This window comes from Streptomyces gelaticus (genome assembly GCF_014649535.1).
GTDB classification, from domain to species: domain Bacteria; phylum Actinomycetota; class Actinomycetes; order Streptomycetales; family Streptomycetaceae; genus Streptomyces; species Streptomyces gelaticus.
Map to the genome: position 1 here is coordinate 400,351 of NZ_BMTF01000003.1, position 57,363 is coordinate 457,713.

Below are 57,363 nucleotides of genomic sequence, written 5' to 3' on the forward strand. Positions count from 1 at the left end.
CGGAAGCCGCGGCGGCCGCGCGGCGCGGGGGCGCTGTTCTCCCCGGCCGCCGCGCTCACCAGATGCTGCACGGTGTCCAGGTCCACGTCGTCGTCGCCGGTCACCGCGAGCGTCTCATGGGCGAGCCCGCGCACCTCCGGGTCGCCGTCGTTCAGCGAGAGCACCGTGGCCCCGGCGCGCCGCGCGTCGTGCACCCGCTCCAGCAGCCCCGCGCCGGGCCGCTCCGGGGCCACCAGGAGCAGCGTCTCGCCCCGCCCGGCCGCCTCGATCCGGGCCGGCCCGACGGCCAGATGCGCGGGGCCGCCCGGCTCCACCCGGTGGCGTACCAGGGTGGGGGCCAGCTCCGGCAGCCCGGACCAGGTGGACTCGTCGACCAGATGCGCGGCCAGATGCCACGGCTCGTACGCCGCCGTCCCCACCAGCAGCAGACCGCCGCCGTGCGGGACGACGGAGGACCTCAGCGCGCCGGCGAACCGCCGCGCAGCGGCGGGCCATTCCGTCCCGGCGAGCACTTCACGGAGCAGGGCCACGCGTACGGCATCCATGGCCCGGCATCATGCCCCAGGACCCCTGCCCGGCACCGGGAAACGGCTGCGGACCAGCCGAACGGGGAACGAGGGATGACACCGGGTACCGCTCCGTGGCGGGCAGTAATGTCGGAGCCATGACTACGAATGGCAATGACAGCGCGGCCAGGCCCCCCGCCAAGGACCCCTGGGACCTTCCCGACGTATCCGGGCTGACCGTCGGCGTGCTCGGCGGCACCGGACCCCAGGGGCGCGGCCTCGCCTACCGGCTCGCCCGCGCCGGCCAGCAGGTGATCATCGGCTCCCGGGCCGCCGACCGCGCGCGCGGCGCCGCCGAGGAGCTCGGCCACGGCGTCGAGGGCGCGGACAACGCGGAGTGCGCCCGCCGCAGCGACATCGTGATCGTCGCCGTGCCGTGGGACGGCCACGCCAAGACCCTGGAGTCGCTGCGGGACGAACTCGTGGGCAAGCTCGTCATCGACTGCGTCAACCCGCTCGGCTTCGACAAGAAGGGCGCCTACGCCCTGAAGCCCGAGGAGGGCAGCGCCGCCGAGCAGGCCGCCGCCCTGCTGCCGGAGTCCCGGGTCACCGCCGCCTTCCACCACCTCTCGGCGGTGCTGCTGCAGGACGAGACCGTCGACGAGATCGACACCGATGTGCTGGTGCTGGGCGAGGTCCGCGCCGACACCGACCTCGTACAGGCGCTGGCGGGCCGGATCCCCGGCATGCGCGGCATCTTCGCCGGACGGCTGCGCAACGCGCACCAGGTCGAGTCCCTGGTCGCCAACCTGATCTCGGTGAACCGCCGCTACAAGGCACACGCCGGGCTCCGTACCACCGACGTCTGAGCCGGACCGGCCACCACCACCTGCACCAGCGGCGTCCGAGCCGGACCGGCCACCGGTGGCCTGAGGGCCGCAGCCGCCCGCGGACCCACCCTGCGGCGAGCGAAAAGGGGCATGGGGGACACTGGACGGGACCGTGCATCACCCCCGACAGGAGCCGCCTCCCATGCCCCGACTCGCTCTCTACGCCATCGCCGTCTGTGTCCTGGCGGTCGTCGCGGCCGTGATCTCGTTCGCCCAGGGCAGCCTGCTCGGGATCGTCTGGGTGCTGCTGGCCGGGCTCTCGTCCAACATGGCGTGGTTCTACCTGCGTCGGCAGCGGGCGCGGGCCGCCGGGCAGTGAGGGGCCGGTCCGCCGGTCACGGGCCGACCGCGCAGACCGGATACTCCTCGTTCCAGTTCGCCCAGAACCGGTAGGCGGCGCGGCCGCACTCCGTGCCCCGGCTGCTCACGCCCAGTGCATCCAGTACACCGTGGACCAGGCCGAAGAACACGTGGTTGACCTCCGGGATCCACAGCACGGCGAACACCGCGATCAGTCCGAACTGCGCGAACGGTTCCGCCTGGCGCCGGATCCGGTACGGCAGCCAGGGCTCGATCACTCCGTACCCGTCCAGCCCGGGGACCGGCAGGAAGTTCAGGATCGCCGCGGTGACCTGGAGCAGGGCCAGGAACGCCAGCGCGTACCGGAACTCCCTCGGGACGCCTTCCAGCGCGTGCAGCCAGAACGGAGCCGTGCACACCAGCGCGAACAGCACGTTCGTCAGCGGACCCGCCGCCGAGATCAGACTGTGCCTCCAGCGCCCCCGGATCCGCCCCCGCTCGATGAAGACGGCGCCGCCGGGCAGCCCGATCCCGCCCATGATCACGAACAGCACCGGCAGCACGATGCTGAGCAGGGCGTGTGTGTAGGCGAGCGGATCGAGGCCGAGATATCCCTTCGCGCCGACCGAGATGTCCCCGCTGTGCAGCGCGGTCCGGGCGTGCGCGTACTCGTGCAGACAGAGCGAGACCACCCACGCCGCCGTGACGAAGACGAAGACCGCGAGCCCGTACGGATATCCGGTGCCCGTCCACACCGCCCAGCCCGACACCGCCGCCACGGCGACGATCCCGAGGAAGACCGGGCTGATCCGCCGGTCGCTGCGGCCTGCTGCGGTGGTCATCGGCGAACTCCTGACGGGTGGCCGGAACGGGGCGGAGCGGTGGACGGCGAGCCGACCGTACCGCCGACACGGCACAAACGTCTCGCGCCGGGGCGGTGGTTCCGGAAAGGGTGGGGGCATGACGAGCGATCCCGGAACACGGCGCACAGGGGTGCGGCCGGACATGTGTGCCCATCCCGGTCCCGGTCACGGAGAATAGGCCGGTGCGCTACTGCATCCTCGGAACGACCCGGGCACTTTGCGACGACGGCACGGCTGTCGCCCTCGGCGGGGCGCGGCTGCGCGCCCTGCTCACGGTCCTCGCGCTGCGCCCCGGACGCACCGTCCCGGCAGCCGTGCTCGTCGACGAGGTGTGGGACGGCGAGCCGCCCGCCGACGCGGTGGGTGCCCTCCAGGCGCTCGTCGGCCGGCTCCGGCGGGCCGTCGGCCACGACGCGGTCGTCTCCGCGGACAGCGGCTACCGGCTGGCCGCCGACCCGGACGCCGTCGACCTCCACCGCTTCGAACGGCTCGCGGGCGAGGGCGCGCGGGCACTGGAGGAGGGCGACGCGGCAAAGGCCGAGGCCGTGCTCGACGACGCGCTCGGCCTGTGGGGCGGGCCGGTCGTGGCCGATCTGCCCGACCGCGGCGCCGTCGCCGCCCGCTGGGAGGCCCGGCGCCTGGACGCCCGCCGCAACAGGCTCCGCGCGGCCCTCGCGCTCGGCCGCGCGGACGAGGTCCTGCCGGAACTGGCCGCCCTGTGTGCCGAGCATCCGATCGACGAACCCCTTCAGGCGCTGCGGCTGCGGGCCCTGCGCGACGCCGGGCGCACGGCACAGGCACTGGCCGCCTACGACGAGGTGCGCACCGAGCTCGCCGACCGCCTCGGCACCGACCCCGGACCCGAACTGCGCTCGCTCTACTCCGAGTTGCTCCGCCAGGACCCGGTGCGCCCGCCCGCGTCGGCCGCCCCGCCCGTCCGCACCGGGGCCCCCGCCGCACCGCGGGGCAACCTCCGGGCCAGGCTCACCAGCTTCGTCGGGCGCGAGGACGACATCGCCGCCCTGCGCGAGGACCTCGCGCACGCCCGGCTGATCACCCTCCTGGGCCCCGGCGGCGCGGGCAAGACCCGGCTCTCCCAGGAGGCCGCCGAATCCGCCGCGTCCGCCTGGCCGGACGGCGTCTGGCTGGCCGAACTCGCCCCCGTCGACGACCCGGAGGCGGTTCCGGAGGCCGTACTGACCGCGCTCGGCGCCCGCGAGACCGTGCTGCGCGGCGCCGGGGCCGAGGAGTTCAGGGCCGTCGAAGGAAACGCGAACGACCCCCTCGTACGCCTCACCGAGCACTGCTCCCGGCGCCGCATGCTGCTGCTCCTGGACAACTGCGAACACCTCGTCGGGGCCGCCGCCGCGCTCGCCGACCACCTGCTCGCCCGCTGCCCGCACCTCACCGTGCTCGCGACCAGCCGCGAACCCCTCGGCGTGCCGGGCGAGTTCGTCCGCCCCGTCGAACCGCTGCCCGGCCCGATGGCGCTGCGCCTGTTCGCCGAACGCGGCGCCGCCGCCCGGCCGGGCTTCCGGACCGACGCGGACGAGGAGACCGCGGCCGCCTCGGCGGAGATCTGCCGCCGCCTCGACGGACTGCCGCTCGCCATCGAACTCGCCGCCGCCCGGCTCAGGATGCTCACCCCGCGCCAGATCGCCGACCGGCTCGACGACCGGTTCCGCCTGCTCACCAGCGGAGCCCGCACCGTACTGCCCCGCCAGCAGACCCTGCGCGCCGTCGTCGACTGGTCCTGGGACCTGCTCGACGGACCCGAACGCGCCGTGCTGCGCCGGCTCTCCGTCTTCGCGGGCGGCTGCACCCTGACCGCGGCCGAGGCGGTCTGCGCGGACGGGCCCCGTCAGGCGCGCGAGGTCGCCGGGCTGCTCGGCTCCCTCGTCGACAAATCGCTCGTCGTCGCCGCGCCCGCCGAGGACGGCGAGATGCGCTACCGGCTGCTGGAGACCGTCGGCGAGTACACCGCCGCCCGGCTCGACGAGGCCGCGGAACGCGGCCCCGTGGTCCGGCGCCACCTGGTGTTCTTCCGGGAGCTGGTCCGTACCACCGAACCCCGGCTCCGCGGCGCCGGACAGCGGTCCGCCATCGAGCTGCTCCAGCGCGAGTACGAGAACATCCGCACCGCCCTGCGAGGCGCCGTCGCCGCCCGCGACGAGCAGGAGGCGCTCTGCATGGTGCTCTCGCTGTGCTGGTACTGGCAGATGCGCGATCTGACCAGCGACGCGCTGCACTGGGCCGACGCGGTCGCCACGCTGGGCCCCGACCCCTTCGCCCCGCCCGCCGAGCCCGCGCCCTCCATCCACGAACGCTGCACCGACGCACCACCACCCATGGGTCCCGAGCTGCTCCAGGAGGCACGCCGGCAGGCGGGCCTGATCCGGCTGGTCAGCATGGAGCACGCCACGGAGAGGTGGACCGACGAGGCGAGCATGGCCCGGCTGCGGGTCATCGCGAACACCTACCGGGCCGGCCAGCCGCAGACCTGCCGGGTCCCGGCATCGTTCTGGTTCTTCGCGGTCATGCTCGTCGGGGAGACCGACAGGCTGCGCGAGCTGCTGGACGAAACGGTCCGCGCCTGCCGGGAGTTCGGCTACGAATGGGAGCTCGCCGGGGCCATCCAGATGCGCGCCAACGTGCTGGCCAACCGGCCCGAATGGGCGGGCGAGGCGTGCGCGGACGCCGACGAGAGCGTGGAGCTCTTCAGCCGGCTCGGCGACGACTGGGGCGTCGCCGAAGCACTCTCGGCGCGGGGCGAGGCCAACGAACGCCGCGGCGAGTACGCGTGCGCGGCCGAGGACTTCCAGGTCGCCATCGGCTACGCGCAGAAGCTCGGCGCACCCTCCCAGGTGGCGGTCCTGCGCACCAGGTACGCGGCCCTGCTCACCGAGATGGACCGCGGCGCCGAGGGCGAGGCGATCCTGCGCGAGGTGATCGACGAGAGGCACGACAGGAGGTCCATCGCCCGGCTCTATCTGGCCATGTGGCTGGGACGCAGTGACCGCACCGGTGAGGCGCGTGAGCAACTGACCGTGCTGTACGAGGAGTTCCACTCCGAGACCATGGCGATCTTCGAAGGGGTCGTGCTGGGCGCGATGGCCTGGCTGGACAACCAGGACGGGCTGTACGCAAAGGCCCTGCCCCGGGGCCTGGTGGCGCTGGAGCGGTCCCACGACCGGCTGTCGCAGCTGGTGGCTCCGCAGATGTCCGTCATCAGTCTCGTCTCCCTCGCCCGCTCGCTGGCCGGCATGGGCGGCGAGCACCGGGCCACGACCGCGGCCCGGCTGCTCGGGGCGGGCCAGGTCCTGCTGCCCCGGGGCCATGTGCCGACGGCGATGGAGCGGGACGACTGGGCACGGGCGGAGGAACTGTCCGTCGCCGTGCTCGGCCGGGACGCCTACGAGAGCGCGTACGCCGAGGGCGGCGGCCTCTCCCTGGAGGAGGCCACCGCCCTCGTGGACGCGTACCGGGAGTGACCCTGCCGGTCAGGACTTCTTGCGGAACCTGGCGACCGCGAGCGGGGCCATCACCGCGGTGATGGCCACGGTCCAGCCGAGCGTCACCAGGACCGAGTGGGCGAGCGGGCCGCCCATCATCAAGGAGCGCGCGGCGTCGGCCAGGTTGGACAGCGGGTTGTAGTCGGTGAACGTCTGGAGCCAGCCGGGCATCGTCTGCGTCGGGGCGAAGATCGAGGAACCGAACTGGAGCGGCATCAGCACGAGCATCCCCATTCCCTGAACCGCCTGGGCCGTCTTCATGGTCAGTCCGAGCAGGATGAAGATCCACATGATGGCGGCGCCGAACGCGGCCGACAGCGCGATGGCCCCGATCAGCCCGAGCACCGACTCCTGGAGCTCCATGCCGAGGGCGAAGCCCATGGCCAGCAGGATGAGCGTGGCGACCATCATCCGGCCCAGTTCGACCACGATCTTCGCTATGAGAACCGAGGAACGGGCGATCGGCATCGTCCGGAACCGGTCCATGACGCCCTTGCGGAAGTCGTCGTTGACGCCGGTCCCGACCGCCATGGCTATGTTCATGCCCATCATGGCCATCAGCCCGGGAATCAGGTAGTTGAGATACTCCTGCCGGCCGCCGCCCATGCTGCTGCCGACCGATCCGCCGAACACGTACACGAACAGCAGCGTGAAGATGACGGGCATCAGGAGCGCGTCGAACATCGACTCCGGATCCTTCTTGATCTGGAGCAGATTGCGCCGCACCAGCGCCCCGATGTGGCGCAGGTTGTTCCGCAGCCCGATCCGGCCCTCGTTGTGGACCGTCCTCGTCCGGGCGGACCCGGTGGGCGCGGGTGCGGGCGTCAGAGTCGCCGTGCTCATGCCGCGACCTCCTCGGGGATCGTGTCGGTGGCGGAAGCGGACTTCTCGCCGGTGATGGCCAGGAACACCTCGTCCAGGCTGGGCAGCGCGGTGGCGACATGCGCCAGCGAGAAGCCCCGGGCACCGAGCAGGCCGATGACGGCCGTCAGCTGCTCGTCGCTGAGGATCGGTACGTACAGCAGTCCCTCGTCCGGGACGGCCTGCGCGCCCGAGACCCCGTCGAGGCCCGCCTCCCGGATCGCCTGCGCCATCGTGGGCAGCTGCGCCGGGTCCGAGGGGCGGATCTGCAGGGTGCGGCCGCCGACCTTCGCCTTCAGCTCGTCGACACCGCCGCGGGCGATGATCTTCCCCTTGTCGATGACGGTCAGCTCACTGGCGAGCTGCTCGGCCTCTTCCATGTACTGGGTGGTGAGCAGCACGGTCGCCCCCTCCGCGACCATCCGCTGCACCTCGTCCCAGACCTCGTTGCGGGTCCGGGGGTCCAGGCCCGTCGTCGGCTCGTCCAGGTAGAGGACGGCGGGGCTGCCGATCATCGAGGCGGCCAGGTCGAGCCGGCGCCGCATGCCGCCGGAGTACTCCATCGCGGCCTTCCTGGCCGCGTCGGTGAGCGAGAACCGCTCCAGCAGCTCGTCGGCCCGGGACCGGGCGGCCTTGCGGGACAGATCGAGCAGCCGCCCGATCATGTAGAGGTTCTCCCAGCCGGAGAGCTTCTCGTCGACCGATGCGTACTGCCCGGTCAGACCGATGGTGCGGCGCAGCTGCCGGGGCTGCTTCACCACGTCGTAGCCCGCCACGGTGGCGTGTCCGGCGTCGGGAACGATCAGGGTGGACAGGCAGCGTACGAGCGTGGTCTTGCCGGCTCCGTTGGGGCCGAGGACACCGAGCACGGTGCCTTCGCGGACATCGAGGTCCACGCCGTCCAGAGCCCTGGTCGAGCCGTAGTGCTTGACCAGCCCCCGGACCTCGACGGCGTTCGAGCCGTTCCTGGGGTTCTTGTCGGTTCGCGTCATGTCCACCATGGGACCAGCCGCCACCGACAACCCGCCGACAGCAGGCCGACAGCCCGCCGATGGGGGATGTCGGCGGGCTGTCGGTGGTGCGGGCAGTGGTCAGGCAGAGCCGGCGGGACTAGTGGAAGGTGTGCTCGGCGGCCGGGAAGGCGCCGCCCACGACCTCTTCCGCGAACTCCTTCGCCGCGTCGCCCAGCACCTGGCGCAGGTTCGCGTACTGCTTGGTGAAGCGGGGTACCTTGCCGCCGGTCAGCCCGACCATGTCGGTGTAGACCAGCACCTGGGCGTCGGTGTCGGGGCCGGCGCCGATGCCGACGGTCGGGATGTGCAGGGTGCGGGTGACCTCGGCGGCCAGCTCGGCCGGTACGAGCTCCAGGACCACGGCGAACGCGCCCGCGTCCTGCACGGCCTTGGCGTCGCGCAGCATCTGCTGGGCGGCCTCCTCGCCGCGTCCCTGCACCCGGTAGCCCATCGCGTTGACGGACTGCGGGGTCAGGCCGATGTGGGCCATGACCGGGATTCCGGCGTCGACCAGCAGCTCGATCTGCTCGTGGCTGCGCTCGCCGCCCTCCAGCTTGACCGCGCCGACGCCGGACTCCTTGATCAGCCGGGTGGCGTTGCGCAGGGCCTGGACGGGGCCCTCCTGGTACGCCCCGAAGGGCAGGTCCGCGACGATCAGGGCGCGCCTGGTGCCCCGTACGACGGCGGCCGAGAGGATCGCGATCTCGTCCATCGTGACGGGCACGGTGGTCTCGTAGCCGAGATGGCAGTTGCCCATGGAGTCGCCGACGAGCATGACCGGGATCCCGGCCTCGTCGAAGACGGACGCGGTCATCGCGTCGTAGGCGGTGAGCATGGGCCACTTCTCGCCGCGCTCGGTGGCGGCGGCGATGTCGTGGACGGAGATACGGCGGGTGCTCTTGCCTCCGTACAGCGCCTTGCTGCTGTCGGCGGGGGCTCCCGCGGGGGATGCGGACTGATTCCGCGCAGCCTGAAGCGACATTGCGAACGGCTCCTTCGTCATCTCGAGGCGCCCTGACGGCGTCCCCGGACCGGTTCCATGGTGGCATCCCGTGGCGGTCCACGGGAAGTGGGCCCCCACACGCACGTGCGGGCATGGCCAAAAGGCGACCCGACCGGTCTCGTATTTCCAATACGAGACGGTCTCGTATCGAAATCGGATAAGCTCCTTGCCATGTCGATGCCGTCCGGTGCTCGCGTTGCCGTGCCCCAGATCCCGAAGGCGGTCCACCGCCGCCGCTGGGCGATCCTCGTCGTCCTGATGTTCAGCCTGCTCATCGTCGTGCTGGACAACTCGATCCTGAACGTCGCGGTCAAGACCATCGCCAGTCCCGCACCCACGGGCCTCGGGGCCACCCAGAGCGAGCTGGAGTGGGCGATCAACGCCTACACGCTCGTCTTCGCCGGATTCCTGTTCACCGCGGGCCTGCTCGGCGACCGCATCGGCCGCAAGAAGGTGCTGCTCTTCGGCATCCTGCTCTTCGGCGCCGGCTCCGCGCTGGCCGCCATGTCCGGCTCGCCCGCCCAGCTGATCACCTGGCGTGCCGTGATGGGCTTCGGTGCCGCGTTCGTCATGCCGGCCACCCTCGCCGTCCTGATGAACGTCTTCGAGCGCGAGGAGCAGCCCAGGGCCATCGGCATATGGGCGGGCAGCGTCGGTGTGGCCATCGCGATCGGCCCGATCACCGGCGGGCTGCTGCTCGAACACTACTGGTGGGGTTCGATCTTCCTGGTCAACGTGCCCGTGGTGACCGTGGCGCTGATCGCGATGATGCTGCTGGTGCCGGACTCCAGGGACCCGAACCCGGGCCGGACCGACCCGCTCGGCGTCGCGCTCTCCATCGTCGGCCTGGTGCTGCTGGTCTACGGCATCATCCGCGGCGGCCAGCTCGCCGACTTCGCCGATCCCCTCGTCCTGTTGTCGAGCCTCGGCGGCCTGCTCGTCCTGGCCGGGTTCGTCTGGCACGAGAAGCGCAGCACCCACCCGGCCATCGACATCGCGTACTTCAAGGAGCCGTCGTTCGCCGCGGCCGTCGCCGCCATAGCGCTGGTCTTCTTCGCGCTGATGGGGGTGACCTTCTTCTCCGCCTTCTACATGCAGAGCGTGCGCGGCTTGAGCGCGCTGCAGGCGGGGATGATGCTCCTGCCGCTGGCCGCCGCGCAGATGTTCTTCGCGCCGCGGGCCCGGCTGCTCGTCGACCGCTTCGGCGCCCGCGCCACCTGCACCGCCGGAATGCTGCTGGTCGCGTTCGGACTCGCGTCGTTCGCGCTGTTCGACGGCACCACGCCGGTCTGGGTGCTGTGTCTGCTCTTCTTCGTCCAGGGCACGGGCATGGCCCATGTGATGACACCGGTCACCGTCTCGGTGATGCAGGCGCTGCCCCGCGAGAAGGCCGGTTCCGGGTCGGCGGTCAACAACACCTTCCGGCAGGTCGGCGGGGCGCTCGGGGTCGCCGTGCTCGGCTCGGTGCTCTCCACCGTCTACCGGGGCGCCATCGAGGGGCACCTCGCCGCGGTCCCGGCCGGTGCCAGACAGGCGGCGGGGGAGTCGATCGAGGCGACGCTCGGCATTGCTGACAAGCTGGGCCCGGCGGGCGCCCCGCTGATCGCCTCGGCGAACGACGCCTTCCTGAAAGCCATGCACGTCACCGCCGTCGGTTCGGCGACCGTCGCCCTGGTGGGCACCCTGGTGGTCGCGCTGTTCCTGCCGGGGAGGGCGCCCGCCGGGCAGGGGGCCGGTGAATCGGGCAGGGGCGACCGGCCGGTGCGTGCGGCGGGGGCGGGCCGGTGAGACCGGCGGTCCGGAAGAACTGAGGAGTGGAGCGACGTGCGGGTACAGGCACAGGTGGAAGGCCGGGACCGGCCGGTCCGGGAGGCCCCGGAACCGCGACGGGGACGGCCGCGCAGCGCGGCGGCCGAACGGGCGATCCTGGATGCCGTCGTCGGGCTGCTGGAGTCCGGGGAGCCCCTGGCGGGTCTGTCCATCGAGCGGATAGCCCGGACCGCGGGAGTCGGCAAGGCGACCATCTACCGGCGGTGGAGCGGCAAGGAGGAGCTCTTCGTCGACGTCCTGAGGGACATGGAGCCGCCGGAGCCCGCCGTCTCCGGCACCGCCGGTCTCGACGACCTGCGGCTGCTGCTGGAGTCGCTGCGCAGGCGCGGCCTGGCCCAGCGCTCCTCGGTCCTGCTGTACAACGTGTTCGCCCAGATGAAGAGCCACCCCAAGCTGTGGGCGGAGTACCACCGCAATGTCATCGCGCCCCGCCGCGTCGCCATGCTGGGTGCCGTGCAGCGCGCGGTCGACGCCGGGGAGCTCCGCGCGGACCTGGACGTGGGGCTCATGGACGACCTGTTCCTGGGGCCCATGCTCGTACGCACCATCCACCGGCCCGACGCGCCGTTGCCCGAGGACCTCGCCGACCGCATCGTCCAGGTCCTGGTCGAGGGCCTGGCGCCCCGCCCGGCCGCCGGCGCCTGACACACCCGGGCACCCGGCACTCCCGCACGCCCGACCGCTGCGGAACCGGACCCGCCCGAGTGTGATCGTTCTGTCACAAGCCCCGGCGGACCCCGAACGGCCGGAACCCGCCGGACCTCGCCATTCGTCCTTGTGGCAGTACGGCCGTCGTCGACGGCAGGAAACCCGCCGCCCATCGCCTAGGGTCGTGGACGCGGCGAAATGCACGGCAAGGCAGTGAGGACAGCGCGATGGTGCAGGCGTACGGAGCGGACACCGGGAACGACCGTGCGGAACCGGAGCGCGCCGGAACGGGATCCCGGCTCCGGGACGTGCGCGACAGATGGACCCGGGACCCGGGCATCTGGCGGCGCGGCATCGTCCTCGCCCTCTGCTCGGTCCTGCTCACCTTCGTGATGGCCTTCCACGCCGAGATCCCGAACACCATCGGCAACCTGGGCAGCCTCTCCGAGACGTTCCTGCCGTGGTTCGGGTTGTTCGTCCCGCTGCTGCTGGTCCTCGGCCTGGTGCGCCGCTCGGCGACCGCGCTGATCGCCCTGCTGCTGCCGGCCGTGGTCTGGTTCAACATCTTCGGCGGCCTGCTCACCGACAAGTCCGGCAGCGGCGGCGATCTCACCGTGGCCACCCACAACGTCAACGCCGACAACCCCGACCCCGCGGGCACCGCCCGGCAGGTCGCGGCCTCCGGCGCCGACGTCATCGCCCTGCAGGAGCTGCCGAGCGGCAAGGTGGCGACGTACGAGGCGGCCCTCGCCGACCGCTACCGGTACCACTCGGTGCAGGGCACCGTCGGCCTGTGGAGCAAGTACCCGCTGAGCGGCACCCGGCCGGTCGACATCAAGATGGGCTGGACCCGGGCGATGCGCTCCACGGTGACGACCCCGAAGGGCGAGGTCGCCGTCTACGTGGCCCATCTGCCGTCCGTACGGGTCAAGCTGCACGCCGGATTCACCGCCAACCAGCGCGACGACAGCGCGGACGCCCTGGGCGAGGCCATCGCCGACGAACGGCTCGGCAAGGTCATCCTGCTCGGCGACCTCAACGGCACGATGAACGACCGTGCGCTGAACGGGGTCACCTCCCAGCTGCGCTCCACCCAGGGCGCGGCCGGCGACGGCTTCGGCTTCAGCTGGCCGGCCTCGTTCCCGATGGCGCGGATCGACCAGATCCTGGTGAAGGACGTCGAGCCGATGTCCTCGTGGACGCTCCCGGCGACGGAGAGTGATCATCTGCCGCTCGTGGCCCGCGTGGAGCTGTGACGCGCTGAGCCGTTCGGGACCAGCTGGACCCGGGAACGCCATCCGGGGCGTCGAGGGTGGTGGCCCGCGCGGCCGTGCGGCCCGCCCCGGACGGCCCCCCGGTGGACGCGCGCCGGGACGCGACGGGGCGGTGGCCGGTTCCGCCCGGTCACCGCCCCGTCGCCCCGCTCAGCCCGATTCGCGCCACCGGTTGGTGATCGGCAGCCGCCGGTCCTTGCCGAAGCCCTTCGGGGAGATCTTCGTGCCCGGCGGGTACTGCCGCCGCTTGTACTCCGCCGTGTCCACCATCCGCAGCGTCCTCGCCACCAGCGCCGCGTCGAACCCGGCCGAGACGATCTCGTCCAGCCCCTGGTCCCGGTCGACGTACAGCTCCAGGATCCGGTCCAGTACGTCGTAGTCGGGCAGCGAGTCCGTGTCGACCTGCCCCGGGCGCAGCTCGGCGCTGGGCGGCTTGGTGATGGACGCCTCCGGGATCGGCGGGATCTGCCCGCGCTCCTCGGCGGCCCGGTTGCGCCACTTCGCCAGGCGGAAGACCGACGTCTTGTAGACGTCCTTGATCGGGCCGTACGCCCCGACCGCGTCGCCGTACAGCGTCGAGTAGCCGACCGCCAGCTCGGACTTGTTGCCCGGCGCGAGGACGATCTGGCCCTCCTGGTTGGAGACGGCCATCAGCGTCGTGCCGCGCAGCCGCGCCTGGAGGTTCTCCTCGGCGAGACCGGTAAGCCCCAGCGAGCCCATGTACGCGTCGAACATCGGCTCGATCGGCACGGTGCGGAAGTTCAGCCCGGTACGGCGGGCCAGTTCGGCCGCGTCGCCCTTGGAGTGGTCCGAGGAGTACTTCGAGGGCATCGAGATGCCGTACACGTTCTGCGCACCCAGCGCGTCGCAGGCGATCGCCGCGACCAGCGCCGAGTCGATCCCGCCGGAGAGCCCGATCAGCACACTGCTGAAGCCGTTCTTGGCGGCGTACGCCCGCAGGCCCACGACCAGTGCCGAGTACAGCTCCTCGTCGTCGTCCAACCGCTCCGCGTACCCGCCGGTCAGCTCCGCCGGGTACGCCGGGAGAGGCTCCTCGGAGAGCACCACGTGGTCGATCCGCAGCCCGTCGTTGACGACCCCGGACGGCGGCTGAGGGGCGGCGGCCGGCAGCTCCAGGTCGAGTACGACGCTGCCCTCGGCGAACTGCGGGGCACGGGCGATCACTTCGCCGTCCCGGTCGACCACGATCGAGTCGCCGTCGAAGACCAGCTCGTCCTGGCCGCCGATCATCGCCAGGTACGCGGTGGTGCAGCCCGCCTCCTGGGCCCGCTTGCGGACCAGTTCCAGCCGGGTGTCGTCCTTGTCCCGCTCGTACGGCGAGGCGTTGACCGACAGCAGCAGTCCGGCGCCGGCGGCCCGCGCGGCCGGCACCCGGCCGCCGTCCTGCCAGAGGTCCTCGCAGATCGCGAGCGCCACGTCCACGCCGTGGACCCGCACGACCGGCATCGAGTCGCCCGGCACGAAGTACCGGAACTCGTCGAAGACGCCGTAGTTGGGCAGGTGGTGCTTGGCGAAGGTCAGCGCGACCTGCCCGCGGTGCAGCACCGCGGCCGCGTTCTGCGGGGAGCCGGCCGGCTGGCCGTAGCGGGGCTGGGCCGTCTCGGAGCGGTCGAGGTAGCCGACCACGACCGGCAGTTCCCCGAAGCCCTCCGCGTCGAGCCGGGCGGCGAGCGCGCGCAGCGCCTGCCGCGAGGCCTCGACGAAGGAGGGGCGCAGGGCCAGGTCCTCGACGGGGTAGCCGGTCAGCACCATCTCCGGGAACGCCACCAGATGGGCGCCCTGTTCGGCGGAGTGGCGGGTCCAGTGGACGATCGCCTCGGAGTTGCCGGAGAGATCACCGACGGTCGAGTCGATCTGATTCAGTGCGAGACGTAGTTGAGGCACGCGCATCAGTGTAATCGTCTGACTGACACAATGTCCCGGCAGGCCGCGGGATCACGGCCGCGGCCCGCCGGAACAAGGCCGGGAAGGGGTCAGCGGCGGTAGCCGAGGACCGTCATCATGCCCACGTCCGAGTGGTAGATGTTGTGGCAGTGGAGCATCCACAGCCCCGGGTTGTTCGCGTCGAACTCGACGGCCAGGGAGCTGTTCGGCCGGATGATCGCGGTGTCCTTGCGCGCCCAGTCGGCCCGGCCCCGCCGGGTGGCCCGGTGGTCCGGCCCGGCCGGCCCCACCAGGCCGAACGAGTGCCCGTGCAGATGGATGGGGTGCCACATCTCCGTGACGTTGAAGAACTCCATCCTGACCCGCTCGCCCGCCCGCACCGGATGGCGCTGGCGGGGGTTGTACGGCTCGTGGTCGAAGGCCCAGTCGTACTTCTTCATGCTGCCGGTCATCCTGAACCGGAGGGTCCGGTCGGGCTTGCGCGAGGACAGCTCCACGGAGCCGTCCGGCATCAGCTCGTACGCCTCCACCAGCTCGCCGTACAGCTCCTCGGGCCGCACGGAGGCGGTGGGCGCGGCCCCCGTGCCGGTACGGAGCAGGGCCAGCGCCGAGGCTTTCTTGCCCTCCGCGAGCGCGGTCAGCGGGAACACCCCGTCGCCCGCGGTGACCAGGACGTCGTACCGCTCGCCCATGCCCAGCAGCAGGGCGTCCGTCGTCCGGTGCCGGACCGGGTAGCCGTCGGTGTGGGTGATCGTCATCCGGTGGCCGCCGAGCGCCACCCGGAAGGCCGTGTCACCGCCCGCGTTGATGATGCGCAGCCGGATCCGGTCGCCCGGCTTGGCGGCGAAGGACGTGGGGGACTTCGGGGTGCGGCCGTTGATCAGGTAGTACGGGTAGGCGACGTCGCCCCCGTGGCTGCCGAGCAGCTCGCTGAAGGAGTCCTTGGCCATCCGCGAGGGTCCGGTGCGGCCCTTGGCGGGCTTGGCGGGGGCGCCGTGCGCGCCGCTGCCGTGGTTCATGCCGCCCCGGCCCCCGCTGAGCTCGTACATCACCGAGTCCGGCGTCGAGCCGTCCACCCCGTCGACCCAGTCGTCCAGGACGACGACCCACTCCTTGTCGTACTTGAGCGGCTCCTTGGGGTCCTCGACGATCAGCGGCGCGTACAGCCCGCGGTCCTGCTGGACGCCCGTGTGCGGGTGGAACCAGTACGTCCCCGCGTGCGGCACGGTGAACCGGTAGGCGTATTCCGCACCGGGCTTGATGGGTGCCTGGGTCAGGTCGGGCACGCCGTCCATGTCGTTGCGCACATTGAGCCCATGCCAGTGCAGAGACGTTTCCGCGGGCAGGTGGTTGGCGAGGGTGAGGGCCAGGGTGTCACCCGTCGTGACCCGGAGCTCCTTGCCGGGCAGCCGGGCGTCGTACGCCCAGGAGCCGACGGTGAGCCCGCCGCCCAGATCGAGCCGGGACGGAGTGGCGACCAGGTCGATCTTCCGTACGGGGCCGGAGCCCCGCTCGGCCTCGGCCGCCGCGACCTCCTTCCCGTCGGGGGAGACGTACTCGCCATCGGACTTCCTGCCGGGGGAGACCCCGTGGTTCGCGCTGCCGTGGTTCGTGTCACCGGCGTTCGCGCCGCCGCGGCCCGGGTCGGATTCGTCGGAGCAGGCGGCCAGTACCGCCGAACCGGCGACGGCGACAGCGGCGCCGAGCACGGCGCGTCGGGTGGGTGGAGTGCGCATGACGGAGTGCACCTCGGGGTGTTGTCGGTATTTCGGTCTGCTGGGGAGGGGGAGGCGCGCCCCCTCTATATGCGCAGCACCGACAACGGGGCGGAACGGGCGGCACCGGGCCGGGGACCCGGCCCCGGCAGTGGCGCGCCCCGGTCCGCGACGCCCCTGAGAAGGTGGAGGATCCCGATGAGAAGCGACATGAACAGCAACAACTGTCCGTATGTCGCATATCCACTCAGGGTCATGTCGAGCACACTACCCCCGCCGGGTATCCGACGCGCGCGGAGGCGTTTCGCCACAGCGGCAGGGGCTCCGGCGGGGGAGGGTGGCGCGATGGCCCGGCACCCCTGGCAGGGGTACCGGGCCATCGACAGCGGACTGCGGAACCGGGTGCGCGCGGCCGGTCAGCCGCGCGCGTAGACCTTCTCCGCCCAGCCGGCGATCTGCTCCTCGGTGAGGTGCTGCGCCAGGTCGGCTTCGCTGATCATGCCGATCAGCTTCTTGTTCTCGACCACCGGAAGCCGACGGATCCGATGCGTCTGCATCTCCTCCAGAACCATCTCCACACCCGCCTCCGAATCGATCCAGCGAGGGGTGCCCTGGGCGAGGTCGCCCGCCGTCATCCTCGACGGATCGTGGCCCATGGCCACGCAGCCGACCACGATGTCCCGGTCCGTGAGAATGCCGATCATCCGGTCCTGCGCGCCCTTGGCCGAGATGGGCAGCGCGCCGACCTTGTGGTCGCGCATCAGCTGCGCGGCCCGGTCGAGCGTCTCGTGCGCGGGGATCCACGTGGCCCCGGTGTGCATGATGTCCTTGGCAGTGGTCATGAGGGATTCCTCCTGCGTGCCGATGGGCATTGCTGTACGCCCCCGAGCGAACCCATCGTCATGGGCCCGTTCGGGGGACGCGACCGCTATCACCCGTTCGGGTGCACCTGCGGCTCGGAGGGAATCTTCAGGACCGGGGACCGGCGCCTCGCGCCGCCAGCATTCCGGTCATCGCGTCCAGCTCCGACTGCTGGGCCTCGACCATTCCCCGGGCGAGCCGCTTCTCCGCCGGCACCGTGCACAGCCCGGCGCAGCCGCGGGCCATGCCGATGCCGCCCTTGTGGTGTTCGGTCATCAGCCGGAGGTACAGCACCTCGGCCGCCCTGCCGCTCGCCGAACGGAGCCGGTCCAGCTCGGTCCTGGTGGCCATGCCGGGCATGAGGGAGCCGTCATGGGCCCGGTAGCCGGTTCCCATGCCCTCCATCCCGTCCATGCCCTTTGCCGAGTGCCCTTCGTGCCCGGCTGTCATCCAGCCCATCGGCTGCCCCGAGGTCGCCTTCGGCAGCTCCCACAGATCCAGCCAGCCGAGCAGCATGCCGCGCTGATTGGCCTGTGTATTGGCGATGTCGTACGCGAGCAGGCGCACCTCCTCGTCCTTCGTGCGGTCGCGGACGATGAAGGACATCTCCACGGCCTGCTGGTGGTGGACCGCCATGTCGCGGGCGAACCCGGCGTCCGCCGAGTCCACCGCGGGCGTGTGCGGCGCGGGCGCGGCGCGGTCCGCCCCGCTCCCGTCCCCGCGCGCGGAGGCGACCGTCGCCACCCCCGCGAACAGCAGCGCGAGCACCACGGCGGAGCCGGCCACCCACTCGACGCGCCGGACAGGCTTCACCTCTCTCACGGCGCCCCCCGCCCGCCCGTGCACGTCGCACCGGGCTCGGGCGTCTGCGGCCCCTGCACGAACTGCGAGAAGAACCGGTCGACCCGCGGGTCGTCGGCGCCGTCCACCGTCACCTGCTTGCCCCAGGCGGTCAGCATGATCGCCCCGGACTGGCCCTCGTACGGGCTCATCAGCGAGTACGGCGTCCGGCCGACCCGCTCGGCGAGCTCGGCCACATCGGCCTTCGGGGCCTTGTCCGTGTACGTCACCCACACCGATCCGTGCTCCAGCGAGTGCACGGCGTTCACATCGGGGAGAGCCTTGGTGTACACCTCGCCGTCGCAATTCATCCATACGGGGTTGTGGTCACCGCCGACCGGTGGCTTCATCGGGTACGCGACGGTCCCGCTGACGTGGTTGCGGGTCAGCTTCGTCGCGTCCCACGTCCGCAGCCCCGGGATCGACCCGTCGGCAGGCTTCTTCTGCTCGGCCGAGGGCGCCTTGGCGTCCGACGCCGGGGCGGCCGGCTTCTGCTCGGACGCCTCGGACTTCTCCAGCACCATGTACGAGCCGAAACCGACCAGGCCCACGACGACGAGCACGCTCAGGCCTATGGCCAGGGCACGGTCGCGGCGCTGCCGCGCGCGGTGGGCGTCGTGCTGGGCCATGGGGGTCCTGGGGTCGAAACTCATTCGTCAGGTCCTTCTGGGAAGGGGCGGGAACGGATGGCGGGAGGCCAGGAGAACCGGCCCGCGCGGGGCGGTCGCGAAGCCGCTCCACCCCCTGCGCGCCATGGGCGCCGATCGTAGTGGGTGGCCGGGTGCTCCATCTCACTTCGTGTGCGTAATCTGGGTGAAATCCCGGGTCGTGATACTGGAGCTTCTCCCCTCCCCGGGCGGTGGTGAACGGACCGTTTGAACTGCAAGGATGTGGCTATGGACAAGCAGCAGGAATTCGTCCTCAGGACGCTTGAGGAGCGCGACATCCGCTTCGTACGGCTGTGGTTCACCGATGTCCTCGGCTACCTCAAATCCGTCGCCGTCGCCCCCGCCGAGCTGGAACAGGCATTTGACGAGGGGATCGGCTTCGACGGCTCGGCCATCGAGGGCTTCGCCCGGGTGTACGAATCCGACATGATCGCCAAGCCGGACCCGGGCACGTTCCAGATCCTGCCGTGGCGGGCGGAGGCCCCCGGCACGGCCCGGATGTTCTGCGACATCCTGATGCCCGACGGCTCGCCGTCCTTCGCCGACCCGCGCTACGTCCTCAAGCGCATCCTTGCCAAGACCTCCGACCTGGGCTTCACCTTCTACACCCACCCGGAGATCGAGTTCTTCCTGTTGAAGGACAAGCCGGTCGACGGCAGCCGCCCCACCCCCGCCGACAGCTCCGGCTACTTCGACCACACCCCGCAGAACGTCGGCATGGACTTCCGCCGCCAGGCGATCACCATGCTCGAGTCCATGGGCATCTCGGTCGAGTTCAGTCACCACGAGGGCGCTCCCGGCCAGCAGGAGATCGACCTGCGGTACGCGGACGCGCTCTCCACCGCCGACAACATCATGACCTTCCGCCTGGTGATGAAGCAGGTCGCGCTGGAGCAGGGCGTGCAGGCGACGTTCATGCCGAAGCCGTTCTCCGAGTACCCCGGCTCGGGCATGCACACCCACCTCTCCCTCTTCGAGGGCGACCGCAACGCCTTCTACGAGTCGGGCGCCGAGTACCAGCTCTCCAAGGTCGGCCGCTCCTTCATCGCGGGCCTGCTCACCCACGCGGCCGAGATCTCCGCCGTCACCAACCAGTGGGTCAACTCCTACAAGCGCATCTGGGGCGGCTCCTCCCGTGCCGCGGGCGCCGGCGGCGAGGCGCCCTCGTACATCTGCTGGGGCCACAACAACCGCTCCGCGCTGATCCGCGTCCCGATGTACAAGCCCGGCAAGACCGGCTCCGCCCGCGTGGAGGTCCGCTCCATCGACTCCGGCGCCAACCCCTACCTGACGTACGCGGTGCTCCTCGCCGCAGGCCTCAAGGGCATAGAGGAGGGCTACGAACTCCCGGCCGGCGCCGACGACGACGTCTGGGCGCTGTCCGACGCGGAGCGCCGCGCGATGGGCATCGAGCCGCTGCCGCAGAACCTGGGCGAGGCGATCGCGCTGATGGAGAAGAGCGAACTGGTCGCCGAGACGCTCGGTGAGCACGTCTTCGACTTCTTCCTGCGCAACAAGAAGCAGGAGTGGGAGGAGTACCGCTCCGAGGTCACCGCCTTCGAGCTGAAGGCGCTGCTGCCGGTGCTGTAGCCACTTCGCGACCACACGACCACGGTCCGGGCCGGAGGCGGAATGCCTCCGGCCCGGAGTGCGTCCGGCCGCCGTGCGGTGTCGAACCGAGTGCCGAACAGGCCGCGGAACGAAGCCAGTTGGGGGACTGGTAGGAAAGTTTACTGTTCGCTAGCATTCCCGGCGGTGGCCTGGCGCGGTGTCCGTCGTGCGGGCATGACGCGCTCAGTGAGAGCTCTGGCCCGGCCACCAAGTCCCCGCCACCTGCCTGTACTCGGGGGTGCGGGGTCACATGTACCGATGCACAGCTCTCGCCACCCCCACAAGGCCAGGAGTCCAGGGATGCATCCGAACGGCTCAGCTTTGCTCCTCACGCCCACGCGGCGCCGTACGGTGGGCGTGGTCGTCGCCGCCGTACTGGTCCTCATCGGCGGCCTGTTGCTCGCCTACCCCGAACGGGCCGCCGCCGCCGACCCCCTCATCTCGCGCGGCAGGGCCGCCACCTCCTCCTCCGACGAAGGCTCCGGCCTCGGACCGCAGAACGCCTTCGACGGCGACCCGGCCACCCGCTGGGCGAGCGCCGAGGGCAAGGACCCGCAGTGGCTGAGCGTCGACCTCGGCGCCCGTGCCGAGGTCACACGGGTCAAGCTGAGCTGGGAGGACGCGTACGCCAAGGCGTACCGGATCGAGATCTCCGCCGACGGCACCAACTGGACCCGGCTCGCCGAGGAGACGGCCGGGAACGGCGGCACCGACGACTGGGCCTCCCTCTCCGGCAAGGGCCGCCACCTGCGCGTGTACGGCACCGCGCGCGGCACCGCCTACGGCTACTCGCTCCACGAGGTGGAGGTGTACGGCACCCCAGGCAGCGAGCCCCCGCAGACCGGCGCGTTCACCGTGGTCGCCGCCGGTGACATCGCCGCCCAGTGCACCGCCTCCGACAGCGACTGCGCCCACCCCAGGACCGCGACGCTGGCCCAGAAGATCAACCCGAAGTTCTATCTGACAATGGGCGACAACCAGTACGACGACGCCCGGATCGCCGACTTCCGCGCCTACTACGACAAGACCTGGGGCGCCTTCAAGGACAAGACGCGTCCGGTGCCCGGCAACCACGAGACGTACGACCCGGCCGGGGCGCTGGCGGGCTACAAGGCGTACTTCGGCGCCATCGCCTACCCCCAGGGCAAGACCTACTACAGCTACGACGAGGGCAACTGGCACTTCATCGCCCTCGACTCCAACTCCTTCGACAAGAGCGCGCAGACCGACTGGCTCAAGGCCGACCTCGCCAAGAACAGCAAGGCGTGCATCGCCGCCTACTGGCACCACCCGCTGTACTCCTCGGGCGGGCACGGCAACGACCCGGTCAGCAGGCCCATCTGGAAGATCCTCTACGGGGCCAAGGCCGACCTCGTGCTCAACGGGCACGACCACCACTACGAGCGGTTCGCCCCGCAGAACCCCGACGGGAAGGCCGTCGCCGACGGGATCACCGAGATCGTCGGCGGGATGGGCGGCGCCGAGCCCTACCCCATCGAGGAGGTCCAGCCCAACAGTCAGAAGCGGATCAGCGGTGAATACGGCGTCCTGAAGATGGACTTCACCGACTCCGGCTACAGCTGGAACTACGTCGGCACCGACGGTGAGACCAAGGACACCAGCCCGAAGTACACCTGCCACTGATGTACCTGGCGACCACAGGCCGCCGGGACACGCCGGCCCCGCCCCGCACCGGCGGGGCGGGCCGGCGGGTCCCCGGCACCGTCCTCGCACTCGGCACGGTCAGCCTCGTCACCGACATCTCCTCCGAGATGGTCACCGCGGTGCTGCCGCTCTACCTGGTCCTCGGACTCGGTCTCTCACCCCTCCAATTCGGTTTCCTGGACGGCCTGTTCAACGGCGCCGCCGCCGTCGTACGGCTGCTCGGCGGGTACGCCGCCGACCGCGGCCGCAGCCACAAACGAGTCGCCGGGCTCGGCTACGCCCTCTCCGCGCTCTCCCGGATCGGCCTGCTGCTCGCGGGCGGCGCCACCGCCGGGATCGCTGCCGCCCTCGCCACCGACCGGGTCGGCAAGGGCATCCGTACGGCACCCCGCGACGCCCTGATCACCCTCAGCAGTCCGCCCGGGGTGCTCGGCCGCTCCTTCGGAGTGCACCGGGCGATGGACACCACGGGCGCCCTGCTCGGCCCGCTCGCCGCCTTCGCCCTGCTCTGGGCGACCGCCGACGCCTACGACACGGTGTTCGTCGTCAGCTTCTGCGTCGGCCTGCTCGGGGTGCTGCTCCTCGTCCTGTACGTTCCCGGGCACGGGCCGGCCCCCGCGCCCCCGGCTCCGGCGCCCCGCAGACGCAAGCCGTTCACGGCCCTGCGCGACCCCGCCTTCCGGCGGATCCTCGCCGCGGCCTCCCTGCTCGGTGCCGCCACTGTCGGCGACGCCTTCGTCTACCTCCTGCTCCAGCGCAGGCTCGACCTCCCCGTCAGCTGGTTCCCGCTGCTGCCGCTCGGCGCCGCCGCCTGCTACCTGCTGCTGGCCGTCCCGGCGGGCCGGATCGCCGACCGGGTCGGCCGGCGGCTGCCGTTCCTGTACGGACACCTCGCCCTGCTCGGCGTGTACGCCACGCTGCTCGCCCCCGCAGGCGGACCGGCCCCGCTGCTCCTGGTGCCCGTCCTCGCGTTGCTCGGCGTCTTCTACGCCACCACCGACGGCGTGCTGATGGCCCTCGCCGGACCCGTACTGCCCGCCGACGGCCGGGCGGGCGGACTCGCCGTGCTCCAGACCGGCCAGGCGCTGGCCCGGATGCTCGCCGCGGCGGGCTTCGGCGCGGCCTGGACCCTGTGGGGGCCCGGCCCCGCGCTGTGGGCGGCGGTCTCGGTCCTGCTTCTCGCCCTCGCGGGCGGCTGGGCGCTGCTGCCGCGCGACCCGTCGGGCGCCCCCGCTCCCGAAGAGCCGGGAGCCCAGATCCCCGAAAGGCGGACCGCATGAGTGCCAGGATTCCCGGAACCGCGAACCCGCTGGGCCCCCGGGCCCGGATCGCCGTCGTGGTGGCCGCGGTGCTGCTCCTCGCGGGCGGTTCCGTCGGGTACGTGATGCACGCGCAGCAGCGGACGAAGGGGGAACGGACCGAGGCCGACGCCTCGTTCGCCCTCACCGGACCCGCGCTGTACTTCCGCGACACGGCCAGCGGACGCGTCGCCCGCCGGCCGCTGGCCGGCGCCGCTCCCCAAGTCCGTACCACGGGCGCGCGTGCCGCCCGGGCCCGTACCACCGGCGGGCCCGCCTGCGACCGGTTCTACGCCTCCGAGGAAGGCGCGCTCTGCCTGCGCGCCAGGCCCGGGGTGCTGCCCAGGACGTACGCGATCGTCCTCGACCGGCAGTTGCGCGAGAAACGCCGGATCACCGTGCCGGGCCTTCCCAACCGCGCCCGGGTCTCCGCCTCCGGACGGATGCTGTCCTGGACGGTGTTCGCGACCGGCGACTCGTACGCCACCACCGCCTTCTCCACCCGCACCGCCATCCTCGATCTGCGCACCGGCTACCTCATCAAGTCCATCGAGAACATCCAGCTCACCATCGACGGCGCCCGCTACCACGCCCCCGACGTCAACTACTGGGGCGTGACCTTCGCCCGCGACGACAACCGCTTCTACGCGACGGTCTCCACCAAGGGCCGCACCTACCTCGTCGAGGGGAACATGCGGGACTGGACGGCGAAGGCGTTGCGACAGAACGTCGAGTGCCCCTCCCTCTCGCCCGACAACACCCGGCTCGCCTTCAAGAAGAAGGTCTCCGACGACGCGGCGGCGCCCTGGCGGCTGTACGTCCTCGACCTGCGCACCATGCGCGAGACCCCGCTCGCGGAGCAGCGCAGCGTCGACGACCAGGCGGCCTGGCTGGACGACGACACGCTCGCCTACGGGCTGCCGGGCGCCTCGGGCCGGGGGAGCGACGTCTGGACCGTCCCGGCGGACGGGACGGGGACGCCCCGCGTGGCCGTGGAGGGAGGGTCGTCACCGGTGGCGGTGGGGACCGCGCGCTGAGCGCGGCGGCCGGGGCCGGGGCCCGTCCGGCGACTGGTGTAGTGTGACGCATCCCCGTACGGGGACCGACCGAGGAGGTGAGACCCATTACCGCTGTATCAGGCTGGGTGCTCGTCCCTCGTGACCGCGTGGTCGACCCGACATAGGGTCTGTGCGGCTGCGGAGCGCCCATCGGCTTCTCCGAAAGGCTCCGCTCATGTCGCTTCCCACCACACCGTTCTCCGTCTCCACCGTGGTCACCACCCTCCGCGCCGCCGGCTGCGTATTCGCCGAGGACGAGGCGGAGTTGATCGTCTCCACGGCCACCGGCCCCGCCGAGGCCGCCGCCATGGTCGAACGGCGGGTCGCCGGCCTCCCCCTGGAACACGTCCTCGGCTGGGCCGAGTTCGGCGGTCTGCGGATCGCCGTCGGCCCCGGCGTCTTCGTACCCCGCCGCCGCACCGAGTTCCTGGTCCGGCAGGCCGCCGCCCTCGCCGGGCCCGGAGCGGTCGTCGTCGACCTCTGCTGCGGATCGGGAGCCCTCGGCGCCGCGCTCGCCGCAGGACTGGGCCGGGTCGAACTGCACGCCGCGGACGTCGAACCCGCCGCCGTGCGGTACGCCCGCCGCAACATCGGCGGGGCGGGCGAGGTGTACGAGGGCGACCTCTTCGGGCCGCTGCCCGGATCGCTGCGCGGCCGGGTGGGGATCCTGCTCGCCAATGTGCCGTACGTACCCACCGACGACGTCGAGCTGCTCCCCCCGGAGGCCCGTATCCATGAGCCGCGGGTGGCGCTCGACGGCGGCCCGGACGGCCTCGACGTCCTGCGGCGGGTCACCGCCGAGGCCCCGCGATGGCTGGCACCGGGCGGGCATCTGCTGGTCGAGACGAGCGAACGGCAGGCGGCACGGGCCGAGGAGACCGTCGCCCGCAGCGGCCTTATCCCGCGCGTGGTCCGCTCCGAGGAGCTGTACGCGACCGTCGTCATCGCGACCAGACCCGGCCCGGACGCCCCCCGTGGGGGCGACACGATCAGCTGAACCGCCACCGCGTCTGGCTGAAGCGGGCGCCCTTGCCGAAGCCGAAGGCCTTGCGGGGGCGCACCTGGAACACCAGTGCCGAGTGCCCGGCGTTCACGAAGGTGCCGGCCCGGACGTCGAAGTGCCACTCCGGGCCGTACTTCGCCTCCCAGGCCGTGGCCAGCAGGCTCAGCCGGCGGTCGTCCGTCACCCGTTCCGCCCGGCCCTCGACCACCACGTCGAGCCCCTCCGACATGGTGTTGCTGCCGGTCGTCAGCACCACCTCGGGGTTGGCGGCCAGGTTCCGGGCCTTGCGCTCCTCGGCGCCGGTGGCGAAGTGCAGCGCGCTGTCCGCCCACACCCCGATCAGCGGAGTGACGTGCGGGCGGCCGTCCGGGCGGACCGTGGACAGCCAGTACAGCTCCGCCCTGGTCAGCAGGTCCCTCGCCGTCGACCACGGGCAGGCCGTCGCGTGCTTGTCGCTGTAGTCGCCGGCCAGCTCGGCGTAGGGTTCGAATCCTGACATGCGGGCCTCCCGGTCTGCTCCTGGAAGAGATCGTGCCCGCGAAGTGCGGACCGCGCACCCGCGCCGGATTTCCCGGAGCGGGGCTAGGCTCGGAACGCTGGATGGTGTGTGAGCGGCGAGCGGGAGAGCACGGAATGACGACGGTGCCGGGGCGCAGGAGCAGCACGTTCACCCGACTGCTGCGGCACGGCTTCACCGACCCCTCCGCCGCCGAGCGGCTCCTGGACCTGCCCGAGCTGTCCTCCGTACGCTCCGACCCGGTCCTGCTCGAAGCCCTCGGCGCCACCGCCGACCCCGATCTGGCCCTGCAGGGGCTCGCCCGGCTGGTGGAGGCCGAGGAGGCGGACGAGCGCCGGGTCCTGCTGGACACGCTCGTCACCGCCAAACCGCTGCGGGACCGGCTGCTCGGGGTGCTCGGTGCCTCCGAGGCGCTCGGCGACCACCTCGCCCGCCACCCCCGCGACTGGCAGGCCCTCGTCACCTACGAGGCCACCGACCTCCACCCCGGCGTGGCCGAGTTCGAGCAGGGTCTCGCCGGGGCCGACGACCCCGACTCGCTGCGCGTCGCCTACCGCCGCTGCCTGCTGGCCATAGCGGCCCGTGACGTGTGCGGTACGACGGACGTCGCCGAGGCCGCCGCCGAACTGGCCGACCTGGCCACCGCGACCCTGCGGGCGGCGCTCGCCATCGCCCGTACGGCCGCACCCGCCGACGCCGCCCGGTGCCGGCTCGCCGTCATCGCGATGGGCAAGTGCGGTGGGCACGAGCTGAACTATGTCTCCGACGTCGATGTGATCTTCGTCGCGGAACCCATCGAAGGCTTCGAGGAGAGTGCGGCCGTGCAGGCCGCCACCCGGCTGGCCGCGCACATGATGCGGATCTGCTCCGACACGACCGTCGAGGGCACCATCTGGCCCGTCGACGCCAACCTCCGTCCCGAGGGCCGCAACGGACCCCTGGTGCGCACGCTGTCCTCGCACCTCGCGTACTACCAGCGCTGGGCCAAGACCTGGGAGTTCCAGGCGCTGCTCAAGGCCCGGCCGGTGGCCGGCGACCCCGAGCTCGGCGCGGAGTACGTGGACGCCGTCTCGCCGCTCGTCTGGCAGGCCGCGGACCGCGAGAACTTCGTCCCCGACGTGCAGAAGATGCGCCGCCGCGTCGTCGACAACATCCCCGCCGACCGCATAGACCGCGAGATCAAGCTCGGCCCCGGCGGGCTGCGGGACGTCGAATTCGCCGTACAGCTCCTCCAGTTGGTGCACGGCCGCAGCGACGCCACCCTGCGCAGCGGCACCACGCTGTCGGCCCTGCGCGCACTCGCCGCGGGCGGCTACGTCGGCCGGGTGGACGCCGCGCAACTGGACGACGCCTACCGCTTCCTGCGCGCCATGGAGCACCGCATCCAGCTCTACCGGCTGCGCCGCACCCATCTCGTCCCGGAGGACGCCCCCGGCCTGCGGCGGCTCGGGCGCTCCCTCGGGATGCGCACGGATCCGATCACCGAGCTCAACCAGGCGTGGAAGCGGCACGCGTCCGTGGTGCGGCGGCTGCACGAGAAGCTGTTCTACCGGCCGCTGCTCGACGCCGTCGCCCAGCTCGCACCCGGTGAGTCCCGGCTCAGCGCGAAGGCGGCGGTGCACCGGCTCGAAGCGCTCGGCTACGCCGATCCGGCCGCCGCGCTGCGGCATCTGGAGGCGCTGTCCTCCGGGGTGTCCCGCAAGGCCGCCATCCAGCGGACCCTGCTGCCGGTGCTGCTCGGCTGGTTCGCCGACTCCGCGGACCCGGACGCCGGGCTGCTCGGCTTCCGCAAGGTGTCCGACGCCCTCGGCAAGACCCCCTGGTACCTGCGGCTGCTGCGGGACGAGGGCGCCGCCGCGGAGAACCTCGCCCGGGTCCTGTCGGCCGGCCGGCTCGCCCCCGACCTGCTGCTGCGCGCCCCCGAGGCGGTGGCGCTGCTCGGCGACCCGCAGGGGCTGAAGCCGCGTACCCGGGAGCACCTGGAGCAGGAGGTGCTGGCCGCGGTGGGGCGCGCGGACGGTGCGGAATCCGCCGTCGCCGCGGTCCGCGGGGTGCGCCGGCGCGAGCTGTTCCGGACCACGGCCGCGGACCTCATCGGCTCGTACGGTACGGAGGAGAACCCCGCCGAGGAGGATCCCGGGGCCCTGGTCGACCGGGTGGGCAGCGCGGTCACCGATCTGAACGCCGTCACGATCGCGGGCGCCCTGCGCGCCGCGGTGCGCGAGCAGTGGGGGGACACCCTCCCCACCCGGTTCGCGGTCATCGGCATGGGCCGCTTCGGCGGCCACGAGCTCGGCTACGGCTCCGACGCCGATGTGCTGTTCGTCCACTCGCCGCGCGAGGGCGTCGACGAGCAGGAGGCGGGCCGGGCCGCGAACGCGGTGGTCGCCGAGATGCGCCGGCTGCTCCAACTTCCCACTGTCGACCCGCCGTTGATCATCGATGCGGATCTGCGGCCGGAGGGCAAGAGCGGACCGCTGGTGCGTACGCTGGCGTCGTACGAGGCCTACTACCGGCGCTGGTCGCTGGTCTGGGAGAGCCAGGCGCTGCTGCGCGCCGAGCCGGTCGCGGGCGACGCCGAACTCGGCCGTGAATTCATCGAGTCGATCGATACGCTGCGCTATCCGATGGAGGGCCTGGGCGAGGACGCGGTCCGCGAGATCCGGCGTCTCAAGGCCCGGATGGAGTCCGAGCGGCTGCCGCGCGGTGCCGATCCGACGCTCCACACCAAGCTGGGGCGCGGCGGGCTGAGCGATGTCGAGTGGACGGTCCAGCTGATGCAGATGCAGCACGGCTGGGTGGAACCGGGGCTGCGGACGACCCGCACCCGCGAGGCACTGGCCGCGGCGCGTGCCGCGGAGCTGATCTCCGGCGAGGACGCGCAGACGCTGGACGAGGCGTGGGTGCTGGCGACCCGGGTGCGCAACGCGGTGATGCTGGTACGCGGCCGGCCGGGCGACACCTTCCCGTCGGGTCCGCGTGAACTGACCGCGGTCGGGCGGTACTTGGGATACGAGCCGGGTCATGTCGGGGACATGCTGGACGACTACCGGCGGATCACCCGGCGGGCGCGGGCGGTGGTGGAGGAGCGGTTCTACGGGGCGTGAGACGGGAGGCGTACCGGCGCCACCGCGCCACGCGGACACGTACCGGCGTCACGCAGGCGCAACCGCGCGTCACCGCGCCGCGCAGCCACGTACCGGCCGACCGCCCCAAGCGCCCGCGCCACCGCGCCGCGTGCCGGACCGTCACGCCTCCTTCGCGGCCTGCAGGCCGCGGCAGTGCCCGATGAACGCGCCCAGCGCCAGTTCGAACGCCGCGTCCGCCCGGCCCCTGCCCACCGTGGCCAGCGCCTGTGCGAGGTGCGGGGTCGCGGTGTCGTCGGGGAGCTCCCACATCGTCTCCGGGGCCGCCAGGTCCAGCGCCGAGCCCAGGACCAGGTTCTCCAGTGCGGTGATCACCGCCATCACCTCGGGCAACGCGAAGCCGACACCCAGCAGCAGCCGGACCGCCCGCTCGTAGTGCTCCAGGACCTTCGGGGCGCGCACCGGTGACGTCGTCAGCAGCGGGATCGCGCGGGGGTGGGCGGCGAAGGCGGAACGGTAGGAGCGGGCCCAGGCCGTCAGGGCCGCGTCCCAGGGCTCCACGTCGAGGGTCGCGGAGTCGATCGCGGCGCACACCCGCTCCCGGACGAGCTCGACGACGCCGCCCCTTCCGTCCACATGGTGGTAGAGCGACCCGGTCTGCACCCCGAGCCTCCGGGCTATCTGCGGGACGCTGAACTCGCCCTGCTCGTCGATGAGTTCGAGCGCCGTGGTGGTGATGCGCTCCCGGTCCAGCAGCGGTGTGCGCGGCCGTCCCATGCGTGGTTCTCCTGACGTGTGTCCACCGGGAGGTCTTCCCGGATACCCGTGGGTGAGGCTACATTGCGCGAAACCGAAAGCCTTTAGATTTCCGGTTGCCGGTCCCTGCCCCCCGCCAGTCGCAGAAGGGCTCCCCCTTTCACATGGATGTGCCAACCCTCAGAAAAGGCACCCTCGGCACCGCCGACATCGCCTTCTTCGTCGTCTCGGCGGCCGCCCCGCTCACGGTGATGGCCGGAGTCGCCCCGATCGCCATCCTGCTCGGCGGCATCGGTGCCCCCGTCGGCTACCTGCTGGCCGGGGTGACCCTCGCGGTCTTCGCCATCGGGTTCACCACGATGAGCCGCCATGTCCGCAGCAGCGGCGCGTTCTACGCGTACATCACCCGGGGCATGGGCCGCCCCGTCGGCATCGCCGCCGCCCTGGTCGCGATGCTCGGCTACAACGGCATGGAGATCGGCATCTACGGACTGCTCGGCTCCGCCACCGCCGACACCGCCCAGGCCCTGTGGGGCATCGACATCCCCTGGCTGCCGGTCTCCCTCGCCGGACTGCTGCTCATCTGGTACGGCGGCTTCCGCTCCATCGACTTCGGCGCCAAGGTCCTCGGGGTGCTGCTCGTCGCGGAGACGGGCATCCTCGTACTGCTCGCCGGCGGGGTGCTGCTGGGCGGCGGTGCCGACGGGATCTCGCTCGCCTCGTTCGCCCCCGGCAATGTCCTCGTACCCGGTACGGCAGCCGTGCTGGCCTGCGCGTTCGCCGCGTTCACCGGCTTCGAGTCCACGGTGATCTACCGGCGCGAGGCACGGAACCCGGACCGCACCGTCCCCCGTGCCACCTACATCGCCGTCGCGTTCCTCGGACTCTTCTACGCGTTCATCGTCTGGACCGTCATCCAGGCGTTCGGCGACGCGGACGTGGTCGAGGCCGCCGCCACCGACCCGGGCGGTCTGTTCTTCTCCGCCATCACCCACTACGTCGGCTCCTGGGCCGCGGACCTGATGCACATCCTCATCGTCACCAGCGTCCTCGCCTCGCTGCTCGCCTTCCACAACGCCATCAACCGGTACGGACTCGCGCTCTCCGAGGAAGGGGTGCTGCCCGCCGCCCTGGGCCGCGTCCACCCCCGCCACCGTTCCCCCTACGTGGCCGGGCTCGCCCAGATCGCACTCGGAGCCGTGGTCGTCATCGGCTTCGCCGCGGCCGGCGCCGATCCGTACGCGCAACTGCTGCTCTGGGTCAACACCCCGGGAATGCTCGGCCTGATGCTGCTCCAGCTGCTCGCCGCGATCGCCGTCCCGCTGTACTTCCGCCGGTTCGCGCACGGCGAGGGCAGATTCCGTACCGTCGTCGCGCCGGTCGTCGCCGCGGTGCTGCTGGCGGCCGCGATCTTCCTGGTCACCGACCATATCGAGCTGTTCTCCGGCGCCTCGACCGGCGTGAACATCGTGCTCGTCTCGCTGGTGCCCGCGGTCTTCCTGGCCGGACTCGCAATCGCCCACCGGCTGAAGCGCAACAAGCCCGAGGTGTACGCCCGGTTCGCAGCCGAGCCGCCGGCATCCTCGTCGCCGAAGACGGCGGCCACCACCGCCCCCGCCACCACCACCGTCTAAGGAGCCCCACCGTGTCCGCAGCCGACCTCCTCCTCACCGGAGCCCGCGTCCGCACCCTCGACCCGGCCCGGCCGGAAGCCACCGCCGTGGCCGTCAAGGACGGGGTGATCACCGCGGTCGGCGACGAGGCCGGGCTGCGCGAGTGGCGCGGCAGTGGAACCGAGCACATCGACCTGTCCGGGGCCACCCTCACGCCCGGCCTGGTCGATGCGCACAGCCACCCCGTCTGGGGCCTGGAGATGGCCACCGGCACGGACCTCACCGCCGTCCGCGACCTCGACCAGCTGCGCGCCGCCCTGGCGGCGGCCGAACGGACCGAGGGCTGGATCGTCGCCTGGGGCCTGGACCACAACGCCTTCGGCGGCCGCCCCCTCGACCGGGCCCTGATCGAGGACGCCATCGGCGGCGCCCCCGCCTTCATCCGGCTCTACGACGGGCACTCCGCCCTGGCCAGTGGGGCGGCCCTGGAGCGCGCCGGGATCACCGGCCCGCGCACCTTCGTCCAGCGCTCCACCGTCGTCTGTGACCCCGACGGCCGCCCCACCGGGCATCTGATCGAGCACGCCGCGATGGACCTGGTCGGTGAACGGCTGCCCCGGCCCTCGTACGCGGAGCGCCGCAAGCGCCTCGTGGAACTGCTCTCCGGCATGGCCGCCACGGGTCTCACCGGGGCCCATGTGATGGACCTCGCCGACGGCTCCGTACCCGGGCTGCTGGCCGCCGTGGAGGAGGAGACGGACCTGCCCGTACGGCTGCGGCTGGCCCCGTGGTGCATGCCGGGCGCCGACGAGGAGGCCCTGGACGAGCTGGTACGGCTGCAGCGCGAGGCGGGCCGGCTCTGGCGCGTCGGCGGCGTCAAGTTCTTCATGGACGGCACCGTCGAGGGCGGCACCGCGTGGCTGGAGCACGCCGACTGCCGAGGGGAGAGCACTGAGGCGTTCTGGCCGGACCCCGAGGCGTACACCGCCGCCGTCCACCGGCTGCACCACGCCGGGGTGCGCACCGCCACGCACGCCATCGGGGACGCGGCCGTGCGGCACGTGCTGGACACGGTGGAGGCGCTGGGGGAGGGCGGCCGGCTCCGCCACCGCATCGAGCACATCGAGACCGTGCCCGGCGGCCTGGCCGCCCGGTTCGCCGCACTCGGGGTGATCGCCTCGATGCAGCCCACACACACCGCGTACACCCGCGCCGACCACAGCGACGAGTGGTCGAAGCGGCTCGGCGACGAGCGGGCCGGGCGGGCCTGGCGCTGCCGGGACCTGCGCGACGCCGGGGCGTACCTGGCGCTGGGCTCGGACTGGCCGATCGCCCACTACGACGTACGTCAGGTGCTGGCCACGGCCCGGCTGCGGCGGCTGCCCGGGGCGTACGACACCGAGCCGGTCACCGCCGAGCAGGCACTGACCGGGCTGATGGCGCTGGAGGGCTGCACCTCGCACGCGGCGGTCGCCGCCGGGGAGCAGCAGGTCTCGGGCCGGATCGCCGTGGGCCACCGGGCCGATCTGACGGCGTTCGGGGTCGATCCGGTGACGGCGCCCGCGGATGAGCTGGGGGAGGCGCCGGTGCGGCTGACGGTGTGCGGGGGGCGCGTGGTGCACTGGGGGTGAGGCAGCGGCGGGCGGACGGGCCGGAGGGGCCTCAGCGGCGGCCCGCCGCCGCGTCCGCCGCCTCACGCCGCGTCCCCACCGGCGCATCCGCGGTGGACAGGCAGGCCAGCCGCGTTCTCGCGCCCGGCAGTGGAACCCGCTTCGGGAGGTGGTGCGGCAGCGAGCCGTACCAGGCGTACGACACCGCGTAACCGAAGGTCAGGCAGGCCATGCCGCCCAGCGCGTCCAGCCAGAAGTGGTTGGCGGTCGACACGATGACGACCAGGGTGAGCGTCGGGTACAACAGGGCCAGGACGCGCGCCCAGGGCGCGGAGGCCAGCGCGAAGACGGTCAGACCGCACCAGAGCGACCAGCCGATGTGCATCGACGGCATCGCCGCGTACTGGTTCGACATGTTCTTGAAGTTGCCCGAGGCCATCGAACCCCAGGTGTGATGGACCAGGACGGTGTCGATGAAGTGGCCGCTGGTCATCAGACGGGGCGGCGCCAGTGGATACAGGTAGTAACCGAGCAGCGCCACGCCGGTCGTCGCGAACAGGGCCAGCCGGGCCGCCGCGTAACGGCCGGGGTGGCAGCGGAACAGCCACACCAGCACGCAGACGGTGACGACGAAGTGCAGCGTCGCGTAGTAGTAGTTCATCGAGACGATCAGCCATGTCATGGAATTCACCGCGTGGTTGACGGTCTGCTCCACGGCGATGCCCAGGTATCGCTCGGCCGACCAGATCCAGTCGGCGTTGCGCAGGGCCGCGGTCCGCTGTTCCGGGACGGCGTTGCGCACCAGCGAGTACACCCAGTAACTGGCCGCCACCAGCAGGACTTCGAACCAGATGCGCGGTCGGCGGGGGGAGCGCAGGGAACGCAGTCTCGCCGGGCCGCCGTTGCGCCGTCCGGTGTTCCGCTTCGCGTTCGCCGCGGGGGCCGCCTCGTCCACGATGGGTGACGCGGTGGCCTCCAACCGGCCTTCCTGTGACGTCACGCTCAATTCGCCCATAGGCACAGAGTCTGCCAGAAAACGCTCCTCCGCCCGATGACCCTCCGGCCGGGTCCGGGCCGCACATCGCAAGTGCCGGGAACGAAGGCTCGAACTGCGCCGGGGGAACGGGCGTGGGATCCTGGGCGGGTCAGGCGGTGACGGCCGGAGCGGGTCCGGGGCCGGCGGCCGTTGAACCGCGAACGACCAGTTCGGGCATGAAGACGAACTCGCTGTGGGGAGCGGGCGTACCGCCGACCTCCTCGAGCAGCGTACGCACGGCGGCCTGGCCCATCGCCGTCACCGGCTGACGGATCGTGGTCAGCGGCGGATCGGTGAACGCTATGAGCGGCGAATCGTCGTAGCCGACCACCGACAGATCGCGCGGCACCTCCATCGACAGTCGGCGGGCGGCCCGGATCGCGCCGAGCGCCATCATGTCGCTCGCGCACACCACCGCCGTGCAGCCCCGCTCCATCAGCGCCGAGGCAGCGGCCTGTCCACCCTCCAGAGTGAACAGCGAATGCTGGATCAGCTCCTCCACCTCGTCCGGCGCGAGGTTCAACTGCTCCTGCACGGTGGCGCGAAAGCCCTCGATCTTGCGCAGGACCGGCACGAACCGCTTCGGGCCGACCGCCAGGCCGATCCGCTGATGACCCAGCGACACCAGGTGCGTCACCGCGAGCCGCATCGCCGCCCGGTCGTCCGGAGAGATGAACGGCGCCTGGACCTTGGGCGAGAAGCCGTTGACCAGGACGAACGGGACACCCTTGGCGCGCAGTTGCTCATAGCGCTGCATGTCCGCCGAGGTGTCGGCGTGCAGCCCGGAGACGAAGATGATGCCCGCGACACCGCGGTCGACCAGCATCTCCGTCAGCTCGTCCTCGGTGGAGCCGCCGGGGGTCTGGGTCGCCAGCACGGGGGTGTAGCCCTGCCGCGTCAACGCCTGGCCGATCACCTGGGCCAGGGCGGGAAAGATGGGGTTCTCCAGCTCGGGTGTGATCAGCCCGACCAGCCCCGCGCTGCGCCTGCGCAGCCGTACGGGCCGTTCGTAGCCGAGAACGTCGAGCGCGGCGAGAACGGATTCGCGGGTGGCCGCTGCAACACCGGGCTTGCCGTTCAGTACGCGGCTGACCGTCGCTTCGCTGCCCCCCGCCTGAGTTGCGATATCGGCAAGCCGTGCGGTCATGGAAGTGGACTGTACCGGGCGTATGTCGGATTGCCCACCATGCACATGAATCGGACGACCGCCCCCGTGCGGCGGCCCGGTGCGCATTCCTGGCAACCTCTTGCAAGCTCTTGCGGACCTGGCCCGTGGGCGGCGGTCCGATCGCCGCATCGGGCGGGCCACGGGCTGTGGCCTGTCGCTGTCAGGGAGTGACTCCTCTCGTCAAGAGTCTTGACGGCAACCGTGAGGACACGCGAATGTAACGATCGTCGGTGCTTGCAGAAATCTTCCGCAAACTCTTTCGGCGTTCTTTCATCCTTGTTACGTTCTCGTCGACCCGGCGCCGCGACGGAGCGGTACGGCAGTTGAAGGAGTTCAGATGCGACGTGGCATAACGGCCACCGCCCTGGTCGCGGCCCTGGCGCTCGCGGCGACCGCCTGCGGCAGCGACAGCGAGTCCGAGGGCACGAGCAAGGGCTCGGGCGAGCTCTCCGGCACGGTGACGTGGTGGGACACCTCCACCGCGGGCAGCGAGGACAAGGTCTTCAAGAAGATCGCCGAGGACTTCACCAAGCAGCACCCGAAGGTCAAGGTCAAGTACGTCAACGTGCCCTTCGGCGACGCGCAGAACAAGTTCAAGAACGCGGCGCAGTCCGGCTCCGACGCCCCCGACGTCATCCGCTCCGAGGTCGCCTGGACCCCCGAGTTCGCCGACCTCGGCTACCTGGCTCCGCTCGACGGCACGGCCGCGCTGAAGGACTCGGACGACTTCCTGAAACAGGCCGCCGCGTCCACCAAGTACAAGGACAAGACGTACGCGGTGCCGCAGGTCATCGACTCCATGGGCATCTTCTACAACAAGAAGATCTTCAAGGAGGCCGGTGTCGAGGTCCCCAAGACCGTCGACGAGCTGAAGACCGTCTCCAAGAAGATCAAGGACAAGACCGGCAAGACCGGTATGTACCTGCGCGGTGACGACGCCTACTGGTTCCTCTCCTTCCTGTACGGCGAGGGCGGCGACATGGTCGACGCCTCCTCCAAGACCGTCACCATCGACAACGCCGCGGGCGTCAAGGCGATGAAGGTCGTCAAGGACCTGGTCGACTCGGGCGCCGCCCAGACCGATGCCACGGACGGCTGGGAGAACATGCAGGCGTCCTTCAAGGACGGCAAGGTCGCCATGATGATCAACGGCCCGTGGGCCGTCTCCGACACCTACTCGGGCAAGGAGTTCAAGGACAAGGCCAACCTGGGCGTCGCCCCGGTCCCGGCCGGCTCCGCCGCGCAGGGCGCCCCGCAGGGCGGCCACAACCTGGCCGTCTACGCCGGCTCCAAGAACCTCGACGCCTCCTACGCCTTCGTCGAATACATGACGTCCGCGGACACCCAGGCCAAGGTCACCAAGGAGCTGAGCCTCCTGCCGACCCGTACCTCCGCCTACGCCAAGCAGGACGTCGTCGACAACGAGATCGTCGGCTTCTTCAAGCCCGTCGTCGAGACCGCCGTCGAGCGCCCCTGGATCCCGGAGACCGGCAGCCTCTTCGCCCCGCTCGTCACCGAGTACACCAAGGTCCTCACCGGCCAGGCCGCACCGGACAAGGCCGTCAAGACCACCGGCGACTCCTACCGCAAGCTCCTCAAGGGCTGGAAGTAACAGGAAGGCAGGCCGGCTGATGGCTGTCCACACCAGCCAGTCGGTGGCGAAGGCCGCGGGCGACGACGTCGCCCGCGGCCGGAGCCGCGGTACTGGCAACCCCCCGCCGCCGGGCAGGATCCGACGGGCCCTGTCGACCCACTGGTACGCCTGGGCCATGGTCGCCCCGGTCGTCGTCGTGATCGGCGTGATCATCGGCTATCCGCTGGTCCGCGGCATCTACCTGTCGATGACCGACGCCAACGAGCGCAACGTAGCCCGGTCCATCGGTGTCAACCACCTGCCCGCCACGTACAAGTTCGTGGGCCTGGACAATTACACCGAAGCGCTCACCGGCGACCAGTTCCTCGGCACCCTCGGCTGGACCCTGGTGTGGACGGTCTCCTGCGTGGCCATCACCTTCTGCCTCGGCATGGCCCTCGCCAACATCCTCAACCGCCGCATCGCCGGCCGCTCCGTCTACCGGATGGCGCTCATCCTGCCCTGGGCCATCCCCGGCTTCGTCTCCGTCTTCGCCTGGCGCTTCCTCTACAACGAGAAGCGCGGGCTGCTCAACGAGATCCTCTCCGGCGCCGGGATCGACGGCATACCGTGGCTGAACGACCCCACCTGGGCGAAGTTCTCGGTGATCGCCGTCAACGTCTGGCTCGGCGTGCCGTTCATGATGGTCGCCCTGCTCGGCGGGCTCCAGTCGATCCCCAACGAGCACTACGAGGCCGCCGAGATGGACGGCGCCACCGCCTGGCAGCGGTTCCGCCACATCACCCTGCCGGGACTGCGGCCGGTCTCCACCACGGTGATCCTGCTCTCCACCATCTGGACCTTCAACATGTTCCCGGTGATCTTCCTGCTGACCCGCGGCGGACCCGGCGAGGCCACCCAGATCCTGGTCACCCAGGCGTACAAGTTCTCCTTCGAGATCAGCCCGCGCGACTTCGCGCAGTCCTCCACCTGGGGCGTGCTGATCCTGGTACTCCTGCTGATCTTCGCCGCTGTCTACCGGCGGGTCCTGCGCACCCAGGGAGACGACTGGTGACCACCGCCCCCGCACCCGCCACCACGCGCAAGGTCCGGCTGCGCGGCGAGCGTTCGCCGCTCTCCTCCGCCGCGCTGCACCTCACGCTCATCGTCGCGTCCGTGATCGCCGTCTTCCCCGTGCTGTGGGTCCTGCTCACCTCGCTGAAGCCCGCCGCGTACGCCACCACCACGGACTTCTTCAAAGAGACGACGTTCGAGAACTACACGAACCTGATCCAGAACACGAAGTTCCTCACCTGGTTCGGCAACTCCCTGCTCATCGCGGGGCTCACCACGCTCCTCGGTGTCATCGTCTCCGCGTCCACCGGCTACGCCGTCAGCCGCTTCCGCTTCCCCGGCAAGCGCGGGCTGATGTGGACGCTCCTGGTCACCCAGATGTTCCCGGTGGCCGTCCTCATCGTGCCGATCTACAACATCATGGCGGGCATGGGGCTGCTGAACCAGCCGGCCGGCCTCGTCATCACCTACCTCACCATCTCGGTGCCGTTCTGCGCCTGGATGATGAAGGGCTTCTTCGACACCATCCCGCGCGAGATCGACGAATCGGGCCAGGTCGACGGCCTCACCCCGTTCGGCACGTTCTGGCGGCTGATCCTGCCGCTCGCCAAGCCCGGCCTCGCCGTCACCGCGTTCTACTCCTTCATCACCGCATGGGGCGAAGTGGCGTACGCCTCCGCCTTCATGGTCGGCGAGGACAACCTCACCCTCGCGGGCGGACTGCAGCTCTTCGTCAATCAGTACGGAGCCCAGTGGGGGCCGATGACCGCGGCCTCTGTGCTGATCGCGATACCTGCGGCCCTGGTCTTCCTCTTCGCCCAGCGCCACCTGGTCACCGGCATGTCCGCCGGAGCAGTCAAGGGCTGAGCCGGCACACCCCGTACGACCCGCACGCACCAAGTCACGGCGGCCGCCGGTGTCCCGACCCGGTCCCGGCGCCGCCTCCCACCCCGACACCTCAGGGACGACATGACCCAGCACCTCGCTGCCCCCTCCACCGGCACGTCCGGCGACGCTCCGGCCCACCAGACCGGCTGGTGGCAGGACGCGGTGATCTACCAGGTCTATCCACGGAGCTTCGCCGACGGCAACGGCGACGGCATGGGCGATCTCGCAGGCGTACGCGACAGACTCCCGTACCTCAAGGAACTCGGTGTGGACGCGGTCTGGCTCAGCCCGTTCTACGCCTCCCCGCAGGCCGACGCGGGCTACGACGTCGCCGACTACCGTGCCGTCGACCCGGTGTTCGGCACCCTGCTGGACGCCGACGCGCTGATCCGGGACGCCCACGACCTGGGCCTGCGGATCATCGTGGACCTGGTGCCCAACCACTCCTCGGACCAGCACGAGTGGTTCAGGCGCGCCCTCGCCGAGGGCCCCGGCTCCGCGCTGCGCGAGCGCTACCACTTCCGTCCCGGCAAGGGTGCGGACGGCGAACTGCCGCCCAACGACTGGGAGTCCGTCTTCGGCGGTCCGGCCTGGACCCGGACCACCGACCCGGACGGCACCCCGGGCGACTGGTACCTCCACCTCTTCGCACCCGAGCAGCCCGACTTCAACTGGGAACACCCGGCCGTCGCCGACGAGTTCCGCTCGATCCTGCGCTTCTGGCTCGACATGGGCGTCGACGGCTTCCGGGTCGACGTCGCCCACGGCCTCGTCAAGGCCGCCGGCCTGCCCGACCTCGGCAGCCACGACCAGCTCAAGCTGCTCGGCAACGACGTCATGCCGTTCTTCGACCAGGACGGGGTGCACGAGATCTACCGCTCCTGGCGCACCATCCTCGACGAGTACCCCGGCGACCGCATCGCCGTCGCCGAGGCCTGGACGCCCACCGTCGAGCGCACCGCCAACTACGTACGCCCGGACGAGATGCACCAGGCGTTCAACTTCCAGTACCTCTCCACCGCCTGGGACGCGGCCGAGCTCCGCAAGGTCATCGACACCTCGCTCGACGCGATGCGCCCGGTCGGCGCCCCCACCACCTGGGTGCTCTCCAACCACGACGTGACCCGGCACACCACCCGGTTCGCCAACCCGCCCGGCCTCGGCACCCAGATCCGCGAGGCCGGCGACCGCGAACTGGGCCTGCGCCGGGCCCGCGCCGCCACCCTGCTGATGCTGGCGCTGCCCGGTTCCGCCTATGTCTACCAGGGCGAGGAGCTCGGCCTGCCCGACGTCACCGACCTGCCCGACGAGGTCCGCCAGGACCCGTCGTTCTTCCGCGCGGAGGGCCAGGACGGCTTCCGCGACGGCTGCCGGGTTCCGATCCCGTGGACCCGCGACGGCAGCTCGTACGGCTTCGGCGACGGCGGCAGCTGGCTGCCGCAGCCCGACGGCTGGGGCGAGCTGAGCGTCCAGGCACAGACCGGCGAAGCCGGCTCGACGCTGGAGCTCTACCGGTCCGCGATCGCCGCCCGCCGGGCGCACCCGGGCCTCGGCGCCGGAACGGCGGTGGAGTGGCTGGGGGCCCCCGAGGGGCTGCTGATCTTCGCCCGCCCCGGCTTCGTCTGCACCGTCAACACGACGGGCCGCCCGGTGCGCATCCCGGTACGCGGCACCGTCCTGGTGTCCAGCAGCCCGGTCGTCACCGACGGCGCCGAGATCGAGCTGCCCGCGGACACCACGGTGTGGTGGACGGTGTGACGGTCCCCCTGATCAGGGCCTCTCTTCCGGATCAGGCCGAGCCCGGCAAGATCCGGAAGACAGGCCCTGGAACCGGCGGTGCGCCGAGGCTCTCGGACATCGCCGGCCAGGCAGCGGTCAGCGAGGCGACCGTCAGCCGGGTGCTCAACGGGAAACCGGGCGTCGCGGACCCCACGCGGCAGCGGGTGCTCGCGGCGCTGGACATCCTCGGCTACGAACGCCCCGTGCGGCTGCGCAGACGCAGTGCCGGGCTGATCGGACTGGTGACGCCCGAGCTCACCAACCCGATCTTCCCGGCGTTCGCGCAGTCCGTCGAGCAGGTGCTGGCCGGGCACGGCTACACGCCGGTGCTCTGCACCCAGCTGCCCGGCGGCGCCACCGAGGACGAACTCGTCGAGCAGCTCGTCGAGCGCGGCGTCGGCGGGATCGTCTTCATCTCCGGGCTGCACGCCGACATGTCGGCGGACCCCGCCCGGTACGCCGCGCTCAGCGAACGCGGTGTGCCGTTCGTCCTGATCAACGGCTACAACGAACGAATCAGCGCGCCGTTCGTCTCGCCCGACGACTCCGCCGCCGTACGGATGGCCGTCGGGCACCTCGCCGAGCTCGGCCACAGCAGGATCGGTCTGGCGATCGGGCCGCAGCGCTATGTCCCCTCCCGCCGCAAACGCGAGGGCTTCCTGGACGCCTCGGTGAACCTGCTGGGCCTGGGCCGCGCCGAGGCCGAACTCCTCGTCTGCCCCACGCTGTTCAGCGTCGAGGGCGGCCAGGTCGCGGCGGGTGCGCTGCTCGACCAGGGGTGCACGGGCATCGTCTGCGGCAGCGACCTGATGGCGCTGGGCGTGGTGCGTGCGGCCCGGGAGCGCGGGCTCGGCGTGCCGCGCGACGTGTCGGTGGTGGGCTTCGACGACTCGCAGCTCATCGCGTTCACCGATCCGCCGCTGACGACGGTGCGTCAGCCCGTGCAGGCGATGGCGGCGGCAGCGGTGAGCGCCTTGCTGGAGGAGATCGGCGGGAGCCCGGTGCAGCGTACGGAGTACGTGTTCCAGCCGGAGCTGGTGGTACGGGGATCCACCGCGGCGGTCCGGGGCGTCTGAGGCCGGTCCGGACGTACAAAAGAGGCACCGGGAGTCGGCCCTGAATGGGCCTGCGGGGAGTGAGCGACTCCGGGTGCCTCTCCTGTCCGTGACCGGCCCGGCCGGCCGGGCGCGTGGGGTCCGGGGGCACCGGAACCCCCGGCCGACCGGACCGGAGTCGGGAGAAACCTAACAGTGCTGCAATGTTTTGCGTAAGTGCTTGCAGGAAGAAAACTGCCGTATTTCCTGGATGTGAGCGGACGATGTCCAAAGGGTTGACCGAGGGCTGACAGGCTCGTACGGTCGGCGTCGCGGCAAGGTTTGCATTCTTGCAGCAAGAACCTTCAGGAGCCTTGAAGGCAGGGCGCGTTGCCATGTGAGGCTGCACCGTCACCCGCATTTCCCCCCACAGCAGGAGGAAGCATGGCACGCAGACCACTGTCCGCGGCGCTCGCCCTGGCAGCAGGCGCCGCCCTCGTGGCCCCCACCTCGGCCGCGCACGCCGCCACCCCCGGGGACAAGGACGTCACCGCCGTCCTCTTCGAGTGGAAGTTCGACTCCGTCGCCAAGGCGTGCACGGACTCCCTCGGGCCGGCCGGCTACGGCTACGTACAGGTCTCGCCGCCCCAGGAGCACATACAGGGCAGCCAGTGGTGGACCTCGTACCAGCCGGTCAGCTACAAGATCGCCGGACGGCTCGGTGACCGGGCCTCCTTCGCCGCCATGGTCAACACCTGCCATGCCGCCGGCGTCAAGGTGGTCGCCGACTCCGTCATCAACCACATGTCGGCCGGATCGGGCACCGGCACCGGCGGGTCCTCGTACACCAAGTACGACTACCCCGGTGTCTACTCGGCGGCCGACATGGACGACTGCACCGCGCAGATCAGCAACTACCAGGACCGCGCCAACGTCCAGAACTGCGAACTCGTCGGCCTCGCCGACCTGGACACCGGTGAGGACTACGTACGCGGCAGGATCGCCGCCTACCTCGACGACCTGCGCTCCCTGGGCGTCGACGGCTTCCGCATCGACGCGGCCAAGCACATGCCCGCCGCCGACCTGGCGAACATCAAGTCGCGGCTTCGCGACCCGGACGTCTACTGGAAGCAGGAGGCGATCCACGGAGCGGGCGAGGCCGTCCAGCCCGACGAGTACACCGGCACCGGGGGCGTCCAGGAGTTCCGCTACGCCCGCAGCCTCAAGCAGGTCTTCAACAACGAGAACCTCGCCTATCTGAAGAACTACGGCGAGGGCTGGGGCTTCATGCCCTCGTCGAAGGCCGCGGTATTCGTCGACAACCACGACACCGAGCGCGGCGGCGACACGCTGAACTACAAGGACGGCGCGAACTACACCCTCGCCCATGTCTTCATGCTGGCCTGGCCGTACGGCTCGCCCGACGTCCACTCCGGCTACGAGTGGTCCGACAAGGACGCGGGCCCGCCGGGCGGCGGGACGGTGAACGCCTGTTACAGCGACGGGTGGAAGTGCCAGCACGCCTGGCGCGAGATCTCCTCCATGGTCGGCTTCCGCAACACGGCGCACGGCGAGGCGGTCACCGACTGGTGGGACGACGGCGGCGACCGGATCGCGTTCGGCCGCGGGTCGAAGGCGTACGTCGCGATCAACCACGAGGGCTCCTCGCTGACCCGTACGTTCCAGACCTCGCTGCCCGCCGGTGACTACTGCGACATCCAGTCCGGCAACGGCGTCACGGTGAACGGCTCGGGCCAGTTCACCGCGACCCTGGGCGCGAACACGGCGGTGGCGCTCCAGGTGAACGCCCGTCACTGCGCGCCCACCGGCTGACCCCACGACCGGTCCCGCAGGAAACCCCGGGTCCGGGGCGCATCGCCCGGTCGGGGTGCCCCGGACCGTTGATGTGCGGCGACCGGGGTCGGGGGCGTACCAGGGCGATCCCCGCAGGACGACGCAGTAACAGGACGGCTCACCCGCGGTGCCGGGCGAGTCCGCGTCGTCCGAGGAGACGCACTGGTACGCCCCCGCCCCACCCCGCCACCCGACAAGCCCGCCCCCTCAAAACCCCCACCCGCACACAAGGAGATCCAGCCCGTGTCCCGTTCCACCCTCGGACGTGGAGCCGTCGCCGCACTCTGCGCGGCGCTCCTCCCCGTCGTCCCGGCGGCCTCCGCCTCCGCCGCGCCGAGACCTCCGGGTCCGCCCTCGGACGCCCGGCTGGCCGCCGAACCCGCACGTCACGACCTGACGCGTGAACAGTTCTACTTCGTCATGCCGGACCGGTTCGCCAACGGCGACACCGCCAACGACCGCGGCGGGCTCACCGGTTCGCGCACGGACACCGGCTACGACCCCACGGACAAGGGCTTCTACCAGGGTGGCGACCTCAAGGGCCTGACCGGCCGGCTCGACTACATCAAGGGCCTCGGCACCACCGCCATCTGGCTCGCCCCGATCTTCAAGAACCGCCCCGTCCAGGGCACCGGCAAGGACGCCTCGGCCGGCTACCACGGCTACTGGATCACCGACTTCACCCAGGTCGACCCGCACTTCGGTACCAACGCCGACCTGTCGAAGCTGATCGACAGGGCCCACGCCAAGGGCATGAAGGTCTTCTTCGACGTCATCACCAACCACACCGCGGACACCGTCGACTACGCCGAGAAGACCTACGGCTACCGGCCGAAGGGCGCCTACCCGTACCTGGACAGGGACGGCCGTCCGTTCGACGACGCCAAGGGCCTGGCGAAGGCGGACGCGGATTCGTTCCCGTACACGCCCGAGAACACCGGGAACAAGGTCCCGTCCTGGCTCAACGACCCGACGATGTACCACAACCGGGGCGACTCGACCTTCGCCGGCGAGTCCGCCACCTACGGCGACTTCTCCGGGCTCGACGACCTGTGGACCGAGCGGCCCGAGGTCGTCTCCGGCATGGAGAAGATCTACGAGAAGTGGGTCCGGGACTTCGACGTCGACGGCTTCCGTATCGACACCGTCAAACACGTCGACCTGGACTTCTGGACCCAGTGGGCGACGGCCCTGGACACCTACGCGGCAAAGCGCGGCCGCAAGGACTTCTTCATGTTCGGCGAGGTCTACTCCGCCGACCCCGCCGTCACCTCGCCCTACGTCACCCGGGGCCGGCTCGACGCGACGCTCGACTTCCCCTTCCAGGAAGCGGCACGTCAGTACGTTTCGCAGGGCGCCCCGGCCTCGAAACTCGCCGCCGTCTTCGGTGACGACTACCGGTACACCACCGACAAGGCCAACGCCTACGAGCAGGTCACCTTCCTCGGCAACCACGACATGGGCCGCATCGGCTCGTTCCTCAAGCAGGACAACCCGAAGGCCGACGACGCGGAACTCGTCCGGCGCGCGGAGCTCGCCAACGAGTTGATGTTCCTCGGCCGGGGGAACCCCGTCGTCTACTACGGCGACGAGCAGGGCTTCACCGGCGCGGGCGGCGACCGGGACGCCCGGCAGACCATGTTCGCCTCGAAGACCGCCGACTACCTCGACGACGACCGACTGGGCACCGACCGCACCCACGCCACCGACGCGTACGACCCGAAGCACCCGCTGTACCGGAACATTGCCGCGCTCTCCGAGCTCACCAGGAAGAACCCGGCACTGCGCGACGGCGTCCAGACCGAGCGGTACGCGGAGGGCTCCGTCCACGCCTTCTCCCGCACGGACCCGGAGCAGCCGAACGAGTACCTCGTGGCCACCAACAACGCCACCGCCCCGCGGACGGTCGAGCTCCCCACCGCCTCACCCGGCATGAACTTCCGTACCCTGTACGGTGGTTCGGCCACGGTCCGCAGCGGCGCCGACAAGAAGATCACGGTCACCGTGCCCGCCCTCTCCAGTCTCGTGCTGCGCGCCGAGAAGCCGATGGCCGACCCCGCCGCCAAGCCCACGATCACTCTGAAGGCGCCCGCCGCCGGAGCCACCGGCACCGTGGAGCTCTCCGCCGACGTCGACGGCGGACAGCTGAACCGTGTCGTCTTCGCCGCACAGACCGGCAACGGCAAGTGGGTCACGCTGGGCTCCGCCGACCACGCCCCGTACAAGGTCACCCAGCACCTGGACGGCAAGGTGGCGGCCGGAACACCGCTGCGCTACAAGGCGGTCGTCGTCGACCGCGCCGGCCGCACCGCGAGCGCCCTCGCCGCGACGGCCGCCGGACAGGCCCCCGCCGAGACGAAGCCCGTGGCCGTCCAGCGCGACCACGCCGTCGTCCACTACAAGCGTGCGGACGGCGACTACGAGGGCTGGACGCTCAAGTCCGTTGACCGTACGGCGCAGTTCGCCGGGCGCGATGCCTACGGAGCCTTCGCCTGGCTCAAGCTCGACCAGGACGCGTCCACCGTCGCGTACACCGTCGAGAAGGACGGCACCGCCGACGGGCCGCAGCGCACCGTCGACCTCGCGAAGACCGGACAGGCCTGGATCGAGCAGGGCAAGGACGGCCAGGCCGACACGGCACCCGACGGTGCCTACCCGCCGCAGGACACCACCAAGGCCGTACTGCACTACTACCGGCCCGACGGCGACTACGACGGCTGGGGGCTGCACACCTGGACCGGCGCCAAGAACCCCACCGACTGGGCCAAGCCGCTCCAGCCGGTGAAGAAGGACGCCTCCGGCGCCACCTTCGAGGTGCCGCTCACCGACGGTGCCACCTCGCTCAGCTACATCCTGCACAAGGGCGACGAGAAGGACCTCCCCAGCGACCAGTCGCTCGACATCGCCACCTACGGCCACGAGGTCTGGATGCTCGGTGCCACGCCCGGCTACCTGCTGCCCCAGGCCGGCGGTGTACCCGCGCCCGACCTCACCAAGGCCGAGGCGCAGTGGATCGACGCCGACACCGTCGTATGGAAGGTGAAGGCCACCGGGGCCACCAGCCAGCAACTCGTTTACGCGAAGAACGGCGGTGTCTCCGTCGTCGACGGGGCGCTCTCCGACGAGGGCCAGTGGCTGCGGCTCACCCCCTCCGCGCTGACCGACGCGCAGAAGGCCGAGCACCCGAACCTCAAGGACTACCCGGCGTTCACCGTCGACGTCCGGGACCGGGACCGGGTCCGCGACGCGCTGCGCGGCCAGCTGATCGCCACCCAGCGCGCCGCCAACGGCGCCCTGCTCGCGGCCACCGGCGTACAGAGCGCGGGCGTGCTCGACGACCTGTACGGCAAGCACGCGGCCGGCGCCTCGCTCGGCCCGGTCTTCGACCGCAACGGCCGCCCCACCCTGTCCGTCTGGGCACCCACCGCGCGGACCGTCGCCCTCGAACTCGACGGGAAGAACGTCCCGATGCGGCGCGACGACCGCACGGGCGTCTGGTCCGTCACGGGCACGAAGCAGTGGACCGGCAAGCCCTACCGCTACGTGGTGGACGTCTGGGCGCCCACCGTCCGGAAGCTGGTCACCAACAAGGTCACCGACCCGTACTCCACCGCCCTGACCACGGACTCCGCACGCAGCCTCGTCGTCGACCTCGACGACCCGCGCCTCGCCCCGAAGGGCTGGTCCGGGCTGCGCAAGCCCGCCGCCGTCCCACTGCGCGACGCCCAGATCCAGGAGCTGCACATCCGGGACTTCTCGATCGCGGACCGCACCTCGAAGCACCGCGGTGAGTACCTCGCCTTCACCGACACCGGCTCCGACGGGATGAAGCACCTCAAGCGGCTCGCGGACTCCGGCACCTCCTACGTCCATCTGCTGCCCGCCTTCGACATCGGCACCGTCCCCGAGAAGAAGTCCGCACAGCAGCAGCCGGCCTGCGACCTGTCCGTGTACGCCCCCGACTCCGAGGAGCAGCAGGACTGCGTGGCGAAGGCCGCGGCGAAGGACGGATTCAACTGGGGCTACGACCCGCTGCACTACACCGTCCCGGAGGGCTCCTACGCCTCCGACCCGGACGGCACCCGGCGCACCGTCGAGTTCCGGCGGATGGTGCAGGGGCTGAACGGCGCGGGGCTGCGCACCGTCATGGACGTCGTCTACAACCACACCGTCGCCTCCGGCCAGGACGACAAGTCCGTACTCGACCGGATCGTGCCCGGCTACTACCAGCGGCTGCTGGACGACGGCACCGTCGCCACCTCCACCTGCTGCGCCAACACCGCCCCCGAGAACACCATGATGGGCAAACTGGTCGTCGACTCGGTCGTCACCTGGGCCAAGGAGTACAAGGTCGACGGCTTCCGCTTCGATCTGATGGGCCACCACCCCAAGGCCAACATCCTCGCCGTCCGCAAGGCGCTGGACGCGCTGACCGTGGCGAAGGACGGCGTCGACGGGAAGAAGATCATCCTGTACGGGGAGGGCTGGAACTTCGGCGAGATCGCCGACGACGCCCGCTTCGTCCAGGCCACCCAGAAGAACATGGCCGGCACCGGCATCGCCACCTTCTCCGACCGGGCCCGCGACGCCGTCCGCGGCGGCAGCCCCTTCGACGAGGACCCGGGCGTGCAGGGCTTCGCCACCGGCCTCTACACCGACCCCAACACCTCGGCGGCCAACGGGACGCGGGCCGAGCAGAAGGCCCGGCTGCTGCACTACCAGGACCTGATCAAGGTCGGTCTCACCGGCAACCTCGCCGACTACACCTTCACCGACTCCGCCGGAAACACGGTCAAGGGCTCCGGCGTCGACTACAACGGCGCCCCCGCCGGATACGCCGCCGCCCCCGGTGACGCCGTCGCCTACGCGGACGCCCACGACAACGAGTCGCTCTACGACGCGCTCGCCTTCAAGCTCCCGGCGGGCACGTCGGCGGCCGACCGGGCCCGCATGCAGGTCCTGGCCATGGCGACGGCCACGCTCTCGCAGGGGCCCTCGCTCTCCCAGGCGGGCACCGACCTGCTGCGCTCCAAGTCCCTGGACCGCAACTCGTACGACAGCGGCGACTGGTTCAACGCCCTGCACTGGGACTGCCGCGACGGCAACGGCTTCGGCCGCGGACTGCCGCCGGCCGCCGACAACGCGTCCAAGTGGTCCTACGCGAAGCCGCTGCTGGCCGACGCCGCGCTCCGGCCCGGCTGCCCGCAGATCGGCGCCGCGTCCGCCGCGTACCGGGACCTGCTCACCATCCGCTCCACCGAGCAGGACTTCGCTCTCTCCACCACTGCGCAGGTGCAGTCCGCCCTGTCCTTCCCGCTCTCCGGGAAGGACGAGACGCCGGGTGTGATCACCATGCGGCTCGGGAAGCTGGTGGTGGTCCTCAACGCGGCCCCCGGCACCGAGACGCAGACGGTCCCCGCTCTGGCGGGGAAGGAGTACGCACTGCACCCGGTCCAGGCTGCGGGCGCGGATCCTACTGTCAAGACGTCCTCGTACGAAAGGAGTTCGGGAAGTTTCACCGTCCCGGGTCGTACGGTGGCGGTGTTTTCCCTGAACTGAGCCATGACGGGGATACGGTGGAGAGGCAGCAGCCGTCGGGGAATGCCGCAGCACCGCACCCCCGGCGTGACCTCCCACCCCCCCGGCCGGTCCCGGCCCCTTTCCGGTACGCCAGGCGTCCTCGCATGCCTGCTCCGTACGGGAATCAGGGGCCGGGACCGGCCGGTCCACCTGTTTCGGCGACGGTGACCATGGCGAGCAACATCCCCGAGGAGACCAGCAGCTTTGTCGGACGGAAAGCGGAACTTGCCAGGCTGGAGCACACACTCGCCACGCACCGGCTGACCACGCTCACCGGCAGCGGCGGCGTCGGCAAGACCAGGCTCGCCGTCCGCGCGGCCCGGCAGGCGGCGGACGCACACCGCGACGGTGCGTGGTGGGCGGACCTGTCCCCGCTCCACGACGACGGACTGCTCATCGCGACCGTCTCCGACGCGGTCGGACTCTCCGACCACACCCTGCGCATGCCCATCGACGCACTGTGCGAATGGCTGGTCGACAAGGAACTCCTGCTGATCCTCGACTCGTGCGAGCATCTGCGCTCCGCCTGCGCGCACCTGCTCGGCGAGATCATCACCACGTCCCCCGGCCTCACCGTGCTCGCCACCAGCCGCCAACCCCTGGACATCAGGGGCGAGCAGGTCGTCGAGGTGGACCCGCTGCCCGTCGAGGGCGCGGCCGACGCACTGACGCTGTTCCGGGACCGGGCCGCCGCGGCGGCCCCGGGCCTCGCCCTCGACGAGCCGGGCAACGCGGAGGCCGCCGCCGAGATCTGCCGCAACCTCGAAGGCATTCCGCTCGCCATCGAACTCGCGGCGGGAGCCCTCGGCCGGGACACCGTCGAGCAGGTCGCCGCGCGGATCAGGTCCCGCTTCGACGTACCGGCCGACGCCTCGCTCTGGCCGCCGCGCCACCGCACCCTGCGCACCGCCATCGGCTGGAGCCATGAGCTGTGCACCCCGCTGGAGCGGCTGCTCTGGGCCCGGCTGACCGTCCTGCGCGGCGACTTCGACGAGGCCGCGGCCCGCGAGGTCTGCACCGGGGGACCGCTCACCGCGGACGGGGTGACCCGCGCGCTGAACGGCCTGGTCGCCAAGTCCGTCGTCCGCCGGGACGGCGCACGGCACCGCATGCTCGACACCATCCGAGAGTACGGACGGATGTGGCTCGCCGAGCTCGGCGAGGAACGGGCCGCCGCCGACCGGCACGCCGCCTGCTTCCTCGGCCTGGCCCGCAAGGCCCACGCCGGCTGGACCGGCGACGACCAGATCAGCTGGTACCACCGCATCGCCGAGGCGCACGCCGACCTCTGCGCCGCCCTCGACCACCTGCTGGCCCACGACACCGAGGCCGCCCAGGAGATGGCGGGACGGATCGGCTTCTTCTGGTGCTGCTGCGGCCATCTTCCGCAGACCCGCGAGTACGCCCGGCGCGCGCTGGCCGCCGGACCGGCCGAAGGACCCCACCGCACCCGTGTCCTGTGGGTGCTGGGCATCACCGTCATGCTCCAGGGCGACTACCCGGCCGCCCGCCGGCTGGGCCGGGAGTGCACCAGGGCGGCGGCGCGCGACGGCACCGATGAGGGCACCCTCGCCGCCGCCTATCTGTGCGGCCTCACCGATCTGATGACCGGTCGCCCCGAGGCGGGCCTGCGCGAGGTCGACCGGGTCCTGCGCTCGACCAGCACCGCCACCCCGCTGGAGAAGGCCTACCGGCTGCGGTGCCGGCTCATCACGGTCTTCGCCCTGACCGGGCTCGGCCGGCTGGACGAGGCGGCGGAGGCGGCCGCGGTCCTGCGCGCGGTCTGCGAGGCCCAGGACGAGTGCTGGACCCGCAGCTACGTCGACTACCAGCTCGCCCTGATCGCCCTGCTCAAGGGGGATCCCGAATCCTCCGCCGCGCACGCCCGCTCGATGCTCGCGGGCAAGCACCGGATGCGCGACCGCTTCGGCATCGCGCTGGGCCTGGACATCCTGGCCGCGGCGATCGCCGCCCAGGGCGCGGGCGCCCGCGCCGCCCGGGTGTACGGCACGGGGCAGGTGTACTGGCGCATGGTCGGCCATCCGCAACGCGGCACCCCGGAACTGGAACCGCTGCGCGAGGCCTGCGAGCGCCAGGCCCGCGAGGCCGTCGGCGACGCCGCCTACCAGCGGGCCTTCGAACGGGGCCGGTCGGACAACGCGGAAGTCGGCCTGGCCGCCGCACTCCAGGGCGAGTTGCTCATGTAGCGCGAGCCGGCCCTACGGCAGCCGCTGTGGGGGAACGGCCGGTACGGCGGGGGCCAGGGCGGAGAGCCGGTCCAGCAGCTCGCCGAACGGCCCGTCCGTCGGCTCCTGCCCGAGCACCCGCAGCACGATGCCCGCCATCTCCGCGTCGTACGCGGCACTCACCGCGGCCAGCGCGGCGAAGTCGTGCACCAGCTGCAACTCCAGCTCCTCGCGCGCGATCCGCCGCCCGTCCAGCCAGATCAGCGCCGTCGACTCGGCCAGCGACACCCACGACCGCACGACCAGCTCCAGCCGTGCCGGGGGATCCTCGACCCCCAGATGGGCCAGGATCTGCTCGAAGGCGGCCTGCCGCACCCCGTCGATCATGGCGTTCGCGGTCGAGGACCCGACCGCGGGGCCGCCCCGCATCAGCGCCGAGAAGCCGGGCCCGTGCTCGTCGACGAAGTCGAAGAACCGGCCCATCACCTTCAGCAGCCGGGCCCCGAGCGGGCCTTCGCGGGGCTCCACGAACCGGGCCGCCAACTCGTCGGCCGCCCGTCGCAGCGCGGCCTCGTACAGGCTCTGCTTGCCCGGGAAGTAGTGGTAGACCAAGGGCCGCGAGATCCCCGCGGCGGCCGCGATCTCGTCGATCGACACCTCGTCCGGGGCGCGGTGACTGAACAACTCCAGCGCGACACCGATCAATTGCTGTCTGCGCTCCTCGACGCCCATCCTGCGCCGCACCCCGGTCGTCATGGTGGACAGCGTACCGAGTGGAGCGGCGGGGGAGAGGCGTCGGGCGGCTCCGGCCCGGCCGCCCCGGACCCGGGAGGGAGGCACCGGGACAGGACCTAAAGGTCCAGCACCAGCCGCTCGCCCCGGCACCGGGACACGCAGATCAGCATCGAGTCGTCCCGCTCGGAGTCCGTCAGGAGCTCGTCGCGGTGGTCGATCTCGCCCTCCAGGACGCGCTGTCGGCACGTTCCGCAGAAGCCCTGTTCGCAGGAGTACGAGACGTACGGCAGCTCGTCGCGCACCGCCGCCAGCACCGACCGGTCCGCCGGCACCTGGACGGTACGGCCCAAGCGGCGCAGCTCGACCTCGAAGGGGGCGGAGCCGGCCGATGAGGCGGCTGCCGCGGTGAAGCGTTCCAGATGGAGGGTGCGGCCCGGCGGGAGGGCGGCGCGGACCGCGTCCATCAGGGGCTCGGGGCCGCAGCAGTGGACGGCCGTGCCGGGTGCCGTGGCCGCCAGCGCCGCGGCGGCGTCCGGGTGGCCCGCCTCGTCCTCGGCGACGACCGTCACCCGGCCGCCCTCGGCGTCCAGCTTCTCGATCTCGTCCAGGAACGGCATCGAGGCGCGGCTCCGTCCGCCGTACAGCAGCCGCCAGTCGGCGCCCGAGGCGGCGACCGACCGCAGCATCGGCAGGATCGGGGTGATGCCGATACCGCCCGCGACGAACAGATAGGCGGGGGCTTCGGCGAGCGGGAAGCGGTTGCGCGGGTCGCGGATCTCCACCTCCTCGCCCTCGCGGAGCCGCTCGTGGACCTCACGGGAGCCGCCGCGGCCGTCCTCGACCAGCCGCGTCGCGATGGTGTACGTGTCGGGGTCGGCCGGGTCCCCGCACAGGGAGTACTGGCGGACCAGGCCGGAGGGCAGCAGGAGGTCGAGGTGCGCGCCGGGCTGCCAGGCGGGCAGGCCGGAGCCCTTGAGCCGGAGCTGGACGACGCCCTCGGCCGGAGTGGTCCGCTCGGTGATCAGCAGCCGCCGGGTGGCGGTGGTGCGGCGCTCGGCGTGGCCCGAGACCGGTTCCTCCAGTGCCGGCAGCGGCCACAGCGGGGAGCTCCGGATGCGGCGGCGCAGGGCGCGCTTGGTCAGCAGTGCGGCGCCCGCGACCAGGACGACGGTACGCAGGCGGGGCAGGGGGAGCGGCATGGTCAGCTGGTTCCCGTCATGCGGGCCTCGGCGGCCGTGGCCGCGGGCGAGTGGGCGAGATAGTCGATGGCCTGGGCCGTACTGCCCTCCTGCGAGGGGTGGTAGCCGCGGCTCAGGTAGCGGGGGACCGAACGCAGCAGATCACCGGTGGCGGGCAGGGTGCCGCGCTTGCCGCCGAGGTAGAACTCCTTGACCGAGCCCTTGCCGTTCAGCAGGCTCGGGTCGTTCTCCATGAAGAAGCGGATGCCGCGCTGCCAGAGGAAGACCAGTGTGCTGAACGCCGTCGCCCAGGTGCGGGCCCGCCGCCGGTAGCCGCCGTCGACATGCATGAACACCTCGAACGCGACCGAGCGGTGCTCGACCTCCTCCGCGCCGTGCCAGCGCAGCAGATCCAGCATCATCGGGTCGGCGCCGCGCCGGTCCAGCGCGTCGGCGTTCAGCACCCAGTCGCCGAGGAAGGCGGTGTAGTGCTCGATCGCCGAGATCAGCGCCACCCGCTCCATCAGCCACCATGTGCGCGCCCTGCCCGGCGGCAGCGTCCGGTCGCCGAGCAGCTTCTCGAAGAACCAGTCGACCTGCGCGGTGTACGGCGTCGGGTCGAGACCGAGTTCCCTCAGACGGGGCAGGACGTCGTCGTGCGCCTGGGAGTGCACGGCCTCCTGGCCGATGAAACCGATGACGTCCTGGCGCAGTTGCTCGTCGTGGATGTACGGCAGCACCTGCCGGTACACGTGGATGAACCACCGTTCCCCGGCGGGCAGCAGGAGGTGGAGCACATTGATGGTGTGCGTGGTGAACGGGTCACCCGGCACCCAGTGCAGCGGAGTCTTCTCCCAGGCGAAGGAGACCTTGCGGGCCCTGAGAGGCGTCCGCTCCGACGTGACCGGCGCCGGCTGCGTATTAGACATGCTGTCAATGTACTGAGAGGCAGGTCGGGGGAACAGAGGCGTGCCACGACTTTCCGGCGCCCGCGGTGGCGGGCCGTCAGCGCAGTCCGCCCACCCGACTGCCGTCCGCCAGCGTCCCGTTCAGCCGCGCCCGGTCGCCCGCCCTGGCCGGCACGGCGAGAAGACGGCTGTCGGAGCGCCCCTCCACTCCGCCCGACGCGGAGAGCGAGGCGAACTGCTCACTGCCCGCCGCCAGTACGTACCAGCGGCCACCCTGGGACTTCCAGAGCACCCCGGCCAGCACCCGGGGGTCGCGCACCCCGCAGGCCGGAGTGTCCTCGGCCCTGGCCGCAACCGCCCCGGGCGGGCCGCCCGTCGTGGCGGCCGGCGCCGACGGGGCCTGGAACTGGGCGAGGACCCGGCTTCCGGTCCCCCGCCAGGTCTCCGCCCTGGTGCAGAGCCAGCGCGCGGAACCGTTGCCCTCGGGCAGCGGCTGCTCGGCGTACTGCCAGGAGTTCACCGACCGCACCCCACGCGAACGCACCGCGGGCAGCAGACATGCGGTCCGCGCCCAGCTGTCCCGCTCCGCCCGCCCGGCGACGTCGTGCGGCGCGGACGGCGGGCCCGAGGTCAGCCGGGCGGGGGTCAGCTCGCCGAGGTCCGCCAGCAGCCGGGCCGCCGAGCCGGCGCGGATCTCGACCGCCTGCCAGGCACGGCAGTCGCGGGCCGTCGCCGGGCTGGTCAGCGCGGCGGTCACCCCGCCGGGCCCGCGACGCAACGGCCGCGGGGATCCGTCCGGCGCGAGCAGGTCCCGTACCGAGACCGAGGTCACCCAGGGCGCGGTGAGATAGCGGACCCGGTCGCCGCTGCGGGCCACGACCAGGGCGGCGGCGGACGCCGCGTCCGCGCCGTCGACCCGGGCGAAGTCCAGCGCGACGCCCCCGTCCTGACGGGCGGCACCGGGCTCCGCGTACCGCACGACGCGCAGCCCGTCGTGGAACAGCACCACCGTCACCCGGTCCACCTCGCCCGCGTACAGCAGCTGCGGCGCGCCCATCGGAGGCCCGATGGGGGTCTCCGGGGTCGCCGAGATACGCACTTCGGCGCCCGGGTGCGCCCAGGCGGCGAGCGCGCGGCGCAGCAGCCCGGTGTCCCGGGCGCGCTGCCCGCGGGTGGGCCAGGCGGTGAAGTCGGTACGCGGGGACCGCCGCCAGAAGTCCGCGGGCACCCGGCTCAACATGCCCGGATCCAGGGCCTGTTCCACGGCTGCGTCATGGGTGTACGACGAGGTGGTCCGGGCGCCGCGCCCCCAGCCGTTGCCCGGCAGTCCGAGCAGCGCCCCGCACACCAGCAGCGCCGCGACGGCCGCCAGCGCCGCCTTCGCGTGCTGCCTGCGGCGCAGCAGATCCGGCGGCCGGGCCTGGAGCGAGCAGGGGTCGAACTCCCGGGAACCGAGGAGCGCGTACGGAGCCGGAACGCCCCCGGCCGCCGCGAGCGCCGCATGCGGGTCCGCGACCCCGGCGTCCGCGAGTACCCACCGCACCTCCGCATCGGTCAACTCCTCCAGGCCGCGCAGGACATGGGCGGCGCGCCCCGGACCGGAGAGTGCCGCCAGGGCGTTCTCCAGGGCGAGCCCGTCCGATCCGCCCGAGTGCGGGAACAGCCGCAGCCCCCACACGAGCGGGAGGAGCGACGGCAGCCGGGCGCGGCCGAAGCCGCGTCGTGGCCGCCCCTCCGCCAGCGCCGCACGCAGCACCCGCCGGCGGGCGAGCGCATAGGACGGATCCACCGCCGCCGCACCGCCGGGCCCGCACGGCTCCGGGACGCCGCCCCCGGACCCCGCCCGGCGCCCGGACAGCAGGCACCGCTGGGCCAGCGCGTGCGCCTTCAGCACCCGGCGGTGGCTGCCGAGGGACGGCGGCAGCACGAGATAACCGAGCCGGACCAGGCGCGGGTAGTGCTCGACGAGAGCCGCCCCGGCCTGCTCCCCGTCGGCCGGGGCGGCTGCGGAAGGTACTTCTGACAGTGGACGCACGTTCAGCAGAACGAGCGAATCATGCGATGGTCACCCCGGTCCGCCCGTACGCGGCGCAACGGGCCGTTGCCTCAGCGCAGTTGCCGACCGCTGAACTCGACCGTGCCGCGCGGCCCGCTCCCGCCGTTCGTCGCGCGCATGAAGATCCCCACGTCCTGGGGGCCGTCGTCCCCGGCGCGGCTCCCGTGCCCACCGTTCGCCGGTTCAACCGCGCGCCATACCCGCAAAAGCCCGGTCGAAGGGCACCGGTTGTTCGGCACCGATCAGGACAATTCGACATCCCTTGGCAGGTGGAGCAGCATGGCTATGCGGGAGGTGTACAGATCGCTGGCCCCAGCAATGACGGCGTGGCCAAGGGCTGTCCCGTAATCCCTGGTGGTACACCCGTCAGGGATTACGGGACAGCCCTTGGCCGACGGGCGCCGGGTAGACCGACCCCTACGCGATCACATGCCATGAGCTCATACGATCTCGCTTTTTCTGCGCCGCCCACGATATCCGGGCGGTCCGTGAGCATCTCTCTTCTCGGCGGTTTCGACATCGTCGTCGGCGACGAACCGGTGACCGTCCCTGTCGGCTCGAAGCGACTGCTGGCGTTTATCGCGCTACAATCCCGGTCCGCTGTCCCTCGCACGCTGGTTGCCGGGAGTCTTTGGCCCGAAGCATCCGAGCAAGGTGCGAACACGAACCTGCGGTCGGCGTTGTCACGCCTCCAGGACCTCGGGAAGAAAGCACTGAACATCTGCCCCGCCGAGGTGCGCCTCGCGCGGGAGGTCACCGTCGACCTGTTCCGAGCTCGGTCGTTGGCCCAACGGATAATCGATCCCCATGTCCCGGCCGAGGAACTCGACCTCAACGCGGCGGCCGTCGACCAACTGTCCGCCGATCTGCTGCCCGGCTGGTACGACGAGTGGATGCTGCCGGAGGCGGAGCAGTGGCGACAGCTTCGACTCCACGCCCTTGAGGCACTGACGGGAGCCTTCATCGACACGAAGGAGTTCGCCTGGGCTGTGACGGCCGCCCATGCGGCCGTCCAGGCGGATCCGCTGCGGGAGAGCAGTCAGGCTTCGCTGATCCGCGCCCACCTGGCGGAGGACAACCGCTCCGAGGCGCTGTACGACTTCGAACGCTACGAGCAGCACCTCCGCGACGAGCTGGGGCTCCGCCCCACACCGCGGCTGCGTCGGCTGGTGTCCGAACTGCAGCAGTCGCGCCCCGGCAGCGGATCCCCGTAATCCCCGTAGTTGCAGGTTCCCGTCGCAGGTTCTCGGGGTTGGCGAACCCGCCACTGTCCAGTGGCGGGTTCTCCGTACCGAGTTCGGTCGGTGGGATCAGCACGCGACACAGGTCACGTCTGTGCGCCTTGCTGGAGGACGTTGCCGGCGCCAGGTCCGGTCTGTGCGCCCTGTTGGAGGACGTTGCCGGCGCC

Annotated in this window: 40 protein-coding genes and 1 pseudogene (1 of these 41 only partly in view); 23 read left to right on the forward strand and 18 right to left on the reverse strand. The window is 71.6% G+C overall.

Translation table 11 applies throughout. The features are described from left to right. Window positions 1–545, reverse strand: partial view of a hypothetical protein gene (locus IE107_RS06665; protein ID WP_189541998.1) — the 5' portion only. The gene continues 58 nt to the left of window position 1, outside the view; only the first 545 of its 603 coding nucleotides appear in the window; the start codon lies at window positions 543–545; its stop codon lies beyond the left edge, outside the window. 119 nt (window positions 546–664) lie between these two features. Here IE107_RS06665 and npdG point away from each other — a divergent pair, with 119 nt between their 5' ends. Together npdG and IE107_RS06675 are read left to right on the forward strand one after the other, a co-directional pair. Next, window positions 665–1,375, forward strand: a complete 711-nt coding sequence (npdG, locus tag IE107_RS06670; protein WP_189542000.1) for an NADPH-dependent F420 reductase — start codon at window positions 665–667, stop codon at window positions 1,373–1,375. Between the two features lie 163 nt (window positions 1,376–1,538). Next, a complete protein-coding gene (locus tag IE107_RS06675) occupies window positions 1,539–1,715 on the forward strand; it encodes a hypothetical protein (RefSeq protein ID WP_189542002.1) in 177 nt (58 codons plus the stop codon). Between the two features lie 16 nt (window positions 1,716–1,731). On the opposite strand, the gene IE107_RS06680 is transcribed toward IE107_RS06675, so the two are convergent. After that, window positions 1,732–2,538: a site-2 protease family protein gene (locus IE107_RS06680; RefSeq protein WP_189542004.1), complete on the reverse strand. Its 807-nt coding sequence runs from the start codon at window positions 2,536–2,538 to the stop codon at window positions 1,732–1,734. Window positions 2,539–2,741: 203 nt separating this feature from the next. Here IE107_RS06680 and IE107_RS06685 point away from each other — a divergent pair, with 203 nt between their 5' ends. Continuing rightward, a complete protein-coding gene (locus IE107_RS06685; RefSeq protein WP_189542006.1) occupies window positions 2,742–6,050 on the forward strand; it encodes an ATP-binding protein in 3,309 nt (1,102 codons plus the stop codon). A gap of 9 nt (window positions 6,051–6,059) precedes the next feature. Here IE107_RS06685 and IE107_RS06690 read toward each other — a convergent pair whose 3' ends face one another. The 3 genes from IE107_RS06690 to panB all read right to left on the reverse strand — a co-directional run bounded on the left by IE107_RS06690 (window position 6,060) and on the right by panB (window position 8,927). Next, the gene (locus tag IE107_RS06690; RefSeq protein ID WP_189542008.1) at window positions 6,060–6,914 is read right to left on the reverse strand and encodes an ABC transporter permease; all 855 of its coding nucleotides are present in this window, start codon (window positions 6,912–6,914) and stop codon (window positions 6,060–6,062) included. Beyond that, window positions 6,911–7,933, reverse strand: a complete 1,023-nt coding sequence (locus IE107_RS06695; protein ID WP_189542010.1) for an ATP-binding cassette domain-containing protein — start codon at window positions 7,931–7,933, stop codon at window positions 6,911–6,913. Before IE107_RS06695 ends, IE107_RS06690 begins: the two co-directional genes overlap by 4 nt. Before the next feature lie 109 nt (window positions 7,934–8,042). Beyond that, window positions 8,043–8,927 (reverse strand): 3-methyl-2-oxobutanoate hydroxymethyltransferase, encoded by an 885-nt coding sequence (gene panB / locus IE107_RS06700; RefSeq protein WP_189542011.1) that lies wholly within the window; start codon window positions 8,925–8,927, stop codon window positions 8,043–8,045. A gap of 192 nt (window positions 8,928–9,119) precedes the next feature. Between panB and IE107_RS06705 the strand changes: the two genes are divergently transcribed. From IE107_RS06705 to IE107_RS06715, 3 genes are all read left to right on the forward strand, one after another. Then, entirely contained in the window at window positions 9,120–10,736 is a 1,617-nt protein-coding gene (locus IE107_RS06705) for an MFS transporter (RefSeq protein ID WP_189542013.1), read from the forward strand. A 36-nt stretch (window positions 10,737–10,772) separates the two neighbouring features. Further along, complete coding sequence (locus tag IE107_RS06710; protein ID WP_189542016.1) at window positions 10,773–11,423, forward strand: TetR/AcrR family transcriptional regulator; 651 nt, start codon at window positions 10,773–10,775, stop codon at window positions 11,421–11,423. A 230-nt stretch (window positions 11,424–11,653) separates the two neighbouring features. Continuing rightward, the gene (locus IE107_RS06715; protein ID WP_189542019.1) at window positions 11,654–12,682 is read left to right on the forward strand and encodes an endonuclease/exonuclease/phosphatase family protein; all 1,029 of its coding nucleotides are present in this window, start codon (window positions 11,654–11,656) and stop codon (window positions 12,680–12,682) included. Window positions 12,683–12,850: 168 nt separating this feature from the next. Here the strand turns inward: IE107_RS06715 and IE107_RS06720 are convergent, their stop codons facing one another. The 5 genes from IE107_RS06720 to IE107_RS06740 form a co-directional block, all read right to left on the reverse strand. Then, the gene (locus tag IE107_RS06720) at window positions 12,851–14,605 is read right to left on the reverse strand and encodes an NAD+ synthase (protein ID WP_189542022.1); all 1,755 of its coding nucleotides are present in this window, start codon (window positions 14,603–14,605) and stop codon (window positions 12,851–12,853) included. Window positions 14,606–14,694: 89 nt separating this feature from the next. Continuing rightward, window positions 14,695–16,341, reverse strand: coding sequence for a multicopper oxidase family protein (locus IE107_RS06725; protein WP_189542024.1), 1,647 nt, complete (start codon window positions 16,339–16,341; stop codon window positions 14,695–14,697). Between the two features lie 395 nt (window positions 16,342–16,736). Further along, window positions 16,737–17,162 (reverse strand): CBS domain-containing protein, encoded by a 426-nt coding sequence (locus IE107_RS06730; RefSeq protein WP_189542026.1) that lies wholly within the window; start codon window positions 17,160–17,162, stop codon window positions 16,737–16,739. A gap of 127 nt (window positions 17,163–17,289) precedes the next feature. Continuing rightward, a complete protein-coding gene (locus IE107_RS06735; RefSeq protein WP_373302403.1) occupies window positions 17,290–18,003 on the reverse strand; it encodes a DUF305 domain-containing protein in 714 nt (237 codons plus the stop codon). Next, window positions 18,000–18,674 carry a thioredoxin-like domain-containing protein gene (locus tag IE107_RS06740; RefSeq protein WP_189542028.1) on the reverse strand — a complete coding sequence of 225 codons (675 nt, stop codon included), beginning with the start codon at window positions 18,672–18,674 and terminating at the stop codon, window positions 18,000–18,002. Before IE107_RS06740 ends, IE107_RS06735 begins: the two co-directional genes overlap by 4 nt. Before the next feature lie 243 nt (window positions 18,675–18,917). Between IE107_RS06740 and glnA2 the strand changes: the two genes are divergently transcribed. From glnA2 to IE107_RS06765, 5 genes are all read left to right on the forward strand, one after another. Beyond that, window positions 18,918–20,279 carry a gamma-glutamylpolyamine synthetase GlnA2 gene (gene glnA2 / locus IE107_RS06745; RefSeq protein ID WP_072483343.1) on the forward strand — a complete coding sequence of 454 codons (1,362 nt, stop codon included), beginning with the start codon at window positions 18,918–18,920 and terminating at the stop codon, window positions 20,277–20,279. 321 nt (window positions 20,280–20,600) lie between these two features. Continuing rightward, window positions 20,601–21,944: a discoidin domain-containing protein gene (locus tag IE107_RS06750; protein WP_189542030.1), complete on the forward strand. Its 1,344-nt coding sequence runs from the start codon at window positions 20,601–20,603 to the stop codon at window positions 21,942–21,944. After that, window positions 21,944–23,245, forward strand: a complete 1,302-nt coding sequence (locus IE107_RS06755) for an MFS transporter (RefSeq protein WP_189542032.1) — start codon at window positions 21,944–21,946, stop codon at window positions 23,243–23,245. The genes IE107_RS06750 and IE107_RS06755 overlap by 1 nt, the downstream gene beginning before the upstream one ends. Further along, the gene (locus IE107_RS06760) at window positions 23,242–24,300 is read left to right on the forward strand and encodes a TolB-like translocation protein (RefSeq protein ID WP_189542034.1); all 1,059 of its coding nucleotides are present in this window, start codon (window positions 23,242–23,244) and stop codon (window positions 24,298–24,300) included. Before IE107_RS06755 ends, IE107_RS06760 begins: the two co-directional genes overlap by 4 nt. A 196-nt stretch (window positions 24,301–24,496) precedes the next feature. Then, window positions 24,497–25,318: a putative protein N(5)-glutamine methyltransferase gene (locus IE107_RS06765; protein ID WP_189542036.1), complete on the forward strand. Its 822-nt coding sequence runs from the start codon at window positions 24,497–24,499 to the stop codon at window positions 25,316–25,318. On the opposite strand, the gene IE107_RS06770 is transcribed toward IE107_RS06765, so the two are convergent. Beyond that, window positions 25,311–25,823: a pyridoxamine 5'-phosphate oxidase family protein gene (locus IE107_RS06770; RefSeq protein ID WP_189542038.1), complete on the reverse strand. Its 513-nt coding sequence runs from the start codon at window positions 25,821–25,823 to the stop codon at window positions 25,311–25,313. The two genes, IE107_RS06765 and IE107_RS06770, sit on opposite strands and share 8 nt — an antisense overlap. A 134-nt stretch (window positions 25,824–25,957) precedes the next feature. Here IE107_RS06770 and IE107_RS06775 point away from each other — a divergent pair, with 134 nt between their 5' ends. After that, a complete protein-coding gene (locus IE107_RS06775; RefSeq protein WP_189542040.1) occupies window positions 25,958–28,948 on the forward strand; it encodes a bifunctional [glutamine synthetase] adenylyltransferase/[glutamine synthetase]-adenylyl-L-tyrosine phosphorylase in 2,991 nt (996 codons plus the stop codon). A 141-nt stretch (window positions 28,949–29,089) separates the two neighbouring features. Here IE107_RS06775 and IE107_RS06780 read toward each other — a convergent pair whose 3' ends face one another. After that, window positions 29,090–29,704, reverse strand: a complete 615-nt coding sequence (locus IE107_RS06780) for a TetR/AcrR family transcriptional regulator C-terminal domain-containing protein (protein WP_189542042.1) — start codon at window positions 29,702–29,704, stop codon at window positions 29,090–29,092. Window positions 29,705–29,847: 143 nt separating this feature from the next. On the opposite strand from IE107_RS06780, the gene IE107_RS06785 reads away from it, so the two are divergent. Together IE107_RS06785 and IE107_RS06790 are read left to right on the forward strand one after the other, a co-directional pair. Further along, window positions 29,848–31,317, forward strand: a complete 1,470-nt coding sequence (locus IE107_RS06785; RefSeq protein ID WP_189542044.1) for an APC family permease — start codon at window positions 29,848–29,850, stop codon at window positions 31,315–31,317. Window positions 31,318–31,328: 11 nt separating this feature from the next. Further along, window positions 31,329–32,927, forward strand: a complete 1,599-nt coding sequence (locus IE107_RS06790; RefSeq protein WP_189542046.1) for an amidohydrolase — start codon at window positions 31,329–31,331, stop codon at window positions 32,925–32,927. A gap of 31 nt (window positions 32,928–32,958) precedes the next feature. On the opposite strand, the gene IE107_RS06795 is transcribed toward IE107_RS06790, so the two are convergent. Beyond that, window positions 32,959–33,921, reverse strand: coding sequence for a phosphatase PAP2 family protein (locus tag IE107_RS06795; protein WP_189542048.1), 963 nt, complete (start codon window positions 33,919–33,921; stop codon window positions 32,959–32,961). Window positions 33,922–34,051: 130 nt separating this feature from the next. Then, complete coding sequence (locus IE107_RS06800; protein WP_189542050.1) at window positions 34,052–35,089, reverse strand: LacI family DNA-binding transcriptional regulator; 1,038 nt, start codon at window positions 35,087–35,089, stop codon at window positions 34,052–34,054. 358 nt (window positions 35,090–35,447) lie between these two features. Between IE107_RS06800 and IE107_RS06805 the strand changes: the two genes are divergently transcribed. From IE107_RS06805 to IE107_RS06840, 8 genes and pseudogenes are all read left to right on the forward strand, one after another. Then, window positions 35,448–36,722: an extracellular solute-binding protein gene (locus tag IE107_RS06805; protein ID WP_189542052.1), complete on the forward strand. Its 1,275-nt coding sequence runs from the start codon at window positions 35,448–35,450 to the stop codon at window positions 36,720–36,722. Between the two features lie 19 nt (window positions 36,723–36,741). Continuing rightward, window positions 36,742–37,758: a carbohydrate ABC transporter permease gene (locus IE107_RS06810; RefSeq protein ID WP_189542054.1), complete on the forward strand. Its 1,017-nt coding sequence runs from the start codon at window positions 36,742–36,744 to the stop codon at window positions 37,756–37,758. Beyond that, complete coding sequence (locus IE107_RS06815; protein WP_373302407.1) at window positions 37,752–38,624, forward strand: sugar ABC transporter permease; 873 nt, start codon at window positions 37,752–37,754, stop codon at window positions 38,622–38,624. The genes IE107_RS06810 and IE107_RS06815 overlap by 7 nt, the downstream gene beginning before the upstream one ends. Before the next feature lie 102 nt (window positions 38,625–38,726). Next, window positions 38,727–40,403 (forward strand): glycoside hydrolase family 13 protein, encoded by a 1,677-nt coding sequence (locus IE107_RS06820; protein WP_189542058.1) that lies wholly within the window; start codon window positions 38,727–38,729, stop codon window positions 40,401–40,403. Beyond that, the gene (locus IE107_RS06825) at window positions 40,388–41,500 is read left to right on the forward strand and encodes a LacI family DNA-binding transcriptional regulator (protein WP_373302404.1); all 1,113 of its coding nucleotides are present in this window, start codon (window positions 40,388–40,390) and stop codon (window positions 41,498–41,500) included. Before IE107_RS06820 ends, IE107_RS06825 begins: the two co-directional genes overlap by 16 nt. 402 nt (window positions 41,501–41,902) lie before the next feature. Further along, a pseudogene (locus IE107_RS06830) lies at window positions 41,903–43,288 on the forward strand (alpha-amylase); the annotation flags it as partial. A 267-nt stretch (window positions 43,289–43,555) separates the two neighbouring features. Further along, window positions 43,556–48,871, forward strand: a complete 5,316-nt coding sequence (gene pulA, locus IE107_RS06835) for a pullulanase-type alpha-1,6-glucosidase (protein WP_189542060.1) — start codon at window positions 43,556–43,558, stop codon at window positions 48,869–48,871. 191 nt (window positions 48,872–49,062) lie between these two features. Further along, the gene (locus IE107_RS06840) at window positions 49,063–51,099 is read left to right on the forward strand and encodes an ATP-binding protein (RefSeq protein WP_189542062.1); all 2,037 of its coding nucleotides are present in this window, start codon (window positions 49,063–49,065) and stop codon (window positions 51,097–51,099) included. A 12-nt stretch (window positions 51,100–51,111) separates the two neighbouring features. Here IE107_RS06840 and IE107_RS06845 read toward each other — a convergent pair whose 3' ends face one another. The 4 genes from IE107_RS06845 to IE107_RS06860 form a co-directional block, all read right to left on the reverse strand. Beyond that, the gene (locus IE107_RS06845) at window positions 51,112–51,834 is read right to left on the reverse strand and encodes a TetR/AcrR family transcriptional regulator (protein ID WP_189542064.1); all 723 of its coding nucleotides are present in this window, start codon (window positions 51,832–51,834) and stop codon (window positions 51,112–51,114) included. A gap of 95 nt (window positions 51,835–51,929) precedes the next feature. Next, window positions 51,930–53,012, reverse strand: coding sequence for a PDR/VanB family oxidoreductase (locus tag IE107_RS06850; protein WP_189542066.1), 1,083 nt, complete (start codon window positions 53,010–53,012; stop codon window positions 51,930–51,932). 2 nt (window positions 53,013–53,014) lie between these two features. Beyond that, on the reverse strand, window positions 53,015–53,920 hold the full coding sequence (locus IE107_RS06855; protein ID WP_189542068.1) for a metal-dependent hydrolase: 906 nt from the start codon (window positions 53,918–53,920) through the stop codon (window positions 53,015–53,017). Between the two features lie 76 nt (window positions 53,921–53,996). Continuing rightward, window positions 53,997–55,934: a hypothetical protein gene (locus IE107_RS06860; RefSeq protein WP_189542070.1), complete on the reverse strand. Its 1,938-nt coding sequence runs from the start codon at window positions 55,932–55,934 to the stop codon at window positions 53,997–53,999. Between the two features lie 509 nt (window positions 55,935–56,443). Between IE107_RS06860 and IE107_RS06865 the strand changes: the two genes are divergently transcribed. After that, complete coding sequence (locus IE107_RS06865; RefSeq protein ID WP_229866728.1) at window positions 56,444–57,169, forward strand: AfsR/SARP family transcriptional regulator; 726 nt, start codon at window positions 56,444–56,446, stop codon at window positions 57,167–57,169. The last annotated feature ends 194 nt before the right edge of the window (window positions 57,170–57,363 follow it).

Excerpts from the sequence above, each read along its gene's own strand:
- npdG (WP_189542000.1), top strand. The coding sequence starts at position 665 with ATGACTACGAATGGCAATGACAGCGCGGCCAGGCCCCCCGCCAAGGAC.
- IE107_RS06675 (WP_189542002.1), top strand. The coding sequence starts at position 1,539 with ATGCCCCGACTCGCTCTCTACGCCATCGCCGTCTGTGTCCTGGCGGTC.
- IE107_RS06680 (WP_189542004.1), bottom strand. The coding sequence starts at position 2,538 with ATGACCACCGCAGCAGGCCGCAGCGACCGGCGGATCAGCCCGGTCTTC.
- IE107_RS06690 (WP_189542008.1), bottom strand. The coding sequence starts at position 6,914 with ATGAGCACGGCGACTCTGACGCCCGCACCCGCGCCCACCGGGTCCGCC.
- IE107_RS06695 (WP_189542010.1), bottom strand. The coding sequence starts at position 7,933 with ATGGTGGACATGACGCGAACCGACAAGAACCCCAGGAACGGCTCGAAC.
- panB (WP_189542011.1), bottom strand. The coding sequence starts at position 8,927 with ATGTCGCTTCAGGCTGCGCGGAATCAGTCCGCATCCCCCGCGGGAGCC.
- IE107_RS06705 (WP_189542013.1), top strand. The coding sequence starts at position 9,120 with ATGTCGATGCCGTCCGGTGCTCGCGTTGCCGTGCCCCAGATCCCGAAG.
- IE107_RS06715 (WP_189542019.1), top strand. The coding sequence starts at position 11,654 with ATGGTGCAGGCGTACGGAGCGGACACCGGGAACGACCGTGCGGAACCG.
- IE107_RS06725 (WP_189542024.1), bottom strand. The coding sequence starts at position 16,341 with ATGCGCACTCCACCCACCCGACGCGCCGTGCTCGGCGCCGCTGTCGCC.
- IE107_RS06730 (WP_189542026.1), bottom strand. The coding sequence starts at position 17,162 with ATGACCACTGCCAAGGACATCATGCACACCGGGGCCACGTGGATCCCC.
- IE107_RS06740 (WP_189542028.1), bottom strand. The coding sequence starts at position 18,674 with ATGAGTTTCGACCCCAGGACCCCCATGGCCCAGCACGACGCCCACCGC.
- glnA2 (WP_072483343.1), top strand. The coding sequence starts at position 18,918 with ATGGACAAGCAGCAGGAATTCGTCCTCAGGACGCTTGAGGAGCGCGAC.
- IE107_RS06750 (WP_189542030.1), top strand. The coding sequence starts at position 20,601 with ATGCATCCGAACGGCTCAGCTTTGCTCCTCACGCCCACGCGGCGCCGT.
- IE107_RS06755 (WP_189542032.1), top strand. The coding sequence starts at position 21,944 with ATGTACCTGGCGACCACAGGCCGCCGGGACACGCCGGCCCCGCCCCGC.
- IE107_RS06760 (WP_189542034.1), top strand. The coding sequence starts at position 23,242 with ATGAGTGCCAGGATTCCCGGAACCGCGAACCCGCTGGGCCCCCGGGCC.
- IE107_RS06765 (WP_189542036.1), top strand. The coding sequence starts at position 24,497 with ATGTCGCTTCCCACCACACCGTTCTCCGTCTCCACCGTGGTCACCACC.
- IE107_RS06770 (WP_189542038.1), bottom strand. The coding sequence starts at position 25,823 with ATGTCAGGATTCGAACCCTACGCCGAGCTGGCCGGCGACTACAGCGAC.
- IE107_RS06775 (WP_189542040.1), top strand. The coding sequence starts at position 25,958 with ATGACGACGGTGCCGGGGCGCAGGAGCAGCACGTTCACCCGACTGCTG.
- IE107_RS06780 (WP_189542042.1), bottom strand. The coding sequence starts at position 29,704 with ATGGGACGGCCGCGCACACCGCTGCTGGACCGGGAGCGCATCACCACC.
- IE107_RS06785 (WP_189542044.1), top strand. The coding sequence starts at position 29,848 with ATGGATGTGCCAACCCTCAGAAAAGGCACCCTCGGCACCGCCGACATC.
- IE107_RS06795 (WP_189542048.1), bottom strand. The coding sequence starts at position 33,921 with ATGGGCGAATTGAGCGTGACGTCACAGGAAGGCCGGTTGGAGGCCACC.
- IE107_RS06800 (WP_189542050.1), bottom strand. The coding sequence starts at position 35,089 with ATGACCGCACGGCTTGCCGATATCGCAACTCAGGCGGGGGGCAGCGAA.
- IE107_RS06805 (WP_189542052.1), top strand. The coding sequence starts at position 35,448 with ATGCGACGTGGCATAACGGCCACCGCCCTGGTCGCGGCCCTGGCGCTC.
- IE107_RS06810 (WP_189542054.1), top strand. The coding sequence starts at position 36,742 with ATGGCTGTCCACACCAGCCAGTCGGTGGCGAAGGCCGCGGGCGACGAC.
- IE107_RS06820 (WP_189542058.1), top strand. The coding sequence starts at position 38,727 with ATGACCCAGCACCTCGCTGCCCCCTCCACCGGCACGTCCGGCGACGCT.
- IE107_RS06840 (WP_189542062.1), top strand. The coding sequence starts at position 49,063 with ATGGCGAGCAACATCCCCGAGGAGACCAGCAGCTTTGTCGGACGGAAA.
- IE107_RS06845 (WP_189542064.1), bottom strand. The coding sequence starts at position 51,834 with ATGACGACCGGGGTGCGGCGCAGGATGGGCGTCGAGGAGCGCAGACAG.
- IE107_RS06850 (WP_189542066.1), bottom strand. The coding sequence starts at position 53,012 with ATGCCGCTCCCCCTGCCCCGCCTGCGTACCGTCGTCCTGGTCGCGGGC.
- IE107_RS06855 (WP_189542068.1), bottom strand. The coding sequence starts at position 53,920 with ATGTCTAATACGCAGCCGGCGCCGGTCACGTCGGAGCGGACGCCTCTC.